Here is a 47,858-nt window from a genome sequence, read left to right as displayed (position 1 = left end):
CCCCACCTACACCCTCGAATGCGATGAGCCGATTAACTCCGCAAAAATACGCGACGGCGGGCACCGACTTCATTCGGCAGGATGAGAGCGTCGGCTGCGAACTAGGATGGAGTCACCATGACGACTGCACACCTCGCGCCGGTTTCCACGGCCACCGGTTCTGATATCCGCGTTCGCTTCTGCCCCTCGCCAACGGGCACCCCGCATGTCGGGCTCATCCGCACCGCCCTGTTCAACTGGGCCTACGCGAAGCACGTTGGCGGCACCATGGTGTTCCGCATCGAGGACACCGACGCCGAGCGTGACTCGGAAGAGAGCTTCGAGATGATTCTCGACGGTCTCGGCTGGCTCGGCATCGACTGGCAAGAGGGCGTCGGCGTCGGCGGACCCCACGAGCCGTACCGCCAGTCGCAGCGCGACGACATCTACCAGGGCGTCATCGACAAGCTCAAGGATGCAGGCCACCTCTACGAGTCGTTCGCGACCGCCGAAGAGATCGAGGCGCGCAATATCGCTAATGGCCGCGACCCGCGCCAGGGCTACGACAACTTCGAACGCGATCTCACCGAAGACGAGCGCGCCGCCCTGCGTGCCGAGGGCCGCGAGCCGAGCCTGCGCCTGCGCGTGCCCGACACCGACCTCTCATTCGACGACCTCGTGCGCGGTGAGATCACCTTCAAGGCTGGTTCGTTCCCCGACTTCGTCGTCGTGCGTCCGAACGGTAAGCCGCTCTACACGCTCGTGAACCCGGTTGACGACGCGCTCATGGGCATCACCCACGTGCTGCGCGGTGAAGACCTGCTCTCGTCGACGCCGCGTCAGATCGCGCTCTATCACGCACTGTTCGAGGTGGGCGTGGCCGAGTTCATCCCGCGCTTTGGTCACCTGCCCTACGTCATGGGTGAAGCAAACAAGAAGCTCTCGAAGCGCGACCCCGAGTCGAACCTCTTCCACCACCGCGACCGCGGTTTCCTGCCGGAGGGCCTGCTCAATTACCTGGCACTGCTCGGTTGGTCGATCGCGCCTGACCGCGATGTGTTCACGATGGACGAGATGGTTGCCGCGTTTGACGTGGAAGACGTCAACCCGAACCCCGCGCGCTTTGATCTCAAGAAGGCCGAGGCGATCAACGGCGAGCACATGCGCATGCTCAATGTCGACGACTTCGCTGAGCGCATGGTGCCCTACCTGGAGCGTGCCGGCGTCGTGGCGACGCCGATCACCGCTGACCAGCGTGGCCTCGTGCACGCGGTCGCGCCGCTCGTGCAGGAGCGCATGACGCTCCTTGGCGAGGCGCCGGGGCTGCTGGCGTTCCTGTTCACGCCGACGGCTGAGCTCGACTACGCCGAGGATGCAATGAAGACGCTCAAGGACGGCTCGGCTGAGGTGCTCGCTGCCTCGATCGAGGCGCTCGCGGGCGTTGAGGAATGGACGACTGAGGCGATTGAGGCGGGGATGCGCGCGAAGCTCATCGACGAACTCGAGATCAAGCCGCGCCTCGCGTTTGGCCCGGCGCGCGTGGCGCTGTCGGGTCAGCGCGTGTCGCCGCCGCTGTTCGAGTCGATGGAACTGCTCGGTCGCGAGGAGTCGATCGCCCGCCTCGAGCGCCTGCGCGACCGCCTCAGCTGAGCTTCGCCATGGTTGGTCGAGTAGCGGCGTAGCCGCGTATCGAGACTCCCTCCACCCCACCCACACCCACCCCGCAGAAAGGCCCCGCGCGATGACCACGCCCACCGCACCCATGCCCGCCACCGGCGAGCACTACGACGTCGTCATCGTCGGCGGCGGTCCCGCGGGACTCCAGGCTGCCCTCATCCTCGCCCGCCAGCTGCGCCGGGTGCTCGTGCTCGACGGTAACCGACCCCGGCACTCGGCCACGATGGAAGCCCACGGCTTCCTCTCGCGCGACAACGTGCCCCCGAACGAGTTGCGCGCCGCTGGCCGCGAATCGGTCGAGCACTACGACAACGCCGAGGTGCAGTTCGCGAATGTCACCCGGGTGCGCCGCGAGGGCACAGGGTTCGTGGTCGAAGCGAAGGGCGTGCGCGGCACCCCCGACCGGGTCGTCGGTGCCGATCGCGTCATCGTGGCAACCGGTCTCAAAGAACTCTTCCCGCCGTTCCCGATGCTACGCGCGTTCTACGGCACCTGCATCCACTCGTGCGTCGTGTGCGATGCCTGGAACAAACAGGATGCGCGCATTGCCGTGTTCGGTGTGAAGGGCGCGAAGACGCTCGCGTATCGCGCCGCGCAGCTCGTGCGCATCGGCTCGCATGTCACGCTCTTTGCGAGCGAGGAGCAGGTGCCTGAAGACGATGCGGCGCGCCTGCGCGAGCTTGGCGTGGTCGTCGACCGCCGCGAGATCGACGATGTCGTGGGAGAGCGGGCTGATCTCACCGGCATCCGTACTGTCGATGGCGAAGTGACGCCGGTTGAGGCGGCATTTGTGTTGCCCGGTTTCGAGGCACAGCTCGGCTTCCTTGACGATGACCTGCAGCCCGATCGCGATGCTGAGGGCCTGGTTGTCGCTGATAACTTCGGTCGCACGCGCGTGCAGGGCCTTTACGCAACCGGTGAACTCACCGCGCCCGGCCCTGAGGTGCTCATTATCTCGGCGGGCAAGGGCGCGCGCACGGCAATTGCCGCGCACCGCGACGCGACCGGGTTTTGATGACTGAGGATGCGATTGCCAAGCGGCCGCTGACCCTGCGGGAGATCGCTGGGGCCAGCGCGATGGCTGCCGTCGTGACCACGATCGTGGCGGCCGCGTTCATGATCTTCGTCGCGTTTGAGCAGTCGCAGTGGTCGGGGGCGTATTGGGCGCAGCGGCTGTTGCAGATACTCGGCGTGACGACACTCTGGGCGTTCATCGTGGATGCACCGCTCGGGTTTCTGCGGGAGCGGCGCGGCTGGCATCGCTACGCCGTGGTGCTCCTTGGTGCGGTGGCGCTCATCCCGGCAATCGTGATCGTGCTCACGGCGACAATGCTCCTGACGCTCGAGGCCACGGTCGTGTGGTGGGTGACCCTGCTCATCCCAGTGCTGCTGTTCGGCGGGCTCTCGCTCGTGTTCGCACAGGTGAGCTGGATGCGCCGCTGGGGCGTGCTTGTACTCGCTGCGGCCGCGCTTGCCGTGACGGTCTGGTGGTCGGCTACTCGCTAGCTCCCACCGTGTGCTGGGGCCCTCGAAGCACTACTAGCCACGCATAAGCTCGAGAAGCCCGCCAACGCCGAACGCGATCGTAACCAGCATGACGACCAGGTAAATGGCGAGGGCCACGGTCGAAACGATGATGGCGGCGAGCGGTAGACCACCCGGACGGCCACGTTGCTTCTGTGCTTGACGGCCCATGAACAGTGCCCCGAGCGCAACGATGAGCGCGGGCATCGACGAGATGAAATCCGCAAACATGAGGATGACCGCGACGACCGAAACTGCGATCGAGCCGATGGCGAGACCGGTACCGGCATCTGGGTTCGCGGGAGTGCCGAACTGCTGACCCCGATAAGGCTGACCGGGATGAGGTCCCTGAAATTGCGGACCTGCAGAGGGCTGCCCGGGGTAGGGCTGCCCAGGGTAGGCCTGACCGGCGTAGGGCTGACCGGGGTAGGGCGGACCGGCGTATGGCTGCCCGGGCTGCGGCTGGCCCTGATTGGGGTCACCCTGCGGCGGCCAGGGCTGTTGGTTCGGTGGGTAGCTCACAATCATGAGCATAGATCGGCTGTCCCGGCTGGATATTTGGATTAGCGTTTCCCTCCCGCATTTGTTAGGCTTCCATGGTGCCTACGGGCCCTTGGGGTATGGTGTAATTGGCAACACGGCTGATTCTGGTTCAGTTGTTCTTGGTTCGAGTCCAGGTACCCCAGCGCAAAACTCCTCAGATTCCGCGGGAATCGGAGGAGTTTCATGGTTCCTGGTCACTCGAAAACCGGCAGCGGGGTCCTAAACGGGGTCCAAAACCCTATTTCGACGGCATTCGCCGAGACGTGGCACGGGTTGTGCCGTGTCGCCCACGCGCTGGCCGCAACGGCTGCGGTGTGGCGTGCGCACCTATGGGGTATGGACACCCGGAACGAGCCCCTGATCATGACCGGCGAGCAGGTCGCCGAGCTGCTGCAGGTCTCGCCGCGCACCGTCGAGGAGTGGCGGCAGACGAACAGCGGGCCGCCGTTCCGTCGTGTCGGGCGTCACGTGCGCTATCTGCGCCCCGAGGTGCTCGCCTGGTTCCAGGAGCTGGTGCGCCATGGCTAGACCGAGACTGGAACCCGGCGAGATCGGCGCGATCCAGATCCGCACCCTCGCCTCCGGACGCGTGCAGGCCACCGCGAAGATGCGCGACGAGATCGGCGAGCTGCGCCGACTGAAATCGATCGGCGGTACCGAGGATGAGGCGCGCACGGGGCTTGCGAAGCAGGCCGAGGACATCCGCTACCGCACCGTCGGCCCCGTGCTCGCCCTGGACGCCACGATCGCCCAGGCCTGCGAGGTGTTCGTCTACGAGAAGGAGCAGTCGCAGACCGTCGAGGACACCACAATGGAGTCCTACCGCTCGACCATCAGACACGTCGTGAACCCCGCCTGCGGCAACCTGCCGCTGAAGGATCTCAGCGTGCTGCGCTGCAACCGCATCCTCCAGTCGATCCGCGAGCAGAAGTCGCTGTCTGCCGCAAGACGCGCCAGGAGCGTGCTCTCACAGGTGTGCCAGACCGGCATCGAGCACGAGGTACTCACCGCGAATCCGATCCGCGACGCGAGGCGGCTGCCGCTGCCGGAGAAGAAGGAATCGGTGCTGAACCCCGCGCAGGTGATGGTGGTGCAGAGCCTCATCCACGACTGGCGCAAAGACGGCGACGGGTACGGACCGCGCCCGAACGTCGCGGTGCTGGAGCATGTGATGTGGATCATGATCGGCACCAGCGCCCGCATCGGTGAGGTGCTCGGCCTGCGCCGCTGCGATGTGGATGTGACCTCACGTCCCGCGACGGTGCTGATCGCCGGCACCATCAAACAGAGCAAGGCGAATGGGCTGTATCGGAAGAACACCCCGAAGCGCTCGAGGCAGAAGCGCCGGGTTGCGCTGCCGAGCTTCTCCGCCGCCGCGATCCGCCGTCAACTCGCGACCGCTGATCGCGACCCAGAGGCGTTCCTGTTCTCGACCAAGACCGGCCGACCGCTCAGCGTCAGCAACTACGAGCGACTGCTCCGCACCTTCGTGGACGACAACGCCGAAGGCCTGCGGCGAGCGGGCATCGATCCGACCGAGTTTTCGACGCACATCTTCCGCCGCACCACCGCGACGATCATCGACGCCGCAGCAGGCATCACCCTCGCCTCGCGCCTGCTCGGTCACGCGAACGAGCAGGTCACCCGCAGCAACTACGTCGTCACCGCCGAGATGGTCGACCCCGTCACCGCCGACATCATGGACGACGCGTTCACCGCGATGCTCGGCACCGCGGGCAGCAGCCTCGGTAGCGATCTGCTGTGAAGGCTGGGAGTGTGCCCGGATGTGCTGGCCGATCGCTTGCCGTACCTGTCAGAGTGAGCTACGGTACTTGCACTGCAGTCATGTCTGCGTGGGCTGGCCGAACAGGCTTTCTGCTCGCCGCGAGGGGGAAAACCGCGGTGGTGTCGATTCGGCACCACCGTAGAATGCCCCGGTACGGGCGGGCCGAATCGGCACCCCGCGGTTCCGGCAAATTGCCGCCACCGTGATTGCCGAGCCGGAACGCTCAGTTGCCGGCCTCCCAACTGTTGGGACGCCGCGGGGGCTCCGGACGGTGGTGGAAATTTTCCCGGACCGTGAAACCCCCCCTGGGAGCTGACCCTCCGCTTCGTCGCATTCTGACCAGCGCTCCGCATTGCCAATCGCAGAAGCTGCTGCGATGCCCAGCGCGATCCTCATTACGCCCCGCGGCTCCGAGAAACTCACGCCTGTGAGACGCCGCCTCTCGATTCCCTCCTGCCCGACAACTGATTCATGGACGTATGCCACCGATGGTGGGGCGTGCGCACCTCCTTCATGAGACGACTCGTGAGGAGGCCCGAGATGAAGGGCGGCGTGATCCTGTTCCGCGGCACCGGTGCCGCAGCGCGCCGCTACCTGGAGTCGGACAGATCGACCGCCGACGAGTACTACCTGGAGGGCGGTACCGCGCTCGCCGAGTTCGCCGTGAGCGGCCACGACGGTGAAATCATCGAAACGAGAACGCTCGATCCGGAAGGCTACGCGGCCTGGGTCGACTGGACCGATCCGATCACCGGCACATCGATGGGAACACCCCGAGCGGCAAGCGACAGATCGAAGGAGTCGCCGCGCTTTGCGGAGATGGTCATCAACGCGCCGAAGTCGCTCTCGATCGCCGCTGCTTTGTATCCGGAAGTGTCTGACGCGCTCGATGCGGCGCAGCAGGATGCGGCAGAGGAGATTCGCCGCTGGCTCGCCGAGCACTCCGTGACCCGGGTCGGTCCGCGGAACGCACGCGAGATCCTGCCGGTGCAGCAGTTGCAGACCGTCACAGTCGCCCACAAGACCAGCCGGGCGGGCGATCCGCACCGACACATCCACTTCCAGATCGGCACTCGCGTCCACGCCGCAGGCAAGTGGCGCGGCCTCGACACTGCGGCGCTGTTGAAGCAGCAGGGCGCGATCCGTGCGCTCGGCACAGCGGTCATTGCCGCGCACCCGCAGCTTTCCACCGTGCTCGATCGCCACGGTCTCACCCTCGACCCGGCAACCGGTGAGGTGACAGAGCTGGAGCCCTTCAACGCCGTGATGTCGAAGCGAGGTGCGCAGGTCGAACGTAACCTCGCCCGATTTGAAGCCGAGTGGGAAGCCGCCCATCCGGGCGAGGAGCCCGGCTCAGTAGTGCGGGCGAGATTGAAGGCGAAGGCGTGGGAGCACGAGCGACCGGGCAAGAAGCCCACCGTGCTTGGCAGCGAAGCCGGCTGGCGCACCGAGCTCGAAGACGCCGGCTATACATCGGACCTGCCCCGGGCACGGCGCGATGCATCTGTCACGCTGAGTGAGCTGCACATCGAAGAGGTCGCAACGCGTGCGCTCGACCGCTGCGCCGCAGGAGCGTCGGCGTGGACAGTGCACACCGTGCGCGAGCAGGTCACGAGGATAATGACGGAGCATGGCGTGCAAGCCGAACCAACTGACTTGCGCGAGTTCGTGCAACTCGCGACTCAGCTTGCGGCGGAGGATTGCTTCTCCGTGCTCTCGCCCGGTGCACCGACACCGGAACACCTCGCGCATCTCACATCGCTGCGAGTGGTTGCGGCAGAGACGGAGCTGCGCGACCTGCTCACCGCACGCGCGGAGAGGTCCATCGAGCCTGCCCCGGATGTCCAACAGCTCGCTGCGCGGGCGGGGCTGGATGACCATCAGGAACGCGCAGCCTCCGCCGTCGCATCCGCCAACCCGCTCGTCGTGATCGAAGGCGCGGCCGGGTCGGGCAAGACCACGATGCTTAAGACTGCCATCGCTGCCGCGACGGCGGAGGGCCGCTCGACGCGAGTCGTGACGCCGACGAAGAAGGCCGCCGACGTCGCAGCCCAAGAACTTGGCATCCCTACCGACTCCGTTGCGGCGCTCGTCTACGCGCACGGATTCCGGTGGAATAGCGACGGCGTATGGACGCGCCTACGGCCCGGTGACACTGACCCCGAAACCGGCAGAACCTACCGGGGGCCAGTGACGGAGGCACGGCTCGCGAAGGGTGAGCGAATCGTCGTCGACGAAGCAGGCATGCTCGATCAAGACAGCGCCCTCGCCCTGCTGCGCATCGCCGACGAAGCCGGCGCGACCATCGCGCTCATCGGCGACCGTGCGCAACTCCCCGCGGTCGGGCGCGGTGGTGTGCTCGACTTCGCCGCCCGCCTCACTCCCGCAGTCGTGGACATGACCAGCCTGCACCGCTTCACTGATGACGCTTATGCGGTTCTCACTCTCGACCTGCGGCGCGGCCGCAACCCCGCCGCGATCTTCGACCAGCTCAACGCGCTCGGGCTCATCGAGCTGCACGAGAGCGACGACGGCATGCAGGAGGCCATCGCAAAGACTGTGAGCCCGGAGGACGCGGTCACCGCCGCCACGAACGATGAAGCGTGGGCGTTGAACGAACGCATCCGCGCCGAGCGCGTCGAACTCGGTGAGGTCGACGACGTGCGAACAGTGTTCGGTAACGACGGACTCCCGATTGGTGCCGGAGATATGATCCAGACCCGCCGGAATGAAAGCACGCTCGGCGTTGCTAACCGGCAGATCTGGACGGTGCAGCGCGTGGGCGACGATGGCGCGCTGAACGTCGTGGAGACCGTCAACGGTCGGAAGCAGCAGCGCACCTTGACATTGCCCGCGGAGTACGTGATCGAGGATGTGCATCTGGCTTATGCGCTCACCGCCTACGGCGTCCAGGGCGCGACCGTGGGCTCTTCGCACACGTTGCTCTCCGACGGACTCGATGCCGCTGGCGTCTACGTCGGCATGACCCGCGGCCGCGAGACGAACACCCTGCATGTCGTCGCCACCGACCTTGACGACGCGAAGCAGCAGTTCGTCGAAGCACTCACTCGAGACCGTGCCGACCGCGGCCTGGAAGACGCCACCCAACGCGCCCGCCAGGCCGTTGCAGACCTCGTCTTGGAGGGGCCTGTGTCGATCGTGAGTGCGGAGCGCGACCGGATCGTCGAGCGGATCACGAAGGCCGATGCGGAGCGAGAGCACTGGGTCTCGGCAGCCGCCAGGTTGCATGACCAGTCCGAGCGACACAAGGTCGAGTACGAGCCGCAGCGCGATCTGGCGGAAGCTGCCGACGCGAAGGTTGCCGCACTTCTCGCGAATGCCGTGGAATCGCTGGCCCAGGATGCAGCTACGGACGGTGCCGAGTTCCTGGCCGCGGAGCAGGCCGCATACGCGGCACACCGCGCCAAAGCGAACGCGCCCCGTTTCCGTAAGCGCTCGGCTACCCGCACCGCGAAAGGCGCAGACGCCCGCCGCGAGGCGGCAGAGTGCATCGTGCACGGCAGATGGCAGAGCATTCCGCACAGCGAGAGTGGCCTCCTCGCGTGGGCCGAGGCAGCCGCCCAGCACCAGGCCTACCACGCACCCGAGATCATCGAAGCACGCGCGGAAGCCGCGAAGACCCACCAGATCGCGAAGGAGATCGCCGGGCGGCATTCGCGAGAACATACGGCGCTGTACGAGCGGGTACTTGGGAACCGCCGTCCAGATGTGGTCGCCGCGCGGGTCAAGAATCTGCGCGAGCAGGCGACACGGGATCGCCACTACCTTGCCCAACTCGATGCGCTTCCGCCAGACGAAGCCGTGCAACTGATCCATGAGCGTGCTGTGCAGGCGGAAACTCGCGCTGACGAAACCCGTAGGGCAGCCGAGGTGCGCGCGAAGCGTCTTGACGATCCTTCGAGGAGTGAACCTGACGGAGGCCGCTTCCCGCGCGTTGATAGACCGTCGTTGTGAGCGTCGTCGTCGAGGAGGCGGCCACATTTGAAGAGAAGAGACCGGGATAAACCGAGTAAAACCTGGACATCACCGATAGGCTCGTGGGTATGACTTTGCCCTTGTCGAGCCGGTGGCCTCGTGACTGAGCCCTGGATGTCCGCTGACGGCATCGCAGCTCACCTCGGAGTCACCAAGGAGACGGTTTATGTCTGGATCGCCGACAAGGGAATGCCCGCCCACAAAGTAGGCAGACTCTGGAAGTTCCAGGCCAGCGAGGTCGACGAATGGATACGGAGCGGGGGCACGGCTCAGACTCCGGTCGACAAACCCGAAGTGGGTGATGTCTGAGTGCGCATCATCGACAACCTCAACGAGTTCCTCGGCGACGACCTGAAGGCGTCGATCAAGCCCGGCTCCAAGCTGCGGATCGCGGCGAGCACCTTCTCAATCTTCGCGTTCGAGGCGCTCAAGCGTGAGCTTCAGTCGATCGACGAGCTGGAGTTCATCTTCACCGCGCCATCGTTCACGACGGCGAAGGCTACCGATAAGCCAGTTCCGGAGAAGCGCCAGTTCTTCATCCCGAACGACAAGGATCGAGACGCCGCGTTGTACGGCACGGAGTTCGAGATTCGCCTACGCAACAAGCTGACCCAGCGGGCAATCGCGCGGGAATGCGCCGAGTGGGTGCGGCAGAAGGTCGCCTTCCGGTCGAACCACACAGGCGCGCCGATGCAGTCATTCGCCGTGGTCGACGACACTGCGGCCTACGCGCCGCTCCAGGGCTTCACAACCGCGGATCTCGGGTACGAGCGCGGGCCTGCGGTATCGAACATGGTGCACAAGATCGAGGACGCCCCGGCCACTCAGCAGTACATCCATCTGTTCGACCAGATCTGGCACAACCCCGACCAGCTCGACGATGTGACCGAGGCGGTGCGCACACACATCGCGAGCGTGTACGCGGAGAATTCGCCCCAGCGCGTGTACTTCCTGATCCTCTACAACCTGTTCAGCGAGTTCCTCGACGACATCAGCGAGGACGTGCTACCCAACGACCTCACCGGCTACCAGGACACCGAGGTCTGGAAGGCGCTCTACAACTTTCAGAAGGACGCCGCAACCGGCGTCATCAACAAGCTGGAGACCTACAACGGCTGCATCCTCGCCGACAGCGTGGGCCTGGGTAAGACGTTCACGGCCCTAGCGGTGATCAAGTACTACGAGCTACGCAACAAGACCGTACTGGTGCTCGCGCCGAAGAAGCTCGCCGACAACTGGACGAACTACAACTCGAACTACTCGACGAACGTATTCGCGGGGGACCGTTTCAGCTACGACGTCCTCGCTCACACTGACCTATCGCGCGATGGCGGTGAGTCCCTCGGCAAGCGGCTCGACCTGATCAACTGGGGCAACTACGACCTGGTCGTCATCGACGAGTCACACAACTTCCGCAACGCCGACTACGTGCAGGAACGCGAGACCCGTTACCAGCGGCTGATGCGCAAGGTTGTCCGTGAAGGCGTGAAGACCAAGGTGTTGATGCTCTCGGCGACGCCGGTGAACAACCGGTTCAGTGACCTGCGTAACCAGCTTGCACTCGCCTACGAGGGCGAGTCGGCGCAGCTCCAGGCGAAGCTGAACATCTCGACCACGATCGAGGAGGTGTTCCGACAGGCGCAGCGGGTCTTCAACGAGTGGAGCGATCTGCCGCCGGAGGACAGAACCACGGAGGCGATCCTGGCGCGGCTAGACTTCGACTTCTTCGAGCTGCTTGACGCCGTCACGATCGCACGATCCCGCAAGCACATCCAAGCCTTCTACGACACCACCGACATCGGCGCGTTCCCCGAGCGGATGAAGCCCGTCTCGGTGCGCCCGCCGCTGACTGACCTGGCCGACGTGCCGACGTTCAATGAGATCTTCGAGCAGCTTCAGTTGCTGACTCTGGCGGTCTACACGCCGCTTGCGTATGTGTTCCCTAGCCGCCGCGACAAGTACGAGCAGCTCTACGGGGCCGGCGCGGGCACGAACTACATGGGCGGGCAGACCGCCAACCTGGGGGCGGCGAGCCGTGAGCAGGGCATCCGCAAGCTCATGACAGTCAACCTGCTCAAGCGCCTGGAGTCGAGCATCGAGGCATTCCGGCTCACCCTGAACCGGCTGGAGTCCACCGTCGCCGAGGCGATCGAGGCCGTCGACAACTACGCAGCGAACATTGCCGACATCGTCTCTACCTTCGCCGACATCGACGCCGAAGACGACGACTTCGAGTTCCCCACCAGTGGTACGGTCGGCAAGAAGATGCAGATCGACCTGACCGACATCGACGTCGAGTCGTGGAACCGTGACCTTGTCAACGACGGCAAGGTGATCCAGCAGCTCCTCGCATCGATCAGCGGCATCACCCCCGAGCACGACTCCAAGCTGATCCGCCTGCGCGAGCTGATCCGCGCGAAGTTCCAGCAGCCGCTGAACCCCGGCAACCGCAAGGTGCTACTGTTCTCCGCGTTCGCTGATACCGCCGAGTACCTCTACAGGAACCTCGCCCCGACACTGAAACAGAACGGCCACGACAGCGCGCTGGTCACCGGGCAGGGCAATCCGTCCACCACCGTCGGCAAGGGATATGGCTTCCAGCAGACCCTCACGCTGTTCTCCCCACGCTCGAAGCAGCGGCACATGGTCATGCCGAAGGAGACTGGCGAGATCGACGTGCTCATCGGCACCGACTGCATCAGCGAAGGCCAGAACCTTCAGGACTGCGATTACCTGGTCAACTATGACATCCACTGGAACCCGGTGCGGATCATCCAGCGGTTCGGGCGCATCGACCGCATCGGATCGACCAATGAGCGGATCCAGCTCGTGAACTTTTGGCCCGATATCTCCCTGGACGAGTACATCAACCTCAAGGAGCGCGTCGAGAACCGCATGGTCATCGCCGACCTCGCCGCGACGGCCGATGACAACGTGCTCACCCAGGAAGCCAGCGACGCCGCATTCCGCAAGGAACAGCTCCGCAAGCTCCAGGACGAGGTCATCGAACTCGAGGACGTCCGCACCGGCGTCTCTATTACGGACCTGGGATTGAACGACTTCCGCATGGATCTGCTCAGCTACATCAAAGAGTATGGCGACCTGGCCGGAACCCCCAAGGGCCTGCACGCCGTCGTTCCCGCTCAGCCCGAGAAAGGCCTCAAACCGGGCGCGCTGTTCGTGCTGCGAAACATCAACGCTGACGAGCATCTGAACCGCGGCAACCGGCTGCATCCGCACTATCTCGTCTACCTCGACAATCAGGGCGAGGTCATCGCCGACCACACTGAGGTCAAGCACCTGCTCGACATCATCCGCGCCGGATGCCGTAATCGCGACGAACCCGCGTGGGAGGTGTGCCGCGTCTTCAACACCGCCACCAAAGACGGCGCTGACATGGGCCAATACAGCCAACTGCTCACCGACGCGATCCGCTCAATGATTGACGTCAACGGGGAACGCGACATCGACAGCCTCTTCAGCCCTGGCCACACCACCGCGCTCGTGCAGACCATCGCTGGGCTCGATGACTTCGAGCTGATCGCCTTCCTTGCCATCGTCGAGGAGCCCGCCGATGACTGATCCCGTCCTCTATCGCTGGCCCGCGAACGCCGCGTTCGGCCGTTCCGTGCCCAAGACCAAGTTCTACGAGCACGGCAACGTGCGCACCGCGCTGCGCGAGAAGCTTGTCGACGACATCCAGCGCATCACCTGGGCCTACAAGCTCGCCGACGACACCATCCGGCTCCGCGGCACGACCACCGTGCCCGAAATCCAGGTCTTCACGGTCGAGACCAAGGGCGCGGACGTCTCCGACGAGGTGCTCGCCGCCATCGACAAGACCGTGCACTTCCCGATCGTGTTCGAGATAGCCAGCACAGGACGCGTCCGCATGGCCGCAGCGCAGAAGACGTTGGATGGTAAGACGCCGCGCATCGCGACGTACTTCACCACCGACTGGCAGCCCGCCGACGCGCCCCGCCAGCCACTTCCGACCGCACTGGACTTGGCGAGCCTCTATGAGGCGCTCTTGGGGCCGCTCCTACCGGTCACCACTCGCGTCGGCGAGACCGTGTCAGAGGCGACCGACAGACTGGGCCGCGCCCGAAAACTCCAGCGCGAAATCGCGGCGCTGGAGAAGAAGCTGCGCACCGAACCACAACTCAATCGCAAGATCGAACTGCGCAGGCAGCTTAAGGAGCGCGAAGACGCCCTCGTCGAGCTGACCGACACCGCGCCGAGCACCAGAGGATGACCGTGGAGAAGCTGAAGATGCACTCGCCGGACTTGACCGAGCGGAACATTGACATGATCGCCGAACTTTTCCCGGCTGTCGTTACTGAGACACTCGACGCTGACGGCAACCCGACTCGCGCTGTCAACTTTGACGCCCTTCGCCAAGAACTCTCCGACCACATCGTCGAGGGACCGCAGGAGCGCTACCGGCTCGACTGGCCCGGCAAGCGCGCCGCGGCCTTCGCCGCGAACGCGCCCATCGCCAAGACGCTCCGCCCCGTGCGAGAGGAGTCCGTCGACTTTGACACGACGAAAAACCTCTTCATCGAGGGCGACAACCTTGACGCATTGAAGCTCCTCCAAGAGTCGTATCTCGGAAAGGTCAAGCTGATCTATATAGACCCGCCGTACAACACCGGTTCGGATCGGTTCGTCTACGACGATGACTTTGCTGAGGCGTCGGATGAGTTCCTTCTGCGGTCGGGACAGGTGAATGACCTTGGGGAGCGTATTCAGGCGAACACGGATTCGAGCGGACGGTTCCACTCGGACTGGCTGGGGATGATGTATCCGCGCCTCAAGCTGGCGCGATCTCTTCTCGCAATCGACGGCGTGATCTTTGTCTCGATTGACGACCATGAGTTGCCACGGCTTCGTAGCCTCATGGATGAAGTATTCGGTGGGCACAATTTTGTCGCCAACGTGATCTGGCACAAGGTTCACACGATCAAGAACACTGCAAAGCACTTCTCGGAAGACCACGAGTACCTCCTGGTCTACGCGCGGAACGCCGATGAGTGGGAGCCGAACCCCCTCCCGCGAACCGACGAGCAGGACCGGAGATTCACGAATCCGGATGGCGACCCACGAGGTGCATGGATCAGCGGTCCCATTCAGGCCCGCAATTACTACAGCCGCGGCCTCTACTCAATTACGACACCAGGCGGTCGAGTTGTGGAAGGCCCGCCCCCCGGAAGCTACTGGCGCTTCTCGGAGGAGAAATTCCGTGAACTTGACGCGGACGGTCGGATCTACTGGGGAGCAGCCGGCAACAACGTCCCGCGCATCAAGCGATTCCTCTCCGAGATGAACACCGGACGGGTGCCCCAGACGTACTGGCCGTATTCCCAGGTGGGGCATAGCCAGGATGCAAAGAACGAAGTGCTCGCTAGGGTGGACTTCGCTTCAGACCAGGTGTTCGACACGCCGAAACCGACAAAGTTGATCCGACGCATGCTTTCGCTTGCTACCGCGCCGGGCAGCGACGACATCGTGATCGACTTCTTTGCAGGTTCGGGAGCTACCGCAGATGCGGTTTTCCAGCAGAATGCCGAGGACGGGGGCTCCCGTCGGTTCATCCTCGTGCAGTTGCCTGATGACGGCGACGGTAGGCAGAAGGGAATCCCCGAAGTAGCAAAGGAACGCATTCGGAACGCCGGAAGAGCTGCGGCGGACGCGGCGGGACTCAATGCGGAAGGGCTGGATGTCGGCTTCCGCTCAATGCGCGTAGACACCACAAACATGGCCGAAGTCGACGCTTCTGCAGATGCGCTCAGCCAGGGAGAGCTCTTGAACGCGATCGATAGCGTGAAGCCCGACCGTACCGACGAAGACCTGCTGTTCCAGGTGCTCCTCGATTGGGGTCTCGACCTGAGCTTGCCTATCGGACGTGAGGTTTCGAGAGAGAGAGAGAGAGAGAGAGAGAGAGAGAGAGAGCCGGCGCCGCGCCCACAACGTACTTCCGCATCGCCGACGACGCGCTCATCGCGTGCTTCAGCGAGGAGGTGTCCGCTGATGTGGTCACCGAGATCGCGAAGCGTCAGCCACTTCGTGCGGTGTTCCGCGACTCGGCCTTCGCTTCGGACGCCGATCGCATCAACGCCGAGCAGCTTTTCCGTGAGCTGTCGCCGAACACAGAGGTTAAGACTATATGACCTCGCTGTTCTGGGTGGTGGTGCGTGATGGAGAAGCGCGCACTGCACTCGCCCGACCTGACAGCTCGCAACGTCGAGCGCATCGCCGAACTGTTCCCGCAGGTCGTCACCGAGTCGAGGGACGCGGAGGGCAACGTGACCCTCGCCGTTGACTTCGATCTCCTCCGCCAGGAGCTCTCCGACCACGTGGTCGAGGGGCCGCAGGAGCGTTACCGGCTCGACTGGCCCGGTAAGCGCGCTGCGGCCTTCGCCGCGAACGCGCCCATCGCCAAGACACTGCGGCCGGTACGCGAGGAGTCCGTCGATTTCGACACGACGAAGAACCTCTTTATCGAGGGGGACAACCTGGAGGCTCTCAAGCTCCTTCAGGAGTCGTACCTCGGTAAGGTCAAGTTGATTTACATCGACCCGCCGTATAACACAGGCAATGACTTTGTCTACGAGGACGACTTCGCCGAGTCGAGCGCTGACTACCTCGCCCGCTCCGGCCAGAGGTCGGAGACCGGCGACCGCCTCGTCGCGAACACCGAGGCAAACGGCCGCTTCCACTCGGACTGGCTGAGCATGATGTACCCGCGGCTCAAACTCGCGAAAAACCTCCTCGCTGATGACGGTGTGCTTGTCGTGTCGATCGACGAGAACGAGCACGCGAGTCTTGTTCGCCTCGGTGAGGAAGTGCTTGGGGACGCCTCGTATGTCGGGGAGATCGTCCTCAAAAACAGCAGTAAGAACGATCAGGCGTACGTCTCGATCCAGCACGAGTACATCGTGTTCTTCGTGAAGAACCGGCAAGCTAACGCGGGCGTATGGGTTGAGAAGAAGGAAGGTCTGGACAAGATCTACGCCGCCTTCGACGGCTTTCGGAAGAAGCACGGTGAAGACTGGGCCGCGATCAACGCCGAGGCGAAGGCTTGGTACAAGACCTTCCAACCCAGCGACGCGGTATACGGAAGCAAACACTACGACTGGATGGATGCGCGAGGCATCTACTTCGCAAGCGACATCTCCGGCCCGAACGATGGCCAGTACGTGTACGACGTGACGCATCCGGCAACGGGTGAGGTAGTGAAGATGCCGGCCTCCGGCTGGCGCTACCCGCAGGACGAGATGCTTCGCCGTATTGCGGACAACCGAGTCCACTTCGGGGGAGACCACACGAGTGTCCCGAAGAACAAGACTTATCTGGCGAACACCGAGTACCAGAGCCTCACGAGCATCCGGTACGTCGATGGTCGTGCGGCATCCAAGAGGCTCGCCGCGTTGTTCGGCGAGAAGGTGTTTACGAACCCGAAGGACGAGTTCCTGCTCCGCGATATCTACCGTGCGGTCGGAGTGACTGGTGACGACGTTGTCCTCGACATGTTTGCTGGCTCGGGTTCAGCTATGCAGGCTGTCCTTGAACTCAACCGTGACGGAGAGTCCGCCTGCCGTTTCATTGGCATTCAGGTCGCCGAGGATCTGACTGAGACGCTCAAGACGGCGAAGGGGGCAGCGAAACAGATCACGACGAACGCCATCAAGCTCCTCATGCGCTTGGGACGACCCGTCACCGTCGCTGAGATCACGAAGCAACGGTTGCGACTTGTGCACGAGCAGCTCTCCGGCCTGCTGGTTGACAGCGGGTTCCGTGTGCTGAAGGTCGACACGTCGAATCTGGCCGACACGCTCGCCGCCCCCGACGGTCTTTCGCAGGACACCTTGGAAGGCGCGGTCGAGAGCGTGAAGCCCGATCGAACCGCGTATGACCTGCTGTTCCAGGTGCTGCTCGACTGGGCACTCGACCTCAGCGAACCCGTCGTCAGTGAGCAAATCGACGACCGTGAGGTTTTGTCGGTGGCCGAGGGCGCGCTCATCGCCTGCTTCACCGACGACCTCAGCGATACGGTCGTCCGCGAGATAGCGAACCGCCATCCGCTGCGTGCTGTCTTCCTCGACGCGGGTTTCGCTACCGACGCAGCGCGCATCAATGCCGAGCAGATCTTCCGCGATGTATCGCCCGAGACAGAGGTAAGGACCATCTGACCCGATGAAGCTCCAGTTCAAGGTCCAGCAGTACCAGACCGATGCCGTCGATGCCGTGGTCGAGGTCTTCAGCGGGCAGCCATATGCCGATGGGGTGAAGTACCGCATCGACCCCGGCAAGGACGCCGCGCCGACGCTGCTGGACGATGCAGGGCTGCGCAACACTGAGATTGCGCTCATGCCGCAGCAGCTTCTGGAGAACGTGCATGCCGTGCAGCGAGAGCGAGGGCTCCCGCTTTCGAAAGACCTCAAGGACCCGGTCAAGAAATCCGCGGCACCGATCAACCTCGACGTGGAGATGGAGACCGGCACCGGCAAGACCTATGTGTACATCAAGACGATCATGGAGCTGCACAAGCGGTACGGGTGGTCGAAGTACATCGTCGTCGTGCCGTCAATCGCGATCCGCGAGGGTGTGAAGAAGTCGTTCGACATCACCGCTGAGCATTTCCAGCAGCTCTACGGCACCAAGCCGCGCACGTTCGTCTACAACTCGTCTCGGCTGCACGAGCTGGAGCGGTTCTCGTCCGACGCAGGCGTGCAGGTGATGATCATCAACATCCAGGCGTTTAACGCCACCGGCAAGGACGCCCGCCGCATTTACGAGGTGCTAGACGACTTCCAGTCGCGCAAGCCGATCGACGTGATCGCGGCGAACCGGCCGATCCTGATCATCGACGAGCCACAGAAGATCGAGGGCGCCGCGAAGAAGCCCTCGAAGTCTCTGGAGGCGCTCGGACTATTCAACGCCCTGTTTGCACTGCGCTACTCAGCGACCCACAAGATCGAGCGCACCAAGGTGCACCGTCTCGACGCGGTCGACGCATACAACCAGAAGCTGGTGAAGAAAATCGCGGTGCGCGGTATCACGGTCAAGCACCTGGCTGGCAGCACTGCCTACCTGTACGTCGACGGGCTGGAGATCGGCAAGGGCGCCGACTTCCCGAAAGCCAGGGTTGAGCTGGAAGTACAGACCGCCCAGGGCATCAAACGGCAGGTGAAGCGGCTGAGCCAGGGCATGAACCTGCACGACATTTCCGGGGGCATCGAGGCGTACAAGGGTCTATTCATCCGCGACATCGATGCCAACCGCGACATCATCGAGCTGAGCAACGGCGACATCATCGGCGCGGGCGAGGTCACCGAGGACGTGGCCGAAGACCAGAAGCGGCGCATCCAGATCCGCGAAGTCATCCGCGCCCACCTCAACAAGGAGCGCGAGCTGTTCGCGCAAGGCATCAAGACGCTGTCACTGTTCTTCATCGACGAAGTCGCCAAGTACCGCGACTACGACAGGGAAGACACCCTCGGCGAGTACGCCCGCGTGTTCGAGGAGGAGTACGAGGTCGTGCTCGCCGACTTCCTCGAGCAGCTCGATCTCGACGAGGCTGCTGAGAGGTACCGCGAGCATGTTGGGGCGATCCCGGTGCGTTCCGCGCACGAGGGCTACTTCTCGATCGATAAGAAGACCAAGCAGTTCGTTGACGGGAAGATTGCCGCGCGCGGTGAGTTCGCCGGGCAGTCGGACGACGTCGATGCCTACGACTTGATCCTGAAGGACAAGGAGCGGCTGCTCTCGTTTGAGGAGCCGGTGCGGTTCATCTGGTCGCACTCTGCGCTCCGCGAGGGCTGGGATAACCCGAACGTCTTCGTGATGGGAATGCTGAAAAAGAGCGACAACACCACGACGCGCCGGCAGGAGATCGGGCGCGGGCTGCGACTCTCGGTTGACCAACATGGCGAACGCATGGACAACCCCGTCACCGTGCACGACATCAACGAGTTGACCGTTGTCACCGACGAGTCGTACACCGAGTTCGTCACTGCGCTCCAGAAGGAGATCGTGGAATCCCTGTCGGCCCGACCAAGGAAAGCGACAGCGGAGTTCTTCGCCGGGCGCACTGTCGAGCATCCCACCACGGGCGAGAAGGTCGCCATCACGCTCGACCAGGCAAGGCATCTTCAGCACTGGCTCACCGTCAATGGGTTCATCGATTACGAGCAGCACCTCACTGACAAGTGGAACTCTCGCGCCGAGATCGACATGCCTCCGATGCCTGCCGGGTTGGACGACTACCATTATCAGGTTGCAGAACTCATCGACTCGCTGCAACTCGACGTGCCGCAGCCAACCGACGGGCGCAAGCCGAAGAAGATCCCGTTCAACGAAGCCAACTTCAAGAAGCGTGAGTTTCAGGAGCTGTGGGGGCGCATCAACCACAAGGCCGTCTACCAAGTCGAGTTTGACTCCGCCGAACTGGTCGCCAACTGCATCCGCGCGCTCGACACGTCGCTCAACGTCACGGTGATGCAGTATCTCGTTGAGAGCGGCAAACAGGTCGTCGGCCTCGAAGTCGAGCAGCTCGAGGCGGGTACGGGTTTCAAGGTCTCTGAGACCAAGGTCGAGCATTCGGCCGTGTCGGCCGGCTCGACCGTGAAGTACGACCTTCTCGGCGAAATAGCCGAGAAGACGCAGCTCACGCGGCGCACGTGTGCGGCGATCCTCACCGGTATCAACCCCGGCACGTTCGCCAAGTTCAAACAGAATCCCGAGCAGTTCATCACGGAGGCCGCGCGGCTCATCAACGAACAGAAAGCTACCGTGATCGTCGAGCACCTCACATACGACCCACTCGACCACCGGTACGACTCCTCGATCTTCACCGAGAACCAGACTGCCCAGGATCTTTCGAAGGCGGGTGACAAGTTGAAGAAGAGTGTCTACGAGTACGTCGTCACCGACTCCAAGGTTGAACGGTCCTTCGTTGAGAAGCTGGACGTCAGTGACGAGGTCGTCGTCTACTCGAAGCTGCCGCGTGGTTTCTTCATCCCGACCCCAGTCGGTGATTACAACCCTGACTGGGCAATTGCTTTCCGCGACGACGTCACGAACATCAAGCACGTCTACTTCGTCGCCGAGACCAAGGGGTCGATGTCCACGCTCCAGCTCAAGGGTGTCGAGAACGCCAAGATTGAGTGCGCCCGCAAGTTCTTCGCGTCGCTCAATAACAAGGCTGAGCGCGAAGGCGTGAGGTACGACGTTGTCGACTCTTACGACTCGCTGCTGACGCTCGTGGGGGCGTGACGTCAGTGCTCGAGTATCTGCGATTGCGCGGTGCCCCCGCCTTTGACTCGACGTCCGGGGCGGACATTGGGCCGCTCAAACCAGTGAACTTCTTCTTTGGCCCCAACGGCTCCGGCAAGACGACAATCAGCCGCGCCTTGGCTGACTCGACGCGGTTCGCTGGAACTACCTTGGAGTGGCACCCAACGACAGGCATGCTCGGGATTAAGGTCTACAATCGCGACTACGTCAATACGACGCTCACGCCCGCGGGACACCTCGACGGGGTGTTCCTACTGGGTGAGACGAACGCTGAGATCCAGACCGAGATCGAATCGCTTACGGGTACAGGTGGCTTGATTGCTACAGTCAAGGAGGGGCTCGCTCAGCGCGAGTCTTCGTTAGCAGCAAAGAAGCGTGAAATCGAGGGTGTTCGTACCGCGCTAAAAGAGGCGGCGTGGGCGAAACGCGACGAAGTCCCTGGAGAACTGCGTGAGATGTTCACGGGGTACAACAACAGCAAGGATCGGCTTCTGGATCGATTGCTTGAAGTTGCGGCGGCGAACCTCTCCGCATCCGAGGACTTCGCTGCGCTCACCTCCGAGGCGGCAGCGGTTCTCGCCGAAGATGCGCAACCGCTCCAGGAACTTCCGCTTGGACGTGGCATCAGGATCGAAGACGCCCCCGGCTACTCGCTCTTGGGGGTGGCGGTCGTGGGTAGCGGCGATGTGCACCTCGCGCCCCTTATCCAGCAGCTCGGCAACGCCGACTGGGTACAGCACGGTCGCACACATCTCGAACACGCGAACGGCGTATGTCCGTTCTGCCAACAGGCCGTTCCTTCCGACCTCGGTGAGCAGTTGGCAGCGTATTTCGACCGGACCTACGTTGAGCAAATGCAGCAACTGGCGGCGCTCAACCGGCACTTCGAGACGTGGGCGCAGGAGTGGACGTCCTATCTCGACGATCTGCTTGCAAGACAGGGAGCCACGGAGCACATCAACGCCGAACGTCTTGCAACCGCGCGAGCAACGCTAGAGAGGGTGATCGCTGACGCCCGTGCGCAGATCAGTGCAAAGTTGTCGGGGCCTTCGAGTATTCTGTCGGTGCCTGATCCCTCGCCTCAGGTAGAAGGCGTCAACGCCGTCGTTCGGGAGGCCAACGCGGCAATCCAAGGCTTCAACCTTCTCCTCAGAAACCGATCAGTGGCGAAGAAGTCACTTCTCGACCGCTGCTGGGTCGTGTTCGCACGGGTAACCCTCTTGGCCGAGCTGAGTCGCTACGAGGGCGCGATGCCCGGACATCTGGCGGGCGAGCACAACCTCGAAAGCCAGATTGAGACGGCGAAGACGGACGTCCGAGCCAAAGAGTCGCGCCTCCGCGAGCTTCAGGCGAAGATCACGTCAAGCAAGCCGATCATCGACCGCATCAACCGCCTCTTGGATTCCGTCGGCTTCCATTCCTTCTCACTCGCGGAGTCGACAGCAGTCCAGGACGGTTACACCCTCGTCCGCCCGAACGGCGATGTCGCCACGGAAACGCTCAGTGAAGGCGAGCGGACGTTCATCGCCTTTCTCTACTTCGCCCAGTCGCTACAGGGCTCGCCGCAGGATGAATCCGAGCCGAATGACCTCCTGGCAGTGATCGACGATCCGATCTCAAGCCTCGACAGCGACGTGCTGTACGCCGTCTCCACCCTTGTCCGCAGGATCGTCGAGGATGTCGCAGCAGGCGCTGGTCGAGTGCGGCAGCTCCTGCTTATGACGCACAACGCTCACTTCCACAAGGACGTGACTTATCGCCCGCATGGTGGCCCGAAGCTCGGGTCTTGGAAGTACGGCGTCGTGCGTAAGCGGAGTGGGCAACCGAGCGAAGTCGAACTGCGCGATGACAACCCGATCCAGACCGCCTACGGGGCGCTGTGGGACGAGGTCAAGAGGTCGGCCGAGCGCCCCTCGGAGAGTGCAGTAGGTCTCCAGAACACCCTGCGTCGCATCCTGGAGACCTACTTCAAAGTGCTTGGCGGTGTCGACGATCCTGCCATCATCGCCAAGTTCGAGGGAGACGAGCAAGTCATCTGTCGCTCGCTCTTCACTTGGGTCAATGCTGGCTCCCACTCGATCTTCGACGACCTTGACTACTCGCCGACGCCGAGCACCGTGGAATCTAACCTCCGCGTGTTTCGCCGAATCTTCGAGGAGCACGGCCAGATTGGTCACTACCGCATGATGATGGGCGAGCCCGCCGAGGAGATCCCTGCGGAAGAAGCAGCGGTCGAGCATCAGTCTGGAACCGAAACAACTGAGTGACCGAGACACCCAAATGGTTGACCAGACCGTCGATGGCCGCAAGGTTGCCAAACTCGTCGCCCGCGGTTGCCCGTCTCCTCCGTGAGGGATTCAGATGATGGGGTTGAGCCCGAACCGGTAGTGTCAATAGCGTACCAATACTGGTACTATATTGGAAAGGAGGGGCGATGGGCTACCGGCAAGATCTGTGGGAGATCGCTGCATCCCGCAACGGCGTGGTGACCGTCACTGAGGCCGAAGACGCGGGCGTGCCTACTGTCGAAATGCGGAAGCTTGCCGCCCGTGGTGCGCTCCACGCGTACGGGCAGGGTGTCTACACGCATCGTGACGTGCCGACGAACTCGTTCACCGAACCGACGATCGCCGTGGCCCTCGCGGGTGACGGGGCGTTCCTGCACCGAGAATCCGTGCTCGATCTGCTGGGGGTCGGGCAGTTCAACCCGCCGAAAGTGCGTGTGGGCACGCGCCGCCGCGTGCGACGCGCACTGCCTAAGTGGATGGAGCTGGAGAACCGACTTGACGTGCCCGATGAGGATCTCACTCGCTACGAGGGCATCCCCGCGACGACCGTTCGAAGGGCGCTGGAAGACATGCGGGATCGGATGCCGCCGGATCGATGGGGGGCCGTGGTCGACGAGGCGCTCAGGCGAGACTTGATCGGTGAGCAGGACGCAGCTGCGTGGAAGGCGGTGTCGGCGTGAGTGAAGTGACCCCGCCGCTGAACGTGACGCAGCTCAATGCTCGGCTCGCGCAGGTCGCCGCCGAACTGGGCATCCCGGTCGCGCGTGCGCGGGTGATGCTCTGCACGCTGGTCGTGTCACAGATGCTTCCCGATACTGTCGCCGTCAAGGGTGGCATGGGTGTGAAGTTGCGCTTCGGCGAGCGCGGCACGCGCGCCACCTCCGACCTCGATGTCTCCACCCGCGTCCGCGGTGAGGAGTTCGAGCAGGCGTTCCGCGCGCGTCTGGCCGAGGGCTGGGGAACTGTGCCGGCGTCGAAAGGTGAGCTGCGTCGCAACCCCGATGCGCCGGAACGCGTCGCCTTCACCGCGACCGTCCGGGCAGTGAAACTCTATGACCCGGGGCTTGCTCGGCCGGAGTATGTGATGCACCCGTACCGAGTATCGATCGCGTTCCTCGGCAACGCCTGGGGCGCGCTTGATGTCGAGGTCTCCGATCCCGAGATCGATGCGCATGCGCATACGCGAAAGGAGATCGACGGCGAGCTCGTGCAGTTCGGTGCCTACTTCGGTTTCGGGGATCTGCAACCCGTCGAGCTCGTCGATCTGGAGTACCAGATCGCGCAGAAGCTCCACGCCGTCACCGATCCCGCCTACGAACGAGCACACGACCTGGTCGACCTGCAACTGCTTTGGAGCGCCGACCCCGATCTGCCGGTCTTGGAGAGGCTGTGCGTGCGTACGTTCGACTGGCGCCACCAGCAGGCCTGGCCGCCGCTCCCGTTGCGCCCGATGGACGGCTGGGAACTGACCTACGCGGACGCGCGCTCCGAGACTGAGATCGACGGCCACACGCCCGTACTGCCGGACATCGCGGCGGCACGCCGCTGGCTTGAACAGATCGTCGGCCAGATTGCCTCGGCGCCTGCTCTAGATTGACACCGGTCGGGCACAGGACATGAATGTGACCCCCGCACCCGTCGGCGTTGTATCGTTGCCAGCTGGATCTGTTGGGCGCGGACGCCCTGTCTAGAAGCGCTCTGGTCGCCAACCGGACAAATACTTGTCCGCGAGTTGGAGAGCTTCGTCATCTCCCAGAGCCTTGCGCACGCTTCCCACGACCTCCTCTATTGCGGCTTCAGATCCGAACACCTGGACGAGAAGCTCCCAAGCAAGACGATCTTCCGATCTGACCTGTCGAGAGCCCATCGACTGCGATCGTGCGGTGGACTTGAGCGAGTGCAGCACCGCTCGTAGCAGAACGGGATCGTCACTCGGCTTGAGCGGGACTTCGCCCGTCTCTGTCTGGACAGTGTCATAGATGCGCCAGGCGTCCCATTCGCGCGACGGCTCGGATGGCGGGGTTCCCTGGAGGCGTGCGACAAACTCCGCTTGGATCTGCGTTGCGAAGGCTTCACTGACGAGTTTGAGCCCGGCGCCTTCGCGGTAGCCCATGCTGTGGATGAAGTCGAGTTGAGACGAGTACGTTTCGATGCCGTCCAGGATCTGTGAGACCAGGGCTTCTCGCTCCGCCTCATCCTCTACACGGCGTAGGAGTCGAAGGATGACGCGGCCAACCGTGATGTCGCGGCGTCCGATGTCGAAGAAGCCGCGCTGCTTCCTCTCAGGAATGGCGTCGATGAGGTTCAGCAGTGTGGTTGATGCCGGGACCACCATGTCGGTCGTGAACTTTGCCTCGTACGAGGTGAGGCCCTCGATTACGGTCTCGAGATCCTCAGGGTTCAGGCCGGTCAGATACTCCTTCAGCTTTGCTCCATCGCGCAGAAGCTCAAAGGCCTGCTCGGAGTTTCGGAACGCGACGAGTTCATCTGGCGCGACTCGATCGAAGTAGAGGTTGAGGAAGTCGATGTGAGCCATCCGGTGTGCGGTTCGCCAGGTGCTGAGCCAGTCAGATCCATAGTGATTGTTCTCGATGTATTGCAGCGCGACCGGGAACACACGATCGAACAGTGCTCGAATCACGTCGTCGTCGTCAGGAAACTTCGCGAGCAATGCAGAAATGGCCTTCTGTGCCCGTTCGTCCTTGCGCCCCATGATGTCGCGCGTGCTCGTGAGCTCACTTCGAAGCTTCGATAGTTGCTGGACGAGTTCAGGACGGAAGACGCGAAGTGCCTCCATTGCGAGAAGATCGACAAGATCGACTTCATTGCCGAGGCTCTTAATCGTCGACCTGGCGGAGACCGCATAACGCGTGACATCACGCATGTTCGAGAACAGCGGATCGATCACTTCCCAGTAGACGTCACTCCATCGACTATCGTCGAGTGTGGCGTTCGTGACCGGGGCGAGGATGCGATTCAGCTCTTCGAAGATCTGAGACCGAAGCAACTTTTCTGGGGCTTGCGGAACATCGAAGCTCAACTGGACGATCTTCTCGAGGTACGCCCGCCCTGGGATGCCGTCCTCGGTAAGGGCTTGCTCCACGCGTTCTCTGTCGAAAGCCAGCACGTAGATGATGTTCGGAAAGCTCGCCGTCAGACGAACGAGCTTGAAGATCTCGCGGATCTCCAGAGTGGTGAGCCGGTCGATGTCGTCGATCACGACCACGATAGGTTGTGCGAGTGCCGTGAGCTCCTTGGTGATCTCTTCCCGTACCTTCTTCGCGCTGCGGTCTGTGTTCGTCGTGTCCGCCAGTCCGGTGAGTGCCGCTGCGGTTGCTTCTCCTGCGGCTGCGGCACCCGGGAACGGAATGAACTGAGAGATGGGCTTGAGGATTCCGGCGTACTGAGCGAGCCAGTCCGCGGCCTTTCCGAAACGACTCTTGTTGCGGACATTGAGCTCCGCGCCGATCTCGGTGAAGAAAAAGTTGACGAGTTGGTTCGAACCGGAGAACATCCACGGGTTGAAGTCGATGACGGTGAGAGCAGGCTCGGTCTCAAACTGCTCACGCATCAGGTTGATGAATGAACTCTTTCCGTGCCCCCACGGTCCCAAGATTCCCACCACGAGTCCCTGGCTCGCGTCAAGCTCGCGGATCGACTCCGCGAAGTCGTGCGCAACCGGTGCCCGTCCGAGATCGTCGTCGTCGGATGACGTGATCGGTGCGTCGATCGGTGGCTTCTCTTGAGGATGTTCTGTGTTGCTCACCTGTTCCTACCTATGCGCCTTTGTCGCTAGTCTTGCTTGTTGATTCAGGGTCACAGGAGTATCTCCAAGGATTGCTGGATTGCGGGGCGTGCCTTAGGGAACTCCTCAGCCATCGCGAGCAGCGAACTGGGGCTGTTACCGCGCTTGCGCAACCACTGCTTGAGTGCGCCGAGGGCGAGATCACTGCCCCACGCGTGACGCAGGCGGAACATATCGATGAGGGTTCGCTCGGCGGAGTAGAGGCCGATGGATGATCCGTCCGGTAACGCATGCTCGGTGCTGCCGATGCTGAACGTGTCGGCATCGAAGCGGTGCCAGGCGATAGGCGCGTGGTGAACGGTGACCGGCTGTGTGCCGCGGGGGATGGCGATGTCGCTCCGAGTGGGAATCTCGTCGGTCAGCTCGTGCAGCGACAGCGCGGTCAGCAGGCAGAGCGTGGCGTCGGGTCGCTTGGAGGCGATAGCGATCCACGCTGCCGTTGTGTCGTCTGCGAGTCCTGACCTGAGGAAGAGCCCAGGGGCGATGCGCTCGAACTCGCCGGCCTCGATCAAGCGGTCGAGGCCATGCCGGGTGAGGCCCTGCGCGGCGAGCTCGTCGTAGCTCAGCAGATCGGGCAGCGTCGCGATGTCCATCTTCACCTCCAGTCAGCAGATTCTGTTACAGACACAGCATACCTGTTATGGTTTCTGCTGGACAGTGTGGGTTCGATCGAGGTCATGGCGCCGGCTGCTGGAGAGGATGACGACTGGGCGGGCGGCTTTGGATAAAGACCTCGCACAGTCTGGGCGCGCGTGAGTGGATTACATCCGTGACGGTCCAGCCGACAACGCCGCCCTGACGTCCATGACGAGCCTTCCAGTGGGGTCCGAAACGGGGTCCTAAACCCTCTCGCGGGGTCCGAATGAGGTCGTATCAACCCGCGACAACCCGTAGAATAGTGCTGTAAGAACCGCATGAATACGCGGATCGAGCAGGTTTGCACGGAGCAGCCCGGAGAGCCAGAGCCCGTCAGTTGTTCTTGGTTCGAGTCCAGGTACCCCGGCGGTTTGAAAGTCCCGGTCAGAGAGTAAATCTCCGATTGGGACTTTTTCGTTTCTGCAATCCTGTGCCACCTCGTGAGGTACGCGCTCAGGGTCGCGTCGATGCATCCGTGTAGTGTCGCCATCACGTTCAAGAGTTGTGACGCGAAGTACCTGGCTAGTCACGCGACAACCCGAATCCATCGATTCCCGGGTGTCCCAGGGGAAGAACGGGCTCACGAAACATCGTGATGCAAGTTTCGATGGGGCGATGCCCCGGAGAGGGGCATCCAATATGTCCGACATCAAGAAAGTCAATCACCAACGTGACGGCTGGTGGGACGAACTCGGCTTCAGCGTCCACGGCACCAGGCTGATGAGCCGACACGAACGAGTAATTGAGCAGGCTGCGCTCGCGGTGCTGGCAGCGCATCCACCCATGGGATTCGTTCGGGATGCCGAGGGTGGCATGCTCTCCGCCTCGCAACTTGCTGACCTCATCGAACAGGCTGTCGATGTGGCAGAGCAGGAGGCTGAACGACAGCGAGAGGCGGACGCTGAGGAGCGACGCCGTTTGGGCTGGGCCAAGGTCGAAGCGGCGCTGTCGGGTCCTGACGCCGACCAGCCGGTCGTCGAGGGCGGCTGGGCGGGGTTCACGCGCGGCGACGCGACCGCGTGGTGCTGGAACCTGTTCCAGTACGAACCGCGCGGCTTCGTGCATCCAAATTCGCAGGTGCGCATCGAGGCGATGCAAAAGTTGCGAGCCGGCGAACTGCCTGACGTCTTCGGCTACCCCGAACGTGCTCGCAAGCACGAGGCTCGCGGCCTGACGCCGCGCGAGTACCGCCAGCACAAGGAGGCACTGGGCGCGGACACGTTTACGTCGGCCGATGTGAAGCACAGCTAACGAATTGCGGCGGTGGTCTGGGGTGCCCCGGACCACCGCCGCGGAGCTGAAGCAGCTAGGTGACAATGCCTGCGCAGTCTGCCAATCTGGCATGCCAGGGTGCCTGACTGCACCTTTCCGCACAGGTGCTTAGGCCTCGGTCAATGCAGAATGGGATGAATTTAGTGCTGGGCGAGGATGCCGACCTGCGCATCCGGGCACCGCAAGACGACGTCGCATTCGTGTAAGGAAGCAAGAAGAGTATGTCGAAGTACCGCGTTCAGAACCCCGCAACGGGCGAAATCATCGAGACGTTCGAGGCCGCCACCGACGAGCGGATCGAAGAGCAGCTCGCGGCTGCCGACGCCGTCTACCGCGAGTGGCGCGAGCGAAGCGTGCAGGATCGTGCTGCGGTCGTACTCCGCGTCGCCGAAATCTTTGCGGAGCGCCGCGACGAGCTCGCCGAGATCATCGCCACCGAAATGGGCAAGTCGATCGCCGAGAGTCTCGACGAGGTCGACTTCGCGACCGACATCATCCGCTATTACGCGGTCTACGGCCCGGGCCTGATCACCGACTACGAGATCCCGAGCACGGTTCCCGGCAAGGCGGTCATCGAGCACCTGCCGGTGGGTGCCCTCCTCGGCGTGATGCCGTGGAACTTCCCGTACTACCAGGTCGCTCGCTTTGCGGCGCCAAACCTCGTGCTCGGCAACACCATCCTCCTCAAGCACGCCGACATCTGCGCGCGTTCGAACCAGGTCGTGCAGGAAATCATGGAAGAAGCCGGCGTTCCCGTTGGCGGCTACCAGGCGCTCTTTGCCTCGCACGACCAGATCGCCACGATCATCGCCGACCCGCGCGTGCAGGGCGTCTCACTCACCGGCTCGGAACGTGCCGGCGCGATCATCGGTGCCCAGGCCGGTCAGCACCTCAAGAAGTGCGTGCTCGAGCTCGGCGGCATCGACCCGATGGTTGTGCTCGACGCCGAGGATGTGGCCGCAGTCGCGCGGACCGCGTGGGAGTTCCGTACTTACAACGGCGGCCAGGTGTGCAACTCGAACAAGCGCCTCATCGTCATGGATGACATCTACGACGAGTTCGTCGCCGAGCTCGTGCGTCTCGCCGAAGGCCTGAAGCCCGGCGACCAGCTCAACCTCGGCGAGGGTGAGTTCGTGCCGCTGTCGACGCGCGCCGCTGCCGAAACCGTGAATGCCCAGGTGCAGCAGGCGGTGTCGGAGGGTGCGCGGTTGCTCGCTGGCGGCGTGCTCTCGGAGGGTCCCAGTGCCCACTACTCGCCGGCCGTGCTCGTTGACGTGCCGCGCGACTCGAAGTCGTACCGCGAAGAGATTTTCGGCCCGGTTGCGACCGTTTACCGCGTGAGCAGCGACGAAGAAGCCCTCGAACTCGCGAACGACTGCGACCTCGGCCTCGGCGGCTCAGTGTTCTCGCAGGACGAAGCACGCGCGGCACGCCTCGCCTCGAAGCTCGAGGTTGGCATGGCGCACGTCAACACGATCGCGGCTGAGGCTGCGGAACTGCCGTTCGGCGGCGTGAAGCGCTCAGGCTTCGGCCGCGAGATGGGCCCAGTCGGCATCGGCGAGTTCGCGAACAAGCGCCTGTACTTCGTATCGAAGTAGGGCGTGGCGAAGTAGGGTGTGGCGAAGTAGGGCGTGGCGAAGTAGCGCGTGGCGGAGTAGGGCGTGGCGAAGTAATTAGCCAACCGCTCGGCTGTAACGAAACCTCAGACCATCGACGCGCGCTGTGCGCCGAAAACCCTCGCTAACACATCCAACGAGCGAGCAATGTGACCGAATTCGCCCGAAGCACCGCCCTGCCGTATTTCGAGGCACGCCGCTCGTGCCAAACGAACACCTGCTATCGGCCGCACACGCATGATGCGTTCTCGGTGGGCGTGGTTGACGAGGGCGTTTCGGTCTTCGCTGGCGTACTGACGGGAAAGATCGAGCTGATGCCGGGCGATGTGATTGTGATTCCGGCCGAGCACGTGCACCAGTGCAATCCGGTCGGCGGCGAGTGGCTTTATCGCATGCTCCACATCGAGCAATCGTGGGCAGAACAAGCTGCGGATGCACAGTCGCCGATTGACCCGTTCGCCGCGATCGCTGTGTATCGAGGCGCGCGAATCCGCAGCCTCATCGACCGGTGGCTTGACGAGCTGTTCGAGGATGCACCTGCCAGCCTGCTCGAGGCAACGCGCGACGAAGTCATCCACGCGCTCAGCCACACCGTGCCCGAGCTGCGAGTTACGGTCGATCGCAACGAGCATCTGCTCGACGAGCTTGCACCCGTCTTTGCACGACTGCGCAGCGATGAGGTTAACCCGAGCCTCGACGACCTCGGCGCACTTGTCGGCATGGATCGCTATCGACTCGTGCGCGAAGTTAAACGAGCCACCGGCTTGCCGCCGCTCGCCTGGCGGCAGAACGCGCGCATTGCCGAGTCGAGGCGGATGCTCCGCGAGGGCATGCCAATAGCTGACGCGGCCATCGCCCTCGGCTTCACTGACCAGAGCCACTTTCACCGCGTCTTCCGCGCCCACGTCGCTGCGGCGCCCGGCGGCTACCGCGCCTAGGCGCAAGAACGTGCAAGACGACGACTCCACACGCCGCGAAGCTCGAGTGATCATCATCACTTCGAGATTGGTTGTTCGTACTCGTGGAACAGTTCGTTGCCGTCGCATCGGCGCACTTTCTGGCGCTGCTCATCCCCGGCGCTGATTTCGTACTCATCGCGCGCACCGCGCTGGCGTCTGGACGTCGGCTCGCCGTCGCGGTCGCCTGCGGTGTCGCATTTGCAAATGCGGTCATCATTGCAATCGCGTTCTCGGGCTTGGCGCTCCTTGCGAATGACACGCTGCTCGCAATCATTCAGGTGCTCGGTGGCGGATTTTTGCTCGTCGTAGGTGTCGCGTTCTTGCGGTCTGGCGCCGCCGTCGACCTGGAGTCGGGAGTCGCAGCCGCGCGCGGCGGCGCACCCAGGCACTTTGCGCTCGGTGTGGCGTCAGGACTCCTCAACCCAAAGAACGTGCTCTTCTACGTGAGCCTTGGCGCGCTACTGCCAGCCGCATCCGCCCTCGTGCTTACTGGCTACGGTGCCTGGATGTTCACCGTCGTGCTCGTGTGGGACATCATCGTCGCCGTCGCGCTCGGATCGCCGCAAGCGCTGGCGCGATTCTCGCGCATCCTGCCTCTGCTCTCGCGGCTGAGCGGCGCCGTGCTCGTCGTGATCGGCGGGTTTATGGCCATCGAGGCGATCATCCGACTCGTTTCCGGCGCGTAGCCCCAGGCATCCGCTCAACTCGCGCTCGTAGGGTCGAGCCATGACGCATCCGCTCGCTTCTTCAGACCAGCCGCTCGACACCGCGAACGAAACCGACCCGCGCCCCATCGACTCACCGATCGGCTTCGGCACCTGGCCGTTCGTCGGTGATGAAGCGCAGGCCGCCGTCGAATCAGCTCTCGAGGTCGGGTACCGGTTCATCGACACCGCTGCAAAGTACGAAAACGAGGATGGGGTCGGCCGCGGCATTGCGGCGAGCGGCCTTGCGCGCGACGAGATCTATCTGCAGACGAAGCTGCGCGGCTCCGAGCACGGTGACCCGCGCGCCGCGCTCGAAGCGAGCCTCGAGCGACTCGGCGTTGACTACGTGGATTCGTACCTCATCCACTGGCCGCTGCCGATGATCGGCAAGTACATCGCCGCCTTCGAGACGATGGCCGAATTGCAGCAGGAGGGACTCGTGCGCGAAATCGGCGTCTCGAACTTCCTGCCTGAGCACCTGGATGCGCTCGAGCAAGCGACCGGGCTCGTGCCGGCGATCGATCAGATTCAGTGCGACCCGACGATCGCGCGCGACGAGATGCGGGCGGATATTCGCGCTCGCGGTGTGCGGGTGCAGGCGTGGCGGCCGATGGGCAAGGGCACGGTGCTCGAGTTGCCCGAGATCGCGGCAATCGCGGCGGCGCGAGGTAAGACGGCCGGTCAGATCGTGCTTGCGTGGCACTCGACAATTGGCAATGTGCCGATTGCGCGTTCGGCGAATCCCGAGCGGCAGCGGCAGAACCTTGAGGCGGTCACCGACATCGTGCTTACTGGCGACGAGCTCGCCGCGATCGCCGGCCTGCCGCAGCACGAGGAAGAGCGCTTCGATCCGCGCACTCATGAAGAGTTCTAGCTGAGTGCCCTCGAACGCGGTGTGATCCCCTCATTTCTGCGACGTGGTCTTGCGGAGCTCGCTCCAACGCCCCTCAAGGGGGGGGGGGGGGAGAGAGAGAGAGGTCACGGCGTTCAGCGGTAGTTACGATGAGGATTACTGCTCGCCTTCTTGAGCATCTCGGAGTGCTGTCGCCAATTGCTCCAAGTGAGTGTCAATAACGTCTCGAATCACCGAGAGGTCAACGCCGAAATACTGATGCACCAAGATATTTCGGAAGCCTCGTATTTGCGGCCATGCGATTTCGGGATGAGCCTCAGTAACTGAAGGCGGGAGGTGGTTGGCCGCCTCGCCAATGATCTGCAGGTTCCGTTCAATGGCGTCCAGAGCCATTTCAGCAACATGATTGTTGGCGCTGTCCAGCGATTCGGAAAAGCGTTGGCATCGGTCTATGGATCGAAGAATGTCGCTGATTCGTTGCTCGGTTCTCCGGGTCATAGTTCCACCGAGTCAGCCAGCACGGTGTCGGCGATTGGGTGCCGCAACAACTGAATCGGAAATATATCGATGTCCGACCGGCCGTAGAGCTCGCGGGTCTCTTCCATCAGGCCTGAAGCCCGCATCAGGATATTGCCGTCTTCGGGGTTCATCTCGACCAAGATGTCGATATCGCTTTCCGCGCTGGCAGTGCCGCGGGCGATCGAGCCGAATAGGCGAGGATTAGAGGCCGAGTATTTCTTGAGCAGCGCTTCAAACTCATCGCGGCGCAACTCGAGTAGCTCGCGCAGCGCGAGTGATTCTGGAGTCGCAATACCGGCAGACATGTTGGAAGAATACCGAGCGTGCCTGCAACAAGCGAGGATGTCGCGAATCTGAGCGATCTTCAGCTTGGCGATGTTGGGTGGGGACATGACCGCCACCGAGGCCAAGCCGCGAGTCCTTACGATCGGGCATACGACGCATCCGATTGATGAGTTCATCGGCTTGCTGCGGCACCAGGGCGTCACCCAGGTCGTCGACATTCGCACTCTGCGCGGCTCGCGTCACTGCCCGTGGTTCGACGAAGAGGTGCTCGGCCCGAGTCTCGAGGATGCGGGGCTCGGGTACCTGGCAGAGCCGCGCCTTGGCGGGTTGCGGCCGAGGTCGAAGACGGTGGATGCGGCGGTCAACGGGATGTGGCGCGTCGCGAGCTTTCACAAGTACGCGGACTACGCGTTGGGGGAGGAATTCGAGGCAGGGCTCGGGCATCTGCTCGAACTCGCAAGGGCGCCCGCGCTGCCGGTGATCATGTGTGCCGAGGCGGTGTGGTGGCGGTGCCATCGGCGGATTGTGGCCGACCATCTGATTGCGCGCGGCGTGTCGGTCAGCCACGTCATGCCCGATGGGCGGCTCGAGGTGGCGACGCTCACTCCGGGTGGGGTGGTTGGTGCGGGTGGGGAAGTGACCTACCCGGCTGGGTGAGTCGCTTCGAGAGCCTCAGCGCACGGGGTGGAGCCTCAGCGCACGGGGTGGAGCCTCAGCGCGCGGGAGGTGAGTCCTCAGCGCGCGGGAGGTGAGTCCTCAGCGCGTGTCCAACGCGCGGAAAGGTGGGCGTCGTGGACAAGTACCCCACCCATGGGTGGGCCTTTTCGCCACGAGAGGCATCCTTGCGGTGCGGTCAGCCCACAAATGGGAGAAACGGGAAAGCTTCGACGCCGGATGCGGCGCAGACTGCCCGAATCGCCTCGAAGGTGCCGCCCACGACTGTGTAGTCGAAGTCAATCTCGGTCACGATTACCCAGGCCTGGTCATTAGGCCAAATGAGGCTCGGCGAGTAGTCACCACTGAGCACGCCGGCGCGATACCAGGGCATCCGCGATAACCAATCGGCATCCGCGAACTCCGCTAGCCCGCAACGAAACAAGACGTGGTCGCGATGCGGCAACCGCAGGCGCGGCCCGTTCGTCTCGCGCATCGACAGGGCAGCCGGCACTGGCCGCGAGAACGACCCATGTTCATCCCAGCCAAATTCCGCCGCGCCGCTCGAGCCGTCGGCCTGTGGCAAGAGCCCGCCCCAACCTTCCCAGACGGCGGCGTATCCGGCATCGGGAGTCGTGGTGAACGGCAGTAGCGCGCGCACGAGCGCGGCGAGCGGTTCCGCATCCAAGCGCCCTTCGGGTGGCCCGTGAAACTCGCGCCCGTCCGGTGCGACAACGTGCTGACCGCCGTGCGGATCGGCCTCGGCGTGCACGAGCGACGGCCAGGTCGAGTCGGCTTCCAGCGAAGTCCCGAACGCCTCCGCTGCCTCGGCCCAGGTCACCGGCTGCTCAGCATCCTGCATCCAATGCGAGGCCGGATGCAGCACCTTCGCATAGAGCGCAAACCCCGACGGCACCACCCAACGCATCGGGTTGGTCGAATCACTCAGCCGCGACGCGAGCCACGCCCCGGCCGCGACGTCGTCAGTCCACTCCATGCAGCCAGCAGATCAGGCGCGACCGCGGCTAGCAAGCATCGGGCACTCGAACGGGTCGCGTGCGGCCAAGCCCACGCGGTTCAGATACTCAATGACGATGGCATACGAGCGGAAGAGCGAAGTCTCGGTGTAGGGCACCTGCTGGGCCGCGCAGAACTCGCGCACAATCTCACGCGTGCGGGCGAGGTGGGGGCGCGCCATGCTCGGGAACAGGTGGTGCTCAATCTGATAGTTCAGCCCGCCCATGAGCCAAGTCGCCCACCAGCCGCCGCGAATATTGCGCGAGGTGCGCACCTGCTTCGAGAAGAAGTCGAGGCGAGCATCCGGCGCGATCACCGGCATACCCTTGTGGTTCGGCGCGAACGAGGCACCCATATAGACGCCAAACACCGCGAGCATGACGCCGAGGAAGGCGAACGCCATACCGACCGGGAGCAACAAGAACAGCGGCACGAGCACGAGCGCGAACCGCAGCGAGATCAGGCCAATCTCGAGCCAGCGCTTTTTCACCGGTTCGCGGCGCACGAGGTGGCGCAGGCTGTGCCAGTGCAGGTTGAGTCCCTCGAGCGTGAGCAGCGGGAAGAAGAGCCAACCCTGGCGGCGGGTGATCCAGCCACGCAATCCGCGTGCCTTGGCCGCATCCTCGGCAATGAACGAGATGGTATCGACCTCGATATCAGGGTCGGCACCAACCTTGTTCGGGTTGCCGTGGTGGCGGGAGTGCTTCGAATCCCACCACGAGAAGCTCAGACCGCAGGCCGCGGCGAGAACGCGCGCGAGCCGGCGATTACCGGGGCCGGATGCGAGCACCTGGCGGTGACCAGCCTCGTGCGCGAGGAACGCGACCTGCGTGAACAGCACGCCAAGTGCGCCCGCCATGAGCAGCTGCAGCCAGCTGTCACCGAGCAAGAGCATCCCGGTGGCGACGCCAGCGAAGCCGAGCACGATCGCGACGCCGACGAGCGAATAGAACCAGGGCGTGCGGCGCAGCAGCCCCGATTCGCGAATCGTTTGTGAAAGTTGGGTGTAGGCGCGGGCGACCGAGGGGAAGTCTTCGGTGCGGGCGTAGGTGTGGCGGAGCGGACCGAGGGTGCCGGAAAGACCGGCGAGCGAAGTCGAGATAAAAATGCCGTTCGTTGGCCGGCCAAACTGCAGCTAGCGGATGCGGGCAGGCGTCGGAATGCGCCAACCACTCGCCACACTACGCGGCCTAGCTGATTGGACGGGTGCTAATTCAGGTCGTCGAGCTCGAGCACGTCGAACGGCTTGAGGTCGAGGAACTTGCCGCCGTACGACTCGACCGCTTCGCGCAATCGAGAGGCGGCGAGGTCTTTGCCGGCCCGCGCGAGCAGCATTTCATGCACGCCGACTACCGCTCGTGGGCGCACTTCGAGGATGTAGTCGATCGACTCGGCAATACGCATCCACGGCCCATAGGTGGGCACCGCGAGCGCGCCGATGGTGAACCCGCCCGGCGGCAGTTCGTATGAGTCGCCACCGTAGGCAAAATCGCCATCGACGACGACGCCGATGTTGTCGATGAGTGGAATCGAGGAGTGAATCTCGGCGTGCGTGCCGCCGAAACAGGTCACCGTAAACTCACCGAGCTGCACCCGCTCGCCCGGCTTGCCGACGATGACCTCGCCAAGATCACGGATGTCCGCAACCTTGAGCTGCGCCGCCGTCGCCTCGGTCGTGAGCACTTTCACGCCGGGGGAGCGGCTCGCGATGCGCGAGAGCTGCTCAGGGGTCCAGTGGTCATCGTGTTCGTGCGTGATGATCACGGCATCGACGTGGCTGGTCTCGGTGATCGGCGTCGTGAACTTACCGGGATCAACGTAGAGCCGGTTCGGGCCCTTTTCCAGCAGAACGCAGGAGTGCTCGAGCTTCGTGAGGCGCATGGCATCAGGGTAACGAGCAGAAGCTTGCGGCTCGCTCATCACCAGTGAACGCGGATGAACGGCTCAGGTAGGCCGTAACAGTCGGTAACCGTGCGAGCGCGATTTCGATGACCAGGCATACAGTTCGAGTCATTCATCGAACCCGGCGACCCCGCCACCGAGAGATAGGACCACTACATGAGCAAGCGGATTATTCTCAACGCTTTCGACATGACGTGTGTGTCGCACCAATCGGCTGGCACCTGGCGCCACCCCGAGAGCCAGGCGCACCGCTACAAGGACCTCGAATACTGGACCAACCTCGCGCAGCTGCTCGAGCGCGGACGCTTCGACTCGATCTTCATCGCCGATGTGCTCGGCACCTACGACGTCTACCGCGGTTCGGTTGCCGCCGCGCTCATCGACGCCGACCAGACCCCGGTGAACGACCCGTTCCTGCAGGTGCCGGCGATGGCCGCGGTCACGAAGCACCTCGGCTTCGGAGTCACCTCGGCCCTCACCTACGAGCAGCCCTTTGCCCTCGCACGCAAGTTCGCGACCCTCGACCACCTCACCAAGGGCCGCGTCGCCTGGAACGTCGTCACCTCCTACCTCAAGAGCGCCGCGCTCAACCACGGCCTCAAGAACCAGATCGCACACGATGAGCGCTACGAGCTCGCAGAAGAGTTCCTCGACGTCACCTACAAACTCTGGGAGGGCTCGTGGGAAGAGGATGCGGTGGTCTTTGACCGCGAACGCGGCATTTACACCGACCCGTCGAAGGTGCATCCGATTGGTCACGAGGGCAAGTACTACTCGGTGCCCGGCATCGCGATCACCGAGCCCTCGCCGCAGCGCACCCCGGTAATCTTCCAGGCGGGCGCTTCGCCCCGCGGTCAGCTCTTCGCCGCGAAGCACGGTGAGGGCGTGTTCATCTCGCCGGCCTCGCCCGAGGGCGCCCGCCGCGTGAGCGACTCGATTCGCAATTACGCCGAAGACAACGGCCGCCACCGCGACGACGTCAAGATCTTCGCCCTCGTCACGGTCATCGTCGACGAGACCGACGCGAAGGCACAGGCGAAGTACGAGGACTACCTCTCTTATGCTTCCAGCGAAGGCGTGCTCGCGCTCTACGGGGGCTGGTCGGGCATCGACTACTCGCAGTACGAGCGCGACCAGGCACTCGAAGCGGTCGACAACGACTCGCTACGTTCGGCGCTCGCCTCGCTCACCTCGATCGACTCCGACATCAAGTGGACCGTCGAAGACATCGTGCGCCGCCGCGCTATCGGCGGCATGGGCCCGGTCATTGTCGGCAGCCCCACAACCGTCGCCGATGAACTCGAGCGCTGGGTCGAAGTTGGTGGCATCGACGGCTTCAACTTCGCCTACGCGATCACCCCGGGCTCGTTCGAAGACCTCGTCGAGTACGTGGTGCCCGAGCTGCAGCGCCGTGGCCGCGCCCAGAGCGAATACGCGGGCTCGACGCTGCGCGAAGCGCTGCAGGGTGTTGGCCAGGCGCGCGTCAAGAACTCGCACCCGGCTGCCCAGTACCGCGGCGCCTTCGCCGGTGGACCCAGCGCACTTGACGGCACACTGCCCTCGAAGTTCGAGCAGCCCGTAACGGTAGGAGCATCCTCATGACGCTCATCGATACCCTCGTGCGTAACTTGGAAGGGAATGGCAACGTGACCGAACGCACCCACGCAACACCGCTCAACGATGCCGAGTTCCGCAACATCATCGGCCACTTTGCCAGCGGCGTCACCGTCGTTTCGACTTCGTTCGACGGCCAGCTCTACGGCACCACCGCATCCGCGTTTTCGTCGCTCTCGCTCGACCCGATCTCGGTGCTCGTCTGCCTCAACGCCACGAGCTCGACGAACCCGGCGATCACCGGCTCTGGCTACTTCGCGATCAACATCCTGTCGGAAGACCAGGCCGATGTTGCCCGCCACTTCGGTCGCCGCGGCGGCGACAAGTTCGCCGACGTCGACTACCGCATCTCTGACTTCGGTGGCGTGCCCGTGCTCGACCGCGCGCTTGCGACGATTGTCTGCGAAGTCATGGATGCGCCGGTCGGCGGCACCCACACCGTGTACTTCGGGCGCGTGCTCGAGGCCGCAGTTGGCGGCGGCGAACCGCTCGCGTACTACCGGGGCAAGTTCGGACGCTTCGCGCAGTTCGACGAGTCGTAATTTTAGGTTTTTGCAGAAAGGCACGCATCCCATGCGTTTTGGTTACTGGACCCCGACGATGAACAGCTGGCTGCGCAACGTCGACGAGACCTTCTCGATCGAGTTCGACGCGCTCGCCCGCATCGCACAGCGCGCCGAGGAGCTCGGCTTTTCGATCACGCTCGTTCCCGAGCTCAACCTCAGCGACATTCGTGGTCGCGAGGCGCCGGTGCTGGATGCATGGAGCCTGTCGGCCGCGCTCGCCGCGCGTACGACGACGCTGGAGATTCTCGCGGCGGCGCGTCCAAGCTTCCACTCGCCGGTGCAGCTGGCCGCGAAGCAGGCGGCGACGCTGCAGCACATTGCCGGTGGTCGCTTCAGCTTGAACGTCGTGTCTGCGTGGTGGGCTGAGGAAGCGAAGCAGTACGGCGTGGAGTTCCGCGCGCACGATGACCGCTATGCCGTAACCAAGGAGTATGTGGCGGCCCTGCGTGAACTGTGGACGCAGACGCCAGCCCGCTTCGAGGGGGAGTACGTCTCGTTCGAGGAGACCTACCTGCAGCCGAAGCCGACGACGCAGCCGCACATCTACGCGGGTGGTGAGTCGGAGGCGGGTCGCGCGGCGATCACCGACTTTGCCGACTCGTACCTCACGCACGGTGGCACGGTGGAAGAGTTGCGCGAGAAGATCGGCGATATGCGCCGGCGTCGTGAAGAAGCTGGCCGCGAGCCGTTCACGAGCTTCGGTATGGCTGCGTTCGCCATCGTGCGCGACACCGAAGAAGAGGTGCAGGCCGAGATCGCCCGCATCACCGATGTGCGCCCGGGCACCCCTGGTTACGAGTCGTACCGCGACTTCACCTCGAAGTCGCAGCTCAACGTGAACGTCTCGCTAAAGGACTACTCGGTGTCGAACCGCGGGTTGCGCCCGGGGCTCGTGGGTACGCCGCAGCAGGTCGCCGACCGCATCCTCGAGTTCGAAGAAGCCGGTGTGGATGTGCTGCTGCTGCAGTTCGCGGAACCGGAGGCCGACCTCGTGCGCTTTGGCGAGCAGGTCATCCCGTTGGTGAATCGCGCGCGGGTTGCGGTTTAGCTTGGGCTGGGTGCGCTGAGGTTCACCTTCGTGCGCTGAGGCTCTCGAAGCGCCGTCTGACCAGGCAAAACTCCCTGCCGCAAACTTCGGCTTGCGCTGAACATCTCCCTTATGGCAAGATAGACGAGTTGCCAGCACGACGGTAAGTTAGCTGGGAGCCGTCCGGCCCCATCGTTTAGCGGACTAGGACACCGCCCTCTCACGGCGGCAGCGCGGGTTCAAATCCCGCTGGGGTCACAACTGAATCGCCCCGAACAGTATCCTGTTCGGGGCGATTGCGCGTTTCCACTGCCGCTGTTCTCGCGAGCCGCAGCCGCCGATCGCGTGCTGAGGCTCTCGAAGCACGATGCCGTCCCGCGATTCGCATATTTCGGGGTCATGACGCTCCGGGAGCGGGGTGTTCCTCTGTGAGGAAAATCGCGGGACGGCAGTCGGTGGAAGTGAGACCGTCGCGGGTCAAGGTGTTACGAGCACGGAACTCGACTCAAACAGCTCGAACGCAGCAGATTGCGTGCTGGTGGTGACTTCGCCCTGCACGGTGATGCTGCGTCCATCGATGTGCACCACAGCGGAGTAGCTCACGCTGGCGGTGACGACGAACGGACCACGCGAGGTGTAGATGTTGCTCGTCGCGGTAGTACTCAACTCAGGGAACCCGAGCTGCGCCCACGACTCACCAAGTGTTTGCGTGCGCCACGCGTGGCCATCGCCGAAATCCCAGTGCACACCAGTCGGCGAGAAATCAACCGCAACTGGCCGGTCAAAGAGCGTGCCCGTGAGGGTGTGGGGTTCGGCGGTGACCCAGAAGTTCGTGGGCTTGTTGAGGATGCCCCACCCGTTCGGTTCCATGTGGAGGACCGGCGTGGCGGGAGTGAAGGTGGTCAGATCACGACTCGTGATCGTGGTGACCACCGGTGCGGTGTTACCGGTCGGATCCGGTGGCGAGTAGCGACCGGCGAATCCCTGGCAACGATCGGATTCCAGGTAGCGCGGACACGGAGCCGGTGGCCCCGCCGGTGCCGCGTCGTAGTCACTCGAACCGCCACCGTTACCGGTTCCACCGCCCGAATATTCAGTGTGCGACTCCTCGACCGTGATCGATGAACCATCCCCGCAGGCGTTTACTCCAAACATGGTGTTCCCCGCGCAAGCCTGAATCAAGGGTGCTGCGACCGCGGCGTTCGAAGCTGCAATTAAGGGACTAATCGCGAACAGGCCAAGCAACGGCACGGATGCAAGTTTCAGAAGCGGTCGTCTTAAGCGCATCGATCATTCCCATTAGTCGGCTGGATCGAGGCGATCTTGTTGCTGCCTTCAGCGTTCGTCACTTCGACGTCAAGGCTCGACTTGAACTCTGACCCGATTGGCCTCACCGGCTCACCGGCGGAACCTGTAGTAGTCACTGCGCTCGAGTCAGCACAGACGGCGAACCGGATCGTGTAGTTGCCTTCTTCATGGACGAATTCGACAAGTTCGCCGTTGAAGAACGTCGTGTCTCCCGTGACTGTCCAGTCGTCCTTTGCCGCGTCCTGTTTGATGTTCTCAACGTCCTGTTGCCATGACTCAGTTGCAAGCACCGCTAGCCGACCATCGTCGTAACCGAGGTTGACGACTTCCGCCGCGGTTCGAAGGTAGGTGTCAAGAGTTGCGACTCCAACCTCAAGCGCCTCGTCATCCGTCATCCGCGTTGGCTCTGGCTCGGCAATGGCCGTTGTCTGCGGCGGCCAGGGGGTCGGCGTGGCGGTCTCGACTGGTGCGTCGGCAGCGCATCCGCTCAAGCCAACGAGCAGTAGCGCGGCTACCGAAACAACGAATCCTCGACGCATCCTGGCTCCCTCACAATCGCGACTGGCGCGACGGTAACAAGGGGAGTGAAAGGGAGCGCAGAGTTATCCACAGTCGAGCTTCGCGAGCCCCGGCAGACGAGGTGTCGGATTTGCCACAACACCGGTCAGCATCCCGAGCCGCCGGATCAAGATAGAGTTGCCGGGTACTTCAGAGCGAGGGGCCGGATTGAGCACAGACTTTTCGACGACGATCGCGACCTGCGCGGGCGATCTCGAGGTGCGCGGCTCTGCCACGAGTGATGTTGGCGTAGTCCGCATCGTGAACGAAGACGCCTTTTTCGCACGTCCGCCCGTGTTCCTCGTGGCCGACGGCATGGGCGGCCACGCCTACGGTGATCGCGCGAGCCGCGCCGTCGCCGAAGTTTTCGACGAGTGGTTCCCCGAAGCCACCCCGACAACACCGGCCGAAGTGATCGCGGCGATCGATGCATCCAATGACCGTGTGCAAGCGCTCGTGACGGAAGAAGACGGCCCGGGCGTCGTTGCCGGCACCACCGTGACCGGGCTCGCGCTCGTCGAGGTCGACCCCGCTGGCGACGGCGCGGTCGCCCCGCACTGGATGATCTTCAACGTCGGCGACTCCCGCGTCTACGGCTGGAACGGCCGCGACGTCGTGCAGATCACGGTCGACCACTCGGCCGTGCAAGAGCTCGTGCACATGGGCGTGCTCACTCCCGAAGAGGCGCTCATCCACCCCGACCGCAATGTCATCACGCGCGCCGTCGGCTCGGAAGCGCACGTCGACACCGATCTCTGGCTCATGCCAGTGCAGGGTCACCAGGTCTTCATCATCTGCTCCGATGGCCTCACCAAAGAACTCGAGGATGAGGACATCGCTGCGGTTGTGCGGGACTACGTTGCCGAGGAAGAGCCGACCGAGTCACTGAGCGAGGTGCTGGTGCGGAAGGCCATCCAATCGGGTGGGCGCGACAACATCTCGGTCGTGGTGCTCGAGTCGAGCGCGCTCGGGCGCGATGGCGTCGAGGCACCGGCGGATTCGGGCGTCGGGGAGCCGTAACGGTCGCTTCGCGGTCGTCGGCGCACGGAGCTGGTGGCAAACCTGGCCCGTAGTTTGAGCCTTCGCGTCGAACCTGTGCCTTCTTGTGAGCCATTGCGCCAAACCTGAGTCGTACGCGGGTCGGGGATGGCGGGAAGGGTCAGGGATGTCTCGCGCTTCGAAAGCCTCAGCTCGATGGGTCTGGCCTCCACGCGCGCGGGCGCGCGCGTTCGCTGCGAGCATCCGAACTCATGAATAGGCCCCGGTGTACGATGGCAGGCATGCGAATTCGGGTGCGGCGCCTTCTGTGCCGCGACGGGATCTAGCCCTCAGGCGTCTCCCGTCGCGGAGTCGCTCAGCGCCTGCATCCGCCTCACACAGGAGATTTTTACGCATCATGACGATTGAACAATCCACCGCGCCGCGCACCCTGCCCGAGAAGGTCTGGGACGCCCACGTAGTCAAGCGCGGCGAGGATGGCACACCCGACCTGGTCTACATCGACCTGCACATCATGCACGAGGTCACGAGCCCGCAGGCCTTCGACGGTCTGCGCCAGGCCGACCGCCCAGTGCGCCGCCTCGACCTCACGATCGCCACCGAGGACCACAACACTCCGACGGTGAACATTCTCAACCGCATCGCCGACGACACCTCGCGCACGCAGATTGAAACCCTGCGTAATAACGCCAAGGAGTTCGGTGTGCGCCTGCACCCGCTCGGCGACCGCGAGCAGGGCATCGTGCACGTGGTGGGTCCGCAGCTCGGCCTCACCATGCCCGGCATCACGGTCGTCTGCGGCGACTCGCACACCTCGACCCACGGTGCCTTCGGCGCGATGGCGTTCGGCATCGGTACCTCCGAGGTTGAGCACGTGCTCGCCACGCAGACCCTGCCGCTCAAGCCCTTCAAGACCATGGCGGTCAATGTCGAAGGCACGCTGCGTCCGGGCGTGACGGCCAAGGACATCATCCTCGCGGTGATCGCGAAGATCGGTACCGGCGGTGGCGCCGGCTACGTCATCGAATACCGTGGCTCGGCAATTCGCGCGCTCTCGATGGAGGGCCGCATGACGATTTGCAATATGTCGATCGAAGGTGGCGCGCGTGCCGGCATGGTCGCGCCCGACGAGACGACGTTCGAGTACCTCAAGGGCCGCGCGCACGCGCCTCAGGGCGAAGAATGGGATGCGGCAGTCGAGTACTGGCGCACGCTCGTGACCGACGAGGGCGCCACCTTCGACGCCGAGGTGCACATCGACGCGGATGCACTGGAACCGTTTGTCACTTGGGGTACGAACCCGGGTCAGGGTGTGCCGCTGTCGGAGACCGTGCCGAACCCGGCCGAGATCAGCGATCCGAACGAGCGTCAGGCTGCCGAGCGCGCCCTCGAGTACATGGATCTCGAAGCTGGCACCCCGCTCAAGGAAGTTGCCGTCGACACCGTCTTCATGGGGTCGTGCACCAACTCGCGCATCGAAGACCTCCGAGCCTTTGCATCCGTCATCGAAGGGCGCAAGAAGGCCGACGGTCTGCGCGTCATGGTGGTGCCGGGCTCGGCGCGCGTGCGCCTGCAGGCCGAGGCCGAAGGCATCGACCAGATCGTCAAGGACTTCGGCGCTGAGTGGCGGTTCGCGGGTTGCTCGATGTGCCTCGGCATGAACCCCGACCAGCTCGCCCCCGGTGAGCGCTGCGCCTCGACCTCGAACCGCAACTTCGAGGGCCGCCAGGGCAAGGGTGGCCGCACGCACCTCGTGTCACCGCTCGTCGCCGCCGCGACCGCGGTGCGCGGTACGCTGTCGAGTCCGTCTGACCTCGACCCGCTGCCGACAGCATCCTCGACAGCAGAGTCGACCAACCAGGAAGTGAGCGCCGCCTAATGGAAAAGGTTTCCCGCATCGTCGGACCGGCCGTGCCGCTGCGCCGCTCGAACGTCGACACCGACCAGATCATCCCGGCCGTCTACCTCAAGCGCGTCACCAAGACGGGTTTCGACGACGCCCTGTTTGCGGCCTGGCGCCAAGACCCAGAGTTCATCCTCAACCAGCCCGAGTATGCGAACCCGCGCATCCTCGTCGCCGGGACCGACTTCGGCACCGGCTCGAGTCGCGAGCACGCCGTCTGGGCACTGCGCGACTACGGCTTCCGTGCCGTGATCGGCGCCCGCTTTGGCGAAATCTTCCGCGGCAACTCCGGCAAGCAGGGCCTGCTTGTCGGCGTCGTTGACGAGGCCGAGGTCGAGCAGCTCTGGGCCGCCATTGAGGCAGCACCGGGCGAGGATGCAGTGGTCGACCTCGAGTCGAAGACCGTCACCATTGGTGACCTCGTCGTTCCCTTCGAAATTGACGATTACACGCGTTGGCGCCTACTTGAAGGCCTCGACGACATCGCGCTCACCCTGCGCGACGAAGACGCCATCACCGCTTTCGAGGCCACCCGCCCGAGCTGGATGCCGAAGACCCTGCCCGCGCTTGGCAACACCGAGCCCGGCACCCTGTCACCCGACCTTGCTGAGGAGCCCACGGCGTGAACGCACTTAAGGACGATGCGGCCCGCGCCGCAAAGTTTGTCGGCCTCGACGCCGACACCATCACCTTCCGCGGCGGCCAGCCGCTCAACGGCCGCATCCACGTTCGTGGTGCGAAGAATTTCGTGACGAAGGCCATGGTCGCTGCCCTCCTCGGCGACTCACCGAGCGTGCTGCGCGATGTGCCCGATATCTCGGATGTGCGCGTCGTGGCGGGCCTGCTCGGTGCACACGGCGTTGAGATCGAGCGCGATGTTGAGGGCGGCGAGATTCGTCTCGACCCCACCAACGTCAAACAGGCCCACATGGCCGAAATCAACGCGCACGCCGGTTCCAGCCGCATCCCGATTCTCTTCTGCGGGCCGCTACTCCACCAGCTTGGCGAGGCGTTCATTCCCGACCTCGGTGGTTGCCGCATCGGTGACCGTCCAATCGACTTCCACCTCTCGGCACTGCGCTCGTTCGGCGCGGTCGTCGACAAGCTGCCCGAGGGCATCCGCCTCACCGCACCCGGCGGCCTCCACGGCGCGAAGATCGAGCTCGAGTACCCCTCGGTCGGCGCGACCGAGCAGGTGCTGCTCACCGCGGTGCGCGCACAGGGCCTCACCGAGCTCGCGAACGCGGCCATCGAGCCCGAGATCATGGATCTCATCAATGTGCTCCAGAAAATGGGCGCGATCATCTCGGTTGATGCTGACCGCGTCATCCGCATCGAGGGTGTCGAGCGCATGGGCGGTTACGACCACCGCTCGATCTTCGACCGCAACGAGGCCGCCAGCTGGGCCGCCGCCGCACTCGCCACCAAGGGCGACATTTTCGTGCAGGGCGCCCGCCAGCCCGAGATGCTCACCTTCCTCAACGTGTTCCGCAAAGCCGGTGGCGTGTTCGAGGTGCAGGATGAGGGCATCCGCTTCTCGCACCCCGGCACCCCGCTGAAGCCCGTCGTCATCGAGACTGATGTGCATCCTGGTTTCATGACCGACTGGCAACAGCCGCTCGTCGTCGCGCTCACGCAGGCGACCGGGGTGTCGATCGTGCACGAGACCGTCTACGAGCAGCGCTTTGGATTCACCGAGGCGCTCGTTGAGATGGGCGCTACGATCGAGCTGCACCGTGAGTGCCTCGGTGGCCAGAAGTGCCGCTTCGGTCAGCGCAACTTCGTGCACTCGGCAGTGATCTCGGGCCCCACCGAGATGCACGGTGCCGAGATCGAGGTGCCCGACCTGCGTGGTGGCTTCAGCCACCTCATCGCGGCGCTCATGGCTGACGGTGTCTCGAAGGTGTCGAATGTCGGCATCATCGCGCGCGGCTACGAGAACTTCCTCACGAAGCTTCGCGACCTCGGCGCCGACTTCACGATCGAGAGTTAGCGGTGGCCGCCTCGGTGCGGCGCGCGGCACCCGAAAAGCGCCGGCCGTCGATCTTCTGGTTGCTCGCGGGAATCGCGGGCGGCCCGATGAGTGCGCTCTACAAGTACGAGTTCAAGGGCACGCTGCCGCCGACCGGTCCGGTGATTCTCGCGCCGAACCACTACTCCGACATCGACCCCGTGGTCGTGGGCTGGGGTGTGTGGCGGCTCGGACGCCTGCCCCGATTCATGGCGAAGGCGTCGCTGTTCAAGATTCCGGTCGTCGGCTGGTTGCTGCACCGCTCGGGCCAGATTCCGGTCGAGCGTGAGCGCGGCAAGGCGAAGCAGGCCTCGCTGAGCGCTGCGAAAAAGCTCGTCGAGAACGACAGCCTCGTGATCATCTACCCCGAGGGCACGCTCACTCGCGAGCCCGATGGTTGGCCGATGCGCGGCAAGTCGGGTGCGGTGCGCATCGCCCTCGCCGAAAACATCCCGATCGTGCCGGTGGCGACGTGGGGCGCGGATGCGGTCGTGCCGCGGTTCCAGAAGAAGTTCGTGCCGCGCTGGCGCACACCCCTGCAGTTCGTGGTCGGTGA

The 47,858-nt window shown here is 63.7% G+C and carries 39 protein-coding genes, 2 tRNA genes and 1 riboswitch (1 of these 42 only partly in view); of the genes, 31 read left to right on the top strand and 10 right to left on the bottom strand.

Going from position 1 to position 47,858, the window contains the following annotated elements; all coding sequences use genetic code 11:
* The first annotated feature begins 117 nt into the window (after positions 1 to 117).
* The 3 genes from gltX to EG850_RS09960 all read left to right on the top strand — a co-directional run bounded on the left by gltX (position 118) and on the right by EG850_RS09960 (position 3,162).
* The gene (gltX, locus tag EG850_RS09970) at positions 118 to 1,629 is read left to right on the top strand and encodes a glutamate--tRNA ligase (RefSeq protein WP_124973036.1); all 1,512 of its coding nucleotides are present in this window, start codon (positions 118 to 120) and stop codon (positions 1,627 to 1,629) included.
* Between the two features lie 91 nt (positions 1,630 to 1,720).
* Positions 1,721 to 2,671, top strand: a complete 951-nt coding sequence (locus tag EG850_RS09965) for an NAD(P)/FAD-dependent oxidoreductase (protein WP_124973034.1) — start codon at positions 1,721 to 1,723, stop codon at positions 2,669 to 2,671.
* A complete protein-coding gene (locus tag EG850_RS09960) occupies positions 2,671 to 3,162 on the top strand; it encodes a hypothetical protein (protein ID WP_124973032.1) in 492 nt (163 codons plus the stop codon). The genes EG850_RS09965 and EG850_RS09960 overlap by 1 nt, the downstream gene beginning before the upstream one ends.
* 33 nt (positions 3,163 to 3,195) lie before the next feature.
* Here the strand turns inward: EG850_RS09960 and EG850_RS13450 are convergent, their stop codons facing one another.
* Positions 3,196 to 3,702 carry a hypothetical protein gene (locus EG850_RS13450; protein WP_214609548.1) on the bottom strand — a complete coding sequence of 169 codons (507 nt, stop codon included), beginning with the start codon at positions 3,700 to 3,702 and terminating at the stop codon, positions 3,196 to 3,198.
* 92 nt (positions 3,703 to 3,794) lie between these two features.
* Between EG850_RS13450 and EG850_RS09950 the strand changes: the two genes are divergently transcribed.
* From EG850_RS09950 to EG850_RS09890, 13 genes are all read left to right on the top strand, one after another.
* Positions 3,795 to 3,866, top strand: a tRNA-Gln gene (locus EG850_RS09950).
* A 220-nt stretch (positions 3,867 to 4,086) separates the two neighbouring features.
* A complete protein-coding gene (locus EG850_RS09945; RefSeq protein WP_235829285.1) occupies positions 4,087 to 4,251 on the top strand; it encodes a helix-turn-helix domain-containing protein in 165 nt (54 codons plus the stop codon).
* Between the two features lie 61 nt (positions 4,252 to 4,312).
* Positions 4,313 to 5,488, top strand: coding sequence for a tyrosine-type recombinase/integrase (locus EG850_RS09940; protein ID WP_235829284.1), 1,176 nt, complete (start codon positions 4,313 to 4,315; stop codon positions 5,486 to 5,488).
* Between the two features lie 561 nt (positions 5,489 to 6,049).
* A complete protein-coding gene (mobF, locus tag EG850_RS09935) occupies positions 6,050 to 9,484 on the top strand; it encodes a MobF family relaxase (protein WP_124973031.1) in 3,435 nt (1,144 codons plus the stop codon).
* A 135-nt stretch (positions 9,485 to 9,619) separates the two neighbouring features.
* Positions 9,620 to 9,814 (top strand): helix-turn-helix domain-containing protein, encoded by a 195-nt coding sequence (locus EG850_RS09930; RefSeq protein WP_407920588.1) that lies wholly within the window; start codon positions 9,620 to 9,622, stop codon positions 9,812 to 9,814.
* Entirely contained in the window at positions 9,815 to 13,087 is a 3,273-nt protein-coding gene (locus EG850_RS09925; RefSeq protein WP_124973027.1) for a helicase-related protein, read from the top strand.
* Complete coding sequence (locus EG850_RS09920; protein ID WP_124973025.1) at positions 13,080 to 13,760, top strand: DUF4391 domain-containing protein; 681 nt, start codon at positions 13,080 to 13,082, stop codon at positions 13,758 to 13,760. Before EG850_RS09925 ends, EG850_RS09920 begins: the two co-directional genes overlap by 8 nt.
* A gap of 2 nt (positions 13,761 to 13,762) precedes the next feature.
* Positions 13,763 to 15,703 carry a site-specific DNA-methyltransferase gene (locus EG850_RS09915; protein WP_214609547.1) on the top strand — a complete coding sequence of 647 codons (1,941 nt, stop codon included), beginning with the start codon at positions 13,763 to 13,765 and terminating at the stop codon, positions 15,701 to 15,703.
* Positions 15,703 to 17,697 (top strand): site-specific DNA-methyltransferase, encoded by a 1,995-nt coding sequence (locus tag EG850_RS09910; protein ID WP_124973023.1) that lies wholly within the window; start codon positions 15,703 to 15,705, stop codon positions 17,695 to 17,697. The genes EG850_RS09915 and EG850_RS09910 overlap by 1 nt, the downstream gene beginning before the upstream one ends.
* A 4-nt stretch (positions 17,698 to 17,701) precedes the next feature.
* On the top strand, positions 17,702 to 20,782 hold the full coding sequence (locus tag EG850_RS09905; RefSeq protein WP_124973021.1) for a type III restriction-modification system endonuclease: 3,081 nt from the start codon (positions 17,702 to 17,704) through the stop codon (positions 20,780 to 20,782).
* Positions 20,779 to 23,070: an AAA family ATPase gene (locus EG850_RS09900; RefSeq protein WP_124973019.1), complete on the top strand. Its 2,292-nt coding sequence runs from the start codon at positions 20,779 to 20,781 to the stop codon at positions 23,068 to 23,070. Before EG850_RS09905 ends, EG850_RS09900 begins: the two co-directional genes overlap by 4 nt.
* Positions 23,071 to 23,237: 167 nt before the next feature.
* Complete coding sequence (locus tag EG850_RS09895) at positions 23,238 to 23,771, top strand: type IV toxin-antitoxin system AbiEi family antitoxin domain-containing protein (RefSeq protein WP_124973017.1); 534 nt, start codon at positions 23,238 to 23,240, stop codon at positions 23,769 to 23,771.
* A gap of 5 nt (positions 23,772 to 23,776) precedes the next feature.
* The gene (locus EG850_RS09890; RefSeq protein ID WP_235829283.1) at positions 23,777 to 24,688 is read left to right on the top strand and encodes a nucleotidyl transferase AbiEii/AbiGii toxin family protein; all 912 of its coding nucleotides are present in this window, start codon (positions 23,777 to 23,779) and stop codon (positions 24,686 to 24,688) included.
* A 90-nt stretch (positions 24,689 to 24,778) separates the two neighbouring features.
* Here EG850_RS09890 and EG850_RS09885 read toward each other — a convergent pair whose 3' ends face one another.
* Together EG850_RS09885 and EG850_RS09880 are read right to left on the bottom strand one after the other, a co-directional pair.
* On the bottom strand, positions 24,779 to 26,857 hold the full coding sequence (locus EG850_RS09885; RefSeq protein WP_124973015.1) for a KAP family P-loop NTPase fold protein: 2,079 nt from the start codon (positions 26,855 to 26,857) through the stop codon (positions 24,779 to 24,781).
* Positions 26,858 to 26,907: 50 nt separating this feature from the next.
* Positions 26,908 to 27,489, bottom strand: coding sequence for a type IV toxin-antitoxin system AbiEi family antitoxin domain-containing protein (locus tag EG850_RS09880; protein WP_235829282.1), 582 nt, complete (start codon positions 27,487 to 27,489; stop codon positions 26,908 to 26,910).
* A 536-nt stretch (positions 27,490 to 28,025) separates the two neighbouring features.
* Positions 28,026 to 28,142: riboswitch (SAM riboswitch) on the top strand.
* Between the two features lie 29 nt (positions 28,143 to 28,171).
* Here EG850_RS09880 and EG850_RS09875 point away from each other — a divergent pair.
* The 5 genes from EG850_RS09875 to EG850_RS09855 all read left to right on the top strand — a co-directional run bounded on the left by EG850_RS09875 (position 28,172) and on the right by EG850_RS09855 (position 32,960).
* A complete protein-coding gene (locus EG850_RS09875; RefSeq protein WP_124973011.1) occupies positions 28,172 to 28,783 on the top strand; it encodes a hypothetical protein in 612 nt (203 codons plus the stop codon).
* Positions 28,784 to 29,025: 242 nt separating this feature from the next.
* On the top strand, positions 29,026 to 30,402 hold the full coding sequence (locus EG850_RS09870; RefSeq protein ID WP_124973009.1) for an NAD-dependent succinate-semialdehyde dehydrogenase: 1,377 nt from the start codon (positions 29,026 to 29,028) through the stop codon (positions 30,400 to 30,402).
* A gap of 167 nt (positions 30,403 to 30,569) precedes the next feature.
* Complete coding sequence (locus EG850_RS09865) at positions 30,570 to 31,358, top strand: AraC family transcriptional regulator (protein WP_124973007.1); 789 nt, start codon at positions 30,570 to 30,572, stop codon at positions 31,356 to 31,358.
* A gap of 83 nt (positions 31,359 to 31,441) precedes the next feature.
* A complete protein-coding gene (locus EG850_RS09860; protein ID WP_124973005.1) occupies positions 31,442 to 32,065 on the top strand; it encodes a LysE family translocator in 624 nt (207 codons plus the stop codon).
* A gap of 40 nt (positions 32,066 to 32,105) precedes the next feature.
* Entirely contained in the window at positions 32,106 to 32,960 is an 855-nt protein-coding gene (locus tag EG850_RS09855) for an aldo/keto reductase (RefSeq protein ID WP_124973003.1), read from the top strand.
* Between the two features lie 135 nt (positions 32,961 to 33,095).
* On the opposite strand, the gene EG850_RS09850 is transcribed toward EG850_RS09855, so the two are convergent.
* Positions 33,096 to 33,437: a HepT-like ribonuclease domain-containing protein gene (locus EG850_RS09850; RefSeq protein ID WP_124973001.1), complete on the bottom strand. Its 342-nt coding sequence runs from the start codon at positions 33,435 to 33,437 to the stop codon at positions 33,096 to 33,098.
* Positions 33,434 to 33,850 (bottom strand): nucleotidyltransferase family protein, encoded by a 417-nt coding sequence (locus EG850_RS09845; protein ID WP_235829281.1) that lies wholly within the window; start codon positions 33,848 to 33,850, stop codon positions 33,434 to 33,436. Before EG850_RS09845 ends, EG850_RS09850 begins: the two co-directional genes overlap by 4 nt.
* Here EG850_RS09845 and EG850_RS09840 point away from each other — a divergent pair.
* Entirely contained in the window at positions 33,849 to 34,400 is a 552-nt protein-coding gene (locus EG850_RS09840; RefSeq protein WP_124972999.1) for a DUF488 domain-containing protein, read from the top strand. The genes EG850_RS09845 and EG850_RS09840 overlap by 2 nt on opposite strands.
* A 196-nt stretch (positions 34,401 to 34,596) precedes the next feature.
* Here EG850_RS09840 and EG850_RS09835 read toward each other — a convergent pair whose 3' ends face one another.
* The 3 genes from EG850_RS09835 to EG850_RS09825 all read right to left on the bottom strand — a co-directional run bounded on the left by EG850_RS09835 (position 34,597) and on the right by EG850_RS09825 (position 37,295).
* Positions 34,597 to 35,394, bottom strand: coding sequence for a hypothetical protein (locus tag EG850_RS09835; RefSeq protein ID WP_124972997.1), 798 nt, complete (start codon positions 35,392 to 35,394; stop codon positions 34,597 to 34,599).
* Positions 35,395 to 35,406: 12 nt separating this feature from the next.
* Entirely contained in the window at positions 35,407 to 36,516 is a 1,110-nt protein-coding gene (locus EG850_RS09830) for a fatty acid desaturase family protein (protein WP_407920589.1), read from the bottom strand.
* A gap of 107 nt (positions 36,517 to 36,623) precedes the next feature.
* Positions 36,624 to 37,295, bottom strand: a complete 672-nt coding sequence (locus EG850_RS09825; RefSeq protein ID WP_124972993.1) for an MBL fold metallo-hydrolase — start codon at positions 37,293 to 37,295, stop codon at positions 36,624 to 36,626.
* A 177-nt stretch (positions 37,296 to 37,472) separates the two neighbouring features.
* Between EG850_RS09825 and EG850_RS09820 the strand changes: the two genes are divergently transcribed.
* The 4 genes from EG850_RS09820 (at position 37,473) to EG850_RS09805 (ending at position 40,781) form a co-directional block, all read left to right on the top strand.
* A complete protein-coding gene (locus EG850_RS09820; protein ID WP_124972991.1) occupies positions 37,473 to 38,918 on the top strand; it encodes an LLM class flavin-dependent oxidoreductase in 1,446 nt (481 codons plus the stop codon).
* A complete protein-coding gene (locus EG850_RS09815) occupies positions 38,915 to 39,472 on the top strand; it encodes a flavin reductase family protein (protein ID WP_124972989.1) in 558 nt (185 codons plus the stop codon). The genes EG850_RS09820 and EG850_RS09815 overlap by 4 nt, the downstream gene beginning before the upstream one ends.
* A gap of 31 nt (positions 39,473 to 39,503) precedes the next feature.
* Positions 39,504 to 40,544: an LLM class flavin-dependent oxidoreductase gene (locus EG850_RS09810; protein WP_124972987.1), complete on the top strand. Its 1,041-nt coding sequence runs from the start codon at positions 39,504 to 39,506 to the stop codon at positions 40,542 to 40,544.
* A 164-nt stretch (positions 40,545 to 40,708) separates the two neighbouring features.
* A tRNA-Glu gene (locus tag EG850_RS09805) sits at positions 40,709 to 40,781 on the top strand.
* Positions 40,782 to 41,000: 219 nt separating this feature from the next.
* Here EG850_RS09805 and EG850_RS09800 read toward each other — a convergent pair.
* Positions 41,001 to 41,678, bottom strand: a complete 678-nt coding sequence (locus tag EG850_RS09800) for a hypothetical protein (protein WP_124972986.1) — start codon at positions 41,676 to 41,678, stop codon at positions 41,001 to 41,003.
* 122 nt (positions 41,679 to 41,800) lie between these two features.
* Positions 41,801 to 42,370, bottom strand: coding sequence for a hypothetical protein (locus EG850_RS09795; protein WP_124972984.1), 570 nt, complete (start codon positions 42,368 to 42,370; stop codon positions 41,801 to 41,803).
* Positions 42,371 to 42,557: 187 nt separating this feature from the next.
* Here EG850_RS09795 and EG850_RS09790 point away from each other — a divergent pair, with 187 nt between their 5' ends.
* The 5 genes from EG850_RS09790 to EG850_RS09770 form a co-directional block, all read left to right on the top strand.
* Complete coding sequence (locus tag EG850_RS09790) at positions 42,558 to 43,409, top strand: PP2C family protein-serine/threonine phosphatase (protein ID WP_235829280.1); 852 nt, start codon at positions 42,558 to 42,560, stop codon at positions 43,407 to 43,409.
* Between the two features lie 376 nt (positions 43,410 to 43,785).
* A complete protein-coding gene (gene leuC, locus EG850_RS09785) occupies positions 43,786 to 45,267 on the top strand; it encodes a 3-isopropylmalate dehydratase large subunit (protein WP_124972982.1) in 1,482 nt (493 codons plus the stop codon).
* Positions 45,267 to 45,917: a 3-isopropylmalate dehydratase small subunit gene (gene leuD, locus EG850_RS09780; protein WP_124972980.1), complete on the top strand. Its 651-nt coding sequence runs from the start codon at positions 45,267 to 45,269 to the stop codon at positions 45,915 to 45,917. Before leuC ends, leuD begins: the two co-directional genes overlap by 1 nt.
* The gene (gene murA / locus EG850_RS09775) at positions 45,914 to 47,284 is read left to right on the top strand and encodes a UDP-N-acetylglucosamine 1-carboxyvinyltransferase (RefSeq protein ID WP_124972978.1); all 1,371 of its coding nucleotides are present in this window, start codon (positions 45,914 to 45,916) and stop codon (positions 47,282 to 47,284) included. Before leuD ends, murA begins: the two co-directional genes overlap by 4 nt.
* Positions 47,285 to 47,286: 2 nt before the next feature.
* Positions 47,287 to 47,858: the 5' portion of a lysophospholipid acyltransferase family protein gene (locus EG850_RS09770; RefSeq protein ID WP_235829279.1), read on the top strand. 217 nt of this gene lie beyond the right edge of the window; the window shows 572 of its 789 coding nt (coding positions 1–572); the start codon lies at positions 47,287 to 47,289; its stop codon lies off the right edge, out of view.

Source organism: Gulosibacter macacae, assembly GCF_003865375.1.
In the GTDB taxonomy this organism is placed as follows: Bacteria; Actinomycetota; Actinomycetes; order Actinomycetales; family Microbacteriaceae; genus Gulosibacter; species Gulosibacter macacae.
The sequence above is the reverse complement of the archived record's forward strand: the minus strand, read 5'-3'. Positions and strand labels throughout refer to the sequence as shown.

Excerpts from the sequence above, each read along its gene's own strand:
- gltX (WP_124973036.1), top strand. The coding sequence starts at position 118 with ATGACGACTGCACACCTCGCGCCGGTTTCCACGGCCACCGGTTCTGAT.
- EG850_RS09965 (WP_124973034.1), top strand. The coding sequence starts at position 1,721 with ATGACCACGCCCACCGCACCCATGCCCGCCACCGGCGAGCACTACGAC.
- EG850_RS09960 (WP_124973032.1), top strand. The coding sequence starts at position 2,671 with ATGACTGAGGATGCGATTGCCAAGCGGCCGCTGACCCTGCGGGAGATC.
- EG850_RS09945 (WP_235829285.1), top strand. The coding sequence starts at position 4,087 with ATGACCGGCGAGCAGGTCGCCGAGCTGCTGCAGGTCTCGCCGCGCACC.
- mobF (WP_124973031.1), top strand. The coding sequence starts at position 6,050 with ATGAAGGGCGGCGTGATCCTGTTCCGCGGCACCGGTGCCGCAGCGCGC.
- EG850_RS09930 (WP_407920588.1), top strand. The coding sequence starts at position 9,620 with ATGTCCGCTGACGGCATCGCAGCTCACCTCGGAGTCACCAAGGAGACG.
- EG850_RS09920 (WP_124973025.1), top strand. The coding sequence starts at position 13,080 with ATGACTGATCCCGTCCTCTATCGCTGGCCCGCGAACGCCGCGTTCGGC.
- EG850_RS09910 (WP_124973023.1), top strand. The coding sequence starts at position 15,703 with ATGGAGAAGCGCGCACTGCACTCGCCCGACCTGACAGCTCGCAACGTC.
- EG850_RS09905 (WP_124973021.1), top strand. The coding sequence starts at position 17,702 with ATGAAGCTCCAGTTCAAGGTCCAGCAGTACCAGACCGATGCCGTCGAT.
- EG850_RS09895 (WP_124973017.1), top strand. The coding sequence starts at position 23,238 with ATGGGCTACCGGCAAGATCTGTGGGAGATCGCTGCATCCCGCAACGGC.
- EG850_RS09880 (WP_235829282.1), bottom strand. The coding sequence starts at position 27,489 with ATGGACATCGCGACGCTGCCCGATCTGCTGAGCTACGACGAGCTCGCC.
- EG850_RS09875 (WP_124973011.1), top strand. The coding sequence starts at position 28,172 with ATGTCCGACATCAAGAAAGTCAATCACCAACGTGACGGCTGGTGGGAC.
- EG850_RS09870 (WP_124973009.1), top strand. The coding sequence starts at position 29,026 with ATGTCGAAGTACCGCGTTCAGAACCCCGCAACGGGCGAAATCATCGAG.
- EG850_RS09855 (WP_124973003.1), top strand. The coding sequence starts at position 32,106 with ATGACGCATCCGCTCGCTTCTTCAGACCAGCCGCTCGACACCGCGAAC.
- EG850_RS09850 (WP_124973001.1), bottom strand. The coding sequence starts at position 33,437 with ATGACCCGGAGAACCGAGCAACGAATCAGCGACATTCTTCGATCCATA.
- EG850_RS09840 (WP_124972999.1), top strand. The coding sequence starts at position 33,849 with ATGACCGCCACCGAGGCCAAGCCGCGAGTCCTTACGATCGGGCATACG.
- EG850_RS09845 (WP_235829281.1), bottom strand. The coding sequence starts at position 33,850 with ATGTCCCCACCCAACATCGCCAAGCTGAAGATCGCTCAGATTCGCGAC.
- EG850_RS09835 (WP_124972997.1), bottom strand. The coding sequence starts at position 35,394 with ATGGAGTGGACTGACGACGTCGCGGCCGGGGCGTGGCTCGCGTCGCGG.
- EG850_RS09825 (WP_124972993.1), bottom strand. The coding sequence starts at position 37,295 with ATGCGCCTCACGAAGCTCGAGCACTCCTGCGTTCTGCTGGAAAAGGGC.
- EG850_RS09820 (WP_124972991.1), top strand. The coding sequence starts at position 37,473 with ATGAGCAAGCGGATTATTCTCAACGCTTTCGACATGACGTGTGTGTCG.
- EG850_RS09815 (WP_124972989.1), top strand. The coding sequence starts at position 38,915 with ATGACGCTCATCGATACCCTCGTGCGTAACTTGGAAGGGAATGGCAAC.
- EG850_RS09810 (WP_124972987.1), top strand. The coding sequence starts at position 39,504 with ATGCGTTTTGGTTACTGGACCCCGACGATGAACAGCTGGCTGCGCAAC.
- EG850_RS09800 (WP_124972986.1), bottom strand. The coding sequence starts at position 41,678 with ATGTTTGGAGTAAACGCCTGCGGGGATGGTTCATCGATCACGGTCGAG.
- EG850_RS09795 (WP_124972984.1), bottom strand. The coding sequence starts at position 42,370 with ATGCGTCGAGGATTCGTTGTTTCGGTAGCCGCGCTACTGCTCGTTGGC.
- leuC (WP_124972982.1), top strand. The coding sequence starts at position 43,786 with ATGACGATTGAACAATCCACCGCGCCGCGCACCCTGCCCGAGAAGGTC.
- leuD (WP_124972980.1), top strand. The coding sequence starts at position 45,267 with ATGGAAAAGGTTTCCCGCATCGTCGGACCGGCCGTGCCGCTGCGCCGC.